The sequence below is a fragment of the Acidihalobacter yilgarnensis genome, assembly GCF_001753245.1.
Taxonomy (GTDB): domain Bacteria; phylum Pseudomonadota; class Gammaproteobacteria; order DSM-5130; family Acidihalobacteraceae; genus Acidihalobacter; species Acidihalobacter yilgarnensis.
Genome location: NZ_CP017415.1, coordinates 170,202 through 227,872 on the forward strand (window position 1 = coordinate 170,202; position 57,671 = coordinate 227,872).

Consider the following 57,671-nt stretch of genomic DNA (forward strand, 5'->3'; position numbering starts at 1 on the left):
GCTGGAAAAGCGTGTCGCCGCCTATTTGACCGCCAACCCAGATGCCCTACTGATCGATACCAGCCGGGCCATCGCCGAGCGCGTGGGCGTCAGCCCAATGACCGTGACCCGGTTTTTCAAGAAGCTTGGATACGAAAACGCGGCTGCGGCAAGGCGCAAGCTCAAGCGTCAGGTGTATGGCCCGGAGATGAATCGTATCGGCAATCGTTTCGAGCTGTTTCGGGAATCGAAGCCGCCGGTGGGGGGCGATGCGGTGATGCAGGGCGGTATCGCTGCGATTCGGCGAGCATGCGATGTCCGCGGGCAGGACATGTGGCGTCGGATCGTCGAAGCGGTGGCAGGTGCTGACAGCGTGTATGTGACCGGATTTCAGACCATGGCTTATTTGGCCCGGGGATTTGCCATGCGCCTGGGTTATGTCCGTTCGAACGTACATGAGATCGACGGCGCCGATGGCGTTTACGCCAAGTTGCTCACCGATCCTGCGCCGCGCCGTGTACTGGTGATGATGGATATTTTCCGGTACGCGCGCAACGGCCCGGTGTTGGCAAGGGCGGCCCGCGATCGTGGTGTGGATGTGATCGTGTTCTGCGACGAATTCTGCGATTGGGCGGCGGAAATCACGCCCTATGTCGTTGCGCTGCCGTCGGCCACCCCGCTTTTTTTTCGCTCGGATACGGGGATTCATTTTAGTTTGGGTTTGCTTGAACAGGATGTGATCGATGCGTACGGAGAGGGTGTGCGCAAGCAGATGGAACTGCTTTCGGAGGCGCAGGAGTTGTTCGGCCAATATATGAAATGAGGTCTGCTCGTAAAGCGGACCCGTTGTAACCGAAATCATCGCGATAGGAGCAGGGCAATGATTGGATTCAAATGGATGAGTGTATCGGCCGTCGGCTTGGCGGTCGTGTCGCTGGCGGGAGTGCCTGCATTTGCCGCGACGCCAACGAACGTACTGGTGATTGGCAAGGCGGCGGATCCGCAGACGTTGGACCCCGACGTGACCATGGACAATAACGATTGGACGGTCACTTATCCGGCCTACCAGCGCTTGGTACGCTACAAAACGGTTGCTGGCAAGGGCACTACCAGCGTGGTTGGCGAGTTGGCCAGATCATGGACGGTATCGCCGGACAAGCTGACCTGGACCTTTAAGCTTAGGCCTGGCGAACGCTTCGCGGATGGCACCCCGGTAACGGCGTCGGCGGTGAAGTTCTCCTTCGACCGCCTGCTCAAACTGGGTAAGGGACCGGCCGAACCATTCCAGGATCTCGCCTCGGTCATGGTAATCAATCCGTACACGATCCGATTCCGGCTCAAGGAGGCCTTTGCGCCTTTCTTGTACACCCTCGCCAATGATGGTGCCGCGATTATCAATCCCAAGGTGATGACGCATCAGGTCAATGGCGATCTGGCACAGGCCTGGCTCGCGGGGCATACCGCTGGCAGCGGCGCTTACCAGTTGCGTAGTTGGCAGAAGGGACAGAGCCTGATCATGACCCCCAATGCACACTATGCCGGGCCTAAGCCGCATTTCGCCGAGGTGATCGTCAAGATCGTGCCGGACGCCTCCGCAAGGCGGTTGCAACTCGAGCGCGGCGATCTCGACATCGCGGAAAATCTGCCTGCCGACCAGCTGAATGCGATGAAAAAGGCGGGTACACCAGGCGTCATCGTGCGCGAGTATCCGAGCCTGAAGGTCACTTATCTCTACCTCAACAACAAGCGCCCGCCGCTCGATAAGGTAGCGGTACGCCGCGCGATCATCGAGGCGGTGGACGCGAGGGCCATTATCGGTGGCATCCTCAACGGCGAAGGCAAGCCGATGGGCGCGCCTATTCCGGATGGCATGTGGGGTTACGATCCGACGCTCAAGCCGGTTGCGCGGGATATCGCCAAGGCACGTGCCCTGCTCAAACAGGCGGGCGCCGAGCATCTCAAGCTCAGCTTCGATTATTCCGACGCCGATCCTAACTGGTCGACCATTGCGTTGGCGGTGCAGGCCAATCTCGCCGACGCGGGTATCAGCGTGAAGCTGGAAAATTTTGCCAACGCGACCTACCGTGATCGCCTGGGTAAGGGCGATTTCGATATTGCCATCGGTAATTGGAGCCCGGATTTTGCCGATCCCTATATGTTCATGAATTACTGGTTCGATTCGGCTAACGGCGGTTTGGCGGGCAATCGTTCGTTTTACTCGAATCCTGAGGTCGACAAGCTGGTGCGCACGGCGGCGGTGGCCACCACCCAGCGCGAGCGGATGCGGCTTTATCAGCAGGCTCAGCGGATCGCCGTTAAAGACGCGGCCTATGTTTATCTCTTCCAGAAAAACTCGCAGATCGCGATGCGCAAGGCGGTGAAGGGCTTCGTTTTTAATCCGATGCTGGAGCAGATCTACAACATCGCCAGCATGTCGAAGACGCACTGAGCAGACGATTTTGTACAGCGGGTGGCGACCAGTCGCTGCCCGCCCCTCCCGCGGCCGGCGCGGCCGGTCTCCACGTGATGCGGCGTGAGCAAGCACATCCATGGCTTTTTTGAATGTCATCCGACGACGACTGCTGTTTCTGATTTTGGTGGTGTTTGGCGTCTCGCTCGTCACCTTCGTCATTTCGCATCTCATTCCAGGCGACCCCGCGCGGCTGATAGCCGGACCACATGCCTCTAGCGAGGTCGTGGCCCATATCCGTCACCAGTTGGGCCTTGATCTACCGTTGTGGCGGCAGTATGCGCACTATGTCGACGATCTGGCGCATGGCAATCTCGGCGTGTCTATCCGTACCGGACGCCCAGTTGCGCAAGACATCGCGGCGTTCTTTCCAGCCACGCTGGAATTGGTGGTTGTGGCCCTGTTATTCGCTGTGCTGGCCGGAGTGCCGCTTGGCGTCGCCTCCGCAGTCTGGCGCGATCGTCCGATCGATCACATCGCACGCGTGCTGGCCGTCACCGGCATTTCCGCACCGGCATTCTGGCTTGGGCTCGTGTTGATTGCCGTGTTTTACGGTCATCTCGGCTGGTTTCCCGGAGGAGGGCGAATCAGCGCCATGATCGTGCCGCCAACACCGATCACGGGTTTTTATTTGATTGATTCGTTATTGGAAGGTAACGCCATCGCCTTTTGGAGCAGTCTGCGGCACATTGCCTTGCCGGCCTTCACGCTGGGTTTTGTGAATGTCGGCGTCATCGCACGGCAAATTCGTTCGGCCATGCTCGATCAACTGGGTGAGGACTATGTGCGTACCGCACGGGCAGGTGGGTTGTCGCGCCCGCGCGTGATCCTCGGACACGCCTTGCCGAATGCGCTGATCCCCTCGGTGACGGTACTTGGGCTTGCCTTCGGCGATCTGCTCTACGGTGCCGTGCTGACCGAGACCATCTTCGCTTGGCCGGGTATGGGCAATTACGTCGTTGCCTCGATCCAGGCGCTCGATTTCCCTGCGGTCATGGGGTTTACCTTGGTGGTGTCACTCGCCTATGTACTCGTCAATCTGGCGGTCGATCTGGCCTATCTGGCCCTCGATCCGCGTATTGCGGAGATCGGCTGAATGTCCGCGGTAGAGCCTGCGATCGTCAATGGCGCCGGTGCGCGCGGTGGTTATCTGTTGCATCGCCTGCGCCGTAGCCCATTGACCTTGCTCGGCACGGGTATGATCGTGGCGATTCTGTTCGCCGTGCTGCTGTTGCCATTCTTCATCACGACCAACCCCGACCATATCGACCTTGCCGCGAGGCTTGCATCGCCATCCTGGGCGCACTGGTTCGGGACCGACGAGGTCGGGCGCGATATCTTTACCCGCGTGCTCTACGGCGGGCGCATCTCGATTGGCGTCGGTTTCTTCGTGGTGGCGGTGTCGGCTGGTATCGGCACTCTGATCGGTGCATTGACCGGGGTGATCGGCCGCTGGGTCGATACGGTGGTGATGCGGTTGATGGACGTGGTCATGTCCGTACCTTCGCTGGTGCTGACGTTGGCACTGGCCGCAGCCCTGGGACCGAGCCTGTGGAACGCCATGCTGGCCATCGCATTGGTACGTATCCCGGCCTATGTGCGCCTCACCCGTGGCCAGACTTTGAGTCTGCGCGAAAGCGGATACGTACAGGCTGCGCGGGTATTTGGTGCCAACCCGTGGCAGCTGCTGCGCTGGCATATCGCGGCCAACGCCATGCCGCCGATCATCGTGCAGGCCACCTTGGATATCGGCAACGCCATATTGATGGCGTCGGCCTTGAGCTTCATCGGCTTGGGCGCGCAGCCACCGACGGCCGAATGGGGCGCCATGGTGGCGACCGGTCGCAATTACATCCTTGATCAGTGGTGGTATTCGGCCTTTCCCGGGGGGGCAATCCTATGCACCGCAGCGGCGTTCAATTTATTGGGCGATGGTCTGCGCGACTTGCTAGATCCGCGGCAAAGAGGGCGCTGAACATGCCAGATGCACGTGACATGGTGCTGGATATCCAGCACCTGAGTGTGGAGTTTCCCGTTTACGGTGGGGCTGTACGCGCGCTAGACGGCGTGACGCTGACGATTGCGCGTGGCGAGACGGTGGGCGTAGTGGGCGAGTCCGGTTGCGGGAAATCGGTCACCTCGTTGCTGGCGATGGGATTGCTGCCAAGACAAGCCTACCGCGTGCGCAGCGGTGATATCTCGCTGTTGGGCGTCGACGTGCTGACGGCGCCCGAGCGCGAGCTGGCCGCGTTGCGCGGGAATCGTGCCGCGATGATCTTCCAAGAGCCGCTGACGGCATTGAATCCGACGCGCCGGATCGGCAGTCAGATGATCGAGGTGATCCGCCGCCACCGACGAATCGGTAAAATCGAGGCACGTGCGCAGGCCATTCATCTTCTGGGCGAAATGCGAGTTGCCGATGCCGGCGAAGTGCTGCGGCGTTACCCCTTCGAGCTGTCCGGAGGCATGCGGCAGCGGGTACTCATTGCACTGGCCTTTTCCGGTGACCCGGCCATTGTCATCGCCGACGAGCCGACCACCGCGTTGGATGTCACCGTGCAACGCCAAGTGTTGACCTTGCTGCGCGCGCGCGCGCGCCGTTCCGGCACCGCCGTCCTGTTGATCACCCACGACATGGGTATCGTTTCGCAGTACACCGATCGCGTCTACGTCATGTACGCGGGCCGAGTGGTGGAGTCCGGTGACACCCGCGGCGTCCTCTGCGCGCCCGCGCATCCCTATACCCGTGCACTGCTCGGTGCCTTGCCGGAGCGGGCAACCGCCAAGGCATCGTTGAACGCGATACCCGGCAGCGTGCCCGATTTGCGTCATCCGCCTGCGGGGTGCGCCTATGCCCCTCGCTGCGCCAGTGCCGGCCCCTTGTGCGTCGATCGTCCACCGATGTTCCCGCAGAGTGGCGCCGCTGAGCGGCATGCTGCCTGCTGGTTGCTAGCAGAAGAGCGTGTACTTGCATGAGTGCGTTGGACGAGACATTTCGCGACGCGCCGCTGACCGTTACCGGATTGCAGATCCGTTATCCGGTCAAGCGCGATTGGTTGGGTCGCCCGCGGGCTTATGCGCATGCGCTCAATGGCATCGACCTGAGCGTCGCGCGCGGTGAGACCTTGGGTATTGTCGGTGAGTCAGGTTGCGGCAAGAGCACGCTCGCGCAAGCGTTGATCGGGCTGGTTACACCTTCCTCCGGCCATGTGCGTGTGGCTGGCATGAGCTCCACGGGTGGACTACAGCCAGTACAGATCGTCTTTCAGGACCCCAATGCCTCACTTGACCCGCGCATGCGTGTCTGGCGCATCATCACGGAGCCAGTGTTTTTGCGCAGTCGTCATAGCCGTGCAGAGCTACGTCGAATGGCCGCCGCACTCGCGGAGCAGGTTGGTTTGCGCGCCGAGCACATCGATCGCTATGCGCATGAATTTTCGGGCGGACAGCGCCAGCGCATCGCCATCGCGCGGGCCCTGGCGTCAGAACCCGAGATCATCGTGCTCGACGAGCCGACCTCGGCACTCGACGTTTCCGTTCAGGCGCAAATCCTCAACCTGCTGCTGAGCCTGCAGCAACGGCAGAACCTGACCTACGTGCTCATCTCGCACGATGTCTCGGTCATCCGGCATATGGCAGACCGAGTCGCAGTCATGTATCTCGGTCAGATCGTCGAGATCGGCCCGGCCAGATCCGTACTTGGCGAGCCACGACACCCCTACACGCGCCTACTCTGCGAATCGGTGCCTCGGGTCGACAGCGGCAGCGCTCCAGACCTGCCTGCGGAGACCACCGAGCTGCCCTCAAACCGTACGCTGCCATCGGGTTGCTTCTTTCGCGAGCGCTGCCCATCCGCCGCTGCGGGTTGCGAACGACCCCAGGCACTGGCGACCTTGGCGTATGACACGGCCCATGCCGTGCGCTGCCATCTGGTCCACGCCGACACTCCGCCGAAGTGGCGACCGGACACCCTGTCCCCGCTTGACCAAGCCATGGAGGAATGAACTTGCTAGTCATCGACCACCCCGCGATCTGCGTCGATTTACGCTACGCCAGCGCAGACAACATCACCGGTCAGCCGATCTACGCGCGCGCGATTGCGCTCCTGCACCCCGACGCACACGCCGCGCTTACGCGTGCCGCCGACCTTGCGGGTACGCTGGGTTATCGGCTGACGGTCTATGACGCCTACCGCCCGCCTGCGGCACAGTGGCGGTTGTGGGAGGCGTTGCCCGATCCCACCTTCGTGGCCGATCCGGTCGAGGGTTCAACCCACAGTCGCGGCATCGCCGTGGACCTCACCCTGGCGGATGAACACGGTCAGCCTCTGGTCATGGGCACCGGCTTCGATGCCATGCTCGAACAGTCCTACCATGGTCGGCTGGATCTGCCACGCGAGGCCCAGCGCAACCGCACCCTGCTGCTCGGCCTCATGACCGCTGCCGGCTGGGTCCATCAGCCGCATGAATGGTGGCACTACAACCTGCCTGAGGAACTGAGTTATCCGATCATCGACGATGCCGACACCGTCGCGCGGATGATGGACGATTAATCGGGTGGGATTTGAAGAGAGGTGGTGGGCTCCACCGCTCACCGTGTCGCGTGAACTGCGTCGTTTGCTTGAACGGTGTTCGAGTCTGAAATTTTAGGTGTCGCTAGGCAGGCTGCGAATGAGGTTGTCTGGTAAATTTATATGGAAGTTGTGAGCGGCGCGGTATGCGAGCAGCAGCACGCGGGCTCTATCAAGCTCGCTACTTAATGGACAGGGAGGGGGCTTACGGCGAGCCGCTAGGGGAGATTGTTTTTGGTCTGCGTTGTGGCGACGTGGAGGTCCAGACGTGAATCCACGTGTGGGCTGTGATCGATGCGTCCCACCAGTCTATAGGCATCACCGCGGATCTAGTCAGCGCTAATAAGTTTGAACTGCGTGAGGGTTTGGCTTACTTGGAGTCCTGTCAATAACTGTGCGCGCTATGTGGTTCATCAGCTGCGAATTTAGCCATCTAGTACTGTTTCAATGTCGCACAAAGCTCGTTCATACCCCGCTGTCACTGTGCCCATTTCGCCACGCTTTCGCCCACAAGTTGTGCACAGATCATCCACAAGCCATCCACAGACAGATCCACATCATATTGTGTGATTGACCGACTACAATGCACATCCTATAGTTGTCACTCCAGTTTAAGGTTTGGCAACCGAGGAGTTTACGAGGAAGGGTAAATGATGAGAAGAGACATGCTTCCGTGTTCTGCAAACGCTCGGTAACCGCGTCACCGAGCACGGAGGCGAAAAAAAGGCTCGATAGCTGTATCAGAGCTACCGAGCCGTGGTGACAAGTTGCCGACTTTTAAGCGGGTGTGGCGAAATGGTAAACGCAGTGGTCTAGGACACCACCGGATAAAAGCTGAGTAAGCTCCCTTGCGGGTTCGAATCCCGCCACCCGCATTCTTAGTATCGTACAAAATGTACACGTACAAAAGGCCTTTGCTTTTGTTTGTGTAAAATTTTTTCTTTCATTCTTTTTCTCTCTTTTCGGAGAAACCCAGTTTTTCTGGCGTGCATACTTTGTGGGCATTCCGCAGCGATCACCTGACTCGTTCTCGTGTTTAGCAATGACCAGTCTTTAATCGCGGTGATTGGGCTGTGCTGGCGAACCTACCCTTTAGGGAGGGAGTTAGGCAGCATTCACGAGGGTTCGTGATCGTTTTTGTCCATGCCCTGCATCTCTTCGATGTGTCTATATCTTGTCTACTATCAAATGATCAAAATGACGCATTGTTTATAACTGGTTGTTTTTTTATGGTGGGCCCGCTCGGACTCGAACCGAGGACCAAGGGATTATGAGTCCCCTGCTCTAACCAACTGAGCTACAGGCCCGTCACTGGGTGGCGCTCTGTCGGGATAGTTTGCCCGACAGAGCGTGGCGACTTTTTATTGCTCTGCTTATTGCTCTGCGTCGAGGAAGCTGCGCAGCAGCTCGGAGCGGCTGGGGTGGCGCAGTTTGCGCAGAGCTTTGGCTTCTATCTGGCGGATGCGCTCGCGGGTAACGTCGAACTGTTTGCCGACCTCTTCAAGGGTGTGGTCGGTATTCATGTCGATGCCGAAGCGCATGCGCAGGACCTTGGCCTCGCGCGCGGTCAGGGAGCCAAGTACCTCGCGGGTGGTTTCGCTGAGGCTATCGCGTGTGGCGGTCTCGATGGGCGACATGACGTTGCCGTCCTCAATGAAGTCGCCCAAATGCGAGTCTTCATCGTCGCCGATGGGCGTCTCCATCGAGATGGGTTCTTTGGCGATCTTGAGGACCTTGCGGACCTTGTCCTCGGGCATCTCCATGCGCTCGGCCAGCTCTTCGGGGGTCGCTTCTCGGCCCATTTCCTGGAGCATCTGGCGGGATACCCGGTTGAGCTTGTTGATCGTTTCGATCATATGCACCGGGATGCGGATGGTGCGGGCCTGGTCGGCGATCGAGCGCGTAATGGCCTGCCGGATCCACCAGGTGGCATAGGTCGAGAATTTATAGCCGCGGCGGTATTCGAATTTGTCGACGGCCTTCATCAGGCCGATGTTGCCTTCCTGAATGAGGTCCAGGAACTGCAGGCCGCGGTTGGTGTACTTCTTGGCAATGGAGATGACCAGGCGTAGGTTGGCCTCGACCATTTCCTTCTTTGCGCGGCGGGCCTTGGCTTCGCCGATCGACATGCGACGGTTGATGTCTTTGACCTCGCCAATGCGCAGCGAGGCGTTGGTTTCGAGGGTCTTGAGTTTCTTTTGCGCGTGGCGAACCTCGTCGGCCACCTCGCTCAGCGCCTCCGCGTACTTTTGCGCATTCGGGGCTTGCAGGCGTTCCTCCAGCCATTCCACGCGGGTTTCGTTGCCGGGGAAGCTGTCGATGAAGGCTCGGCGTGGCATATGCGCTCGGCGGATGCACAGCTCCATGATGCGCCGTTCCTGCTCGCGGATCAGTTCGATGGTGGTGCGCAAGCGGTTGGTCAGGTCGTCGATGACACGCTGGGTGAGCTTGAATTCCATGAAGAAGGTGGCGATTTCCTTGCGGAACTCGTCGTACTTCTCCTTTTGGCTCTTGCTCTGGGCCTTCATGGCCTTGGTGTAGAGCTCGCGTAGCTTGGTGAAGCGTTCGCGCGCTTCGACGGGATCTGGGCCCGTATCGGCGGGTTCGGCATCTTCGTCGTCGTCATCGCTTTCCGCCGCCGCTTGGCTCTTCTGCGCGGGGGTAGGGATGACCTCGTTTTCCATGGCGTCGCGGTCGAGGAAGCTCTGCACGACATCGGTGAGCTTCGCGTCGCCGGCCTCGATGCGATCATATTCGGCGAGTAGTCCGCTGATGGCCTGGGGGTAATGGGCCAGCGCGAAAAGGACTTGGGAAAGTCCATCCTCGATGCGCTTGGCGATCTTGATCTCACCCTCGCGGGTCAGCAACTCAACCGTGCCCATTTCGCGCATGTACATGCGCACGGGGTCGGTGGTGCGTCCGAATTCGCTGTCGACGCTGGTCAAGGCCGCAGCGGCCTCTTCGGCGACGTCTTCGTCGGCTGTGACGGTCGAGTCGGATAGCAGCAGAGTGTCGGAGTCGGGCGCGACCTCATGGACGGTGATGCCCATGTCGTTGATCATGCCAATGATGTCTTCGATCTGCTCGGGATCGACGATGCTGTCGGGCAGGTGGTCGTTGACCTCGGCGTAGGTCAGGAACCCCTGTTCCTTACCCTTGGCGATGAGCTCCTTGAGGCGGGACTGCTGCTCTTCATGCTGCATGGAATGAAACACCCAAAAAATCGAATAGAACAGGCAATGATAGTACAAAGCAAGCTGCCCCGGCTAGGGTTGCTTGCTTTGTGTATCTCGCCCGCCGGTTAATGCGAGTCGGCCGAACTCGGCTTTTTCCACGGGATCAAGGCCTTCGCTCTGTGCCTTGCGGCGTAACGTTTCGAAGCGCGCTTCACTGCGCTGCGTGAGCAACCGCGCGACGGCGTCCAGAAACTCGCGGCGTGCCGCGGCGGGGTCGAGGTACACATCGCGCGATTCGATCAGGCGTAGCAGATGAGGCTCCTCGGCGCGACCACGCCAACGCTCCAATATCCCTGCCGTGGTGATATTGGGATGGTTGCGTAAGGTTTCAAGGAGGCTGGCGTACAGCGCGATACCGGGATTGTCCCGAACACCCAGGGCATCGGCCTCTGGCGCGTCGGTCGCGAGTGTCGGGTGCTCGATCAGGAGTGCGATGGCGGCGCGTAGGGGTGACCAGCGAACCGTCTGCCTGCGATCCGGTTTGATGGGGCGGCTGCCGGAAGTGGGTGCCGTCCCGCGTGTCTCGGTGGGGCGCGTCGTGTTTTTTTCGAGGCGGGTGGGATCCAGGCCTACCTCGCGTGCGAGTGCTTCGACAATCTGTGCCCGCAGAATCTCCGCGCGGAGCCCTTGCACGAGGGTCATGCCTTCGCTGACAAGGCCAGCGCGGGCTTCCATATCGGTGCCGGGGTGCCGGCGGCGTAATTCCTGAAGCAACATGCGAGAAAGGCTGAGGGCTTGGCTGCAGGCATCCAAGAATGCGTCGCGTCCTTCGCTGCGCACGTAGCTGTCTGGGTCCTGACCTTCGGGCAAGAAGAGGAAGGCGGCTTCACGGCCGTCTTCAAGCACGGGTAGGGTCTGCTCAAGGGCGCGCCAAGCGGCGCCGCGCCCCGCGCGGTCCCCATCGAAGCAAAACACCACCCGTTTCGCGATGCGATAGAGGCGCTGGACGTGCTCGTGGGTGGTGGCAGTGCCGAGCGTGGCCACGGTGTTGTGGATGCCCTGTTGTGCGAGTCCTATGACGTCCATGTAACCTTCGACGATCACTATTTCGTCGAGCGATGCACCTGATTGGCGCGCCTCGTAGAGGCCGTACAGCGCTTGTCCTTTGTGAAACAGCGGGGTTTCGCTTGAGTTCAGGTACTTGGGCGTTCCCTCCCCGATAATGCGCCCGCCAAAGCCGATGATCCTGCCTCGGGGGTCGTGGATCGGGAACATGATGCGGTCACGGAAGCGATCGTATTGCCGTTGCTCGCGGGCGACGATGAGATCGGCCTCTATCAGACGCTGCAGGTCATGGTGCGGGCCTAGTGCCTTGAGCAGACCGTCCCAGGCAGCCGGAGCATAGCCGAGGCCGAATCGTGCTGCGGTTTCCCCGTCGAGTCCGCGATGCTTGAGGTAATCGATGGCGGGAGGATGCTGGCGCAGTTGTTGTTTGAACCAGTTGGCGGCGTCCTCCAGACACCGGAACAAGGTGTCGCGCTCGTCGCTGCGTACCGTTTGGTGATTGTTGCCTTCGTAGGGGACTTCGAGCCCGAGCGTGCTGGCGAGGGTTTCGACTGCCTCGATGAAATCCAGGCGGTCGTGTTCGATTAGAAAGCCCAGTGCCGTGCCGTGGGCGCCGCAACCGAAGCAGTGGTAGAACTGCTTTTGCGGACTGACATAAAAAGAGGGTGTTTTTTCGTTATGAAACGGACAGCAGGCCTTGAATTCATGGCCGGACCGCTTCAGCGGTACGCGGGCATTGATGAGCTCAACGATATCGGCGCGGGCGAGGAGTTCATCGATGAATGGCTGTGGTATGCGGGCCATGGCGTCAGGGTCTGTTAACGCGATCGCGGGGCCGATCGCGGGGGATCGCCGCGATCGGCCGTATCGTAATCAGGCGGCCTCGCTGAGCGTGCTGATCAGGCCAGCCAGGTCAGAGGCGCGTGGCTTGACCAGCCAAAATCTCGGCAAATAGCGCCTGAAGTTGGCCAATAGCTCGGATGCCCAGGCGCTATTGGTCTCGGCCTGATATTCCTCCAGCAGTCCACGCAAATAGGCGCGCGGCGCTTCCATGTGCTCTGGGTCGAGACGGTGGAGGTCGATCAGTTCGTGATTGCAGCGGTCGACGAACTGGTTGTCGAGGTCGAGCACGAGGGCGAAGCCGCCGGTCATACCGGCACCAAAGTTGACACCGGTCTGACCGAGTATCGCCACCACGCCGCCGGTCATGTACTCGCAGGCGTGATCGCCGGCGCCCTCGACCACGGCGGTGGCGCCGGAATTGCGCACGCAGAAGCGTTCGCCGGCGATCCCTGCGGCGAAGAGCTTACCGCCGGTGGCACCATAGAGGCAGGTGTTGCCGATGATCGCCGCCTCGTGGCTGCGGAATTGGCTACCCGTCGGCGGGTGGATCACGATCTTGCCTGCGGCCATGCCCTTGCCAACATAGTCGTTGGCGTCGCCTTCCAGATAGAGATGCAGGCCGCCGGCGTTCCAGACGCCGAAGCTCTGCCCCGCCGTGCCCTTAAGGCGCACGGTAAGCGGATTGTCGGACATGCCGTAATTGCCGTGGCGGCGGGCGATTTCGCCGGAGACGCGTGCGCCGATGGAGCGGTTGACGTTGCGGATGTCGTATTGGAATTCGCCGCCCTGGCTTGATTCGATGGCCGGTAGCATGTCGACGACCATGCGCTCGGCGAGCTCGCCGAGGTCGAACGGCGCGTTGTGCGGTTCGACGCAATAGCGCGGCACCTGTGGAGAAACGCCTGCGTCTGACAGGATCGGGGTCAGATCAAGGCGCCCCTGACGTGCCGTGTCGCCAGGAATGGCCTCTAACAGGTCGGTGCGACCGATCAAGTCGGTCAGCTGGCGTACGCCAAGCCGGGCCATCAATTGCCGGGTTTCCTCGGCGATGAAGCGGAAGTAGTTGACCACCATGTCGACCTTGCCGACAAAGTGATTCATGCGCAGGACCTTATCCTGCGTCGCCACGCCAGTGGCGCAGTTGTTGAGGTGGCAGATACGCAGATATTTGCAGCCCATGGCGATCATCGGACCGGTGCCGAAACCAAAGCTTTCGGCGCCGAGAATCGCAGCCTTGATGACGTCAAGCCCAGTCTTGAGACCGCCGTCGGTCTGCAGGCGCACCTTGTCGCGCAGGTTGTTGGCGCGCAGGGTCTGATGGGCTTCGGTCAGGCCGAGCTCCCAGGGACCGCCGGCGTATTTGACCGAGGTGAGCGGACTGGCACCGGTGCCGCCGTCGTAACCGGAGATGGTGATTAGGTCGGCATAGGCCTTGGCCACGCCCGCGGCGATGGTGCCGACGCCGGCCTCGGCGACCAGCTTGACCGATACGAGGGCCTGCGGGTTGACTTGCTTGAGGTCGAAAATGAGCTGAGCCAAGTCCTCGATCGAGTAGATGTCGTGATGCGGCGGCGGTGAAATCAGGGCGACGCCGGGGCGCGCGAAGCGCAGCTTCGCGATCATCTCGTTGACCTTGTGTCCAGGCAACTGGCCACCTTCGCCGGGTTTGGCGCCTTGCGCCACCTTGATCTGCAGGACTTCGGCATTGACCAGATAATGCGGCGTGACGCCGAAGCGCCCGGAGGCAATCTGCTTGATCTTGGACATGCGCTCGGTACCGAAGCGCTCTGCATCCTCGCCGCCTTCGCCGGAATTCGAGCGCGCGCCCAGGCGGTTCATGGCCGCGGCCAGCGTTTCGTGCGCCTCGGGTGAGAGCGCGCCGAGGGACATGCCTGCGGAGTCGAAGCGCTTGACGATGGATTCGATCGGCTCGACCTCGTCGATCGGGATAGGCTGGATGCCTTCGCGCAGGCGCAGCAGGTCGCGCAGCACCATGGGCGGACGGTCATTGATCAGGGCGGTGTGGGCCTCCCAGTCGCGGTAGTCGCCTGAGACCACCGCCTTGTGCATGGTCTGGACCACGTCGGGGTTGTAGGCATGATATTCACCACCGTGAATGTATTTGAGCAGGCCGCCCTGGGTAGTCTGCTTACGCGGGTTCCAGGCTAGCCGTGACAGCTCGGCCAGATCTTCGGTGATGTCTTCGAAGTTCATGCCTTGTACGCGGCTCACCGTGCCGGAGAAGCAGGTGTCGACGACCTCGCGGTGCAGGCCGACGATCTCGAACAGCTGTGCACCACGATAACTGGCGATGGTCGAGATGCCCATCTTGGACATGATTTTGTAGAGGCTCTTGTGGATGCCTCGGCGGTAGGCGCTGGCCAGTTCGCCGTCGGTTTTGTCGGTGATTTCTCCGCTTTGCCGTAATCCGTGGAGGGCTTGCAGGGCGAGATAGGGGCAGACGGCAGTCGCGCCGTAACCGATGAGCACGGCGATCTGGTGAGGGTCGCGTGCGGTGGCGGTGTCGACGATGATGTTCGCGCGGCAACGCAAGCCCCGATTGATGAGGTAATGGTGCACCGCGCCGGTGACCAGGACGGCAGGGATCGGGATGCGGTCTGGCGAGATGTCGCGGTCGGAGAGTACCAGTAGTACGGCTCCGTCCAGGATGGCCTGTTCGGCCTCTCGACAGAAGTCCTGGATCATGGACTTGAGGTCGTGGTCTTTTGGCGCGTTGAGGTCGATGCGGTGGGCGCGCAGGTCGTCATAGGGAAGATTCAACAACTGCTGGAGGCGCATTTCCGACAGCAGCGGGGAGCTCATGACGAGACGCGCGGCATGATCCGGGCTTTCCTCGAACAAATTGCGCTCATGTCCGAGGTTGGTCTCCAGCGACATCACGACACGCTCGCGCAGCGGATCGATGGGTGGGTTCGTCACCTGTGCGAATTGCTGGCGGAAATTGTCGAACAGCGAGCGGATCTGCTTTGAAAATACGGGATAGGGCGTATCGTCGCCCATCGAGCCGACGGCCTCCTGCCCGGCCTCGGCGAGGACACGCAGCACTTGGTCTCGTTCCTCGAAACTCAGGTTGAACAATTTTTCGTAGACGCGCAGCCGCTCTGGTTCCAGGGCCGGGGCTACTGCGGCCTCGTCGTCGAGTCGAGGCAGGTTTCTGGAATACTGATCCAGCCAGCTGCGATAGGGCTGGCGATTCTTGAGGTGTTCGTTGACGGTTTCCGGCAGCAGGAGTTCGCCCGTCTCGGTGTCGACGGCGAGCATTTCGCCGGGCTTGAGCCGCCCCTTGGTGACCACGTCCTCGGGGGCATAGTCGTAGACCCCGATTTCCGAGGCCAGCGTAATGTGTCGGTCACGCGTGATGACATAGCGTGCCGGGCGCAGGCCATTGCGATCCAGGCAGCAGGCGGCATGGCGTCCGTCGGTGAGCACGACGCCCGCGGGCCCGTCCCAAGGCTCCATGTGCATGGAATGGTATTCGTAGAAGGCCCGCAGATCGGTATCCACGTGCTGCATGTTCTGCCAGGCGGGGGGCATCAGCAGGCGCATCGCGCGGAAGATGTCGATGTCTCCCGCGAGCAAAATTTCCAGCATGTTGTCTAGGGAGCTGGAATCCGATCCCTTCATTGAGACCAGTGGCCCGATCTCGGAAAGATCAGGCAGATTCGGACTGGAGAGGGTGTGTGCGCGAGCGCGTGCCCAATTGCGGTTGCCGCGGATGGTGTTGATCTCGCCGTTGTGGGCTAGCAGGCGGAATGGTTGCGCCAGACGCCACTGCGGCAGGGTATTGGTCGAGAACCGTTGATGGAATACGCACAGGGCGGTTTCCAGGCGAGGATCCCGTAGGTCCGGGTAGAAGTGTGTCAGATAGGCGGGCATGATCAGGCCCTTGTAGCTGATCACGCGCGCGGAGAGGCTGGAGACGTAAAAGACCGCATCATGGTCTGCCAGAGCGTGCTCTGCACGCCGCCGCGCCACGAACAGGGCGCGCTCGAAGGCCGCGTCGTCCATATCCTCGGGCGCGTTGACGTAGATTTGTTCGATCACCGGCAGCGAGCGTAGCGCCTCGTCGCCGCAGGCGGCTGGATCGGTGGGCACGGTACGCCAGCCAGCGGGAGAGACGCCGGCGGCCTCAAGTGCCTGTTCGAGCGTGCGCCGGGCCACGGCGGCGACATCTGGGTCGGTGTTCAGGAATGTCACGCCGGCGGCAAAACGCTCGCCAAGGCGAATGCCGGCGTCTTCCGCAAGCGCGCGCAGGAATGGAATAGGCATTTTGAGCAGCAGTCCACAACCGTCGCCGGTTTTGCCGTCGGCGGCGACCGCGCCGCGGTGGGTCAGTCGCTCCAAGGCATGTATCGCCGTTTCGAGTACCCAGTGACTGGCTTGGCCGTCCATATGGGCGATCAGGCCGAAACCGCAGTTGTCACGCTCGAATTCTGGGCGATAGAGACCGCCGATGGTGGATTGGGCCGACATGCTACGCGACTCCTGAGGCTGAAGTTTTTTCGATTCGGCCGACCAGTATAGTGCTGGGCTGTCACCCGGTTCAATTCACCCCGTGGACCGCAGTCTGTCGATCGGTGTTTTCCGGGCCGTTGCGTGCATACCCTGTCAGGCGGGGAAGCCGCCATCTGCAACGGGCGCGAGCTTTGCGTATCCGTAGTGGGAGTATCGCGTGCGATATCCATCTTCAGCTGTATGACATAGTGCCGGGCGCTGATCGCGAAGAGGTAGGGCGGGTTCAATTGTTTGCCAAGGTCTAGGTGGCGTTACCGACCGCAGCGGGTGTTGGTGGTAAAGGTAAAGGATGTGTGTGCGTATGCTTTGGCGAGGCGGGCAGCAGCAGTGCCGCGGCGATGACGATGAACGCGAATGCACCTGCAGCGAAGAGCAATTGCTTGCGGATGGGCGATGTGGTTTGGATCGGTGACTTGTCTTCGGTTGCGATCGCTCGGATCAGCAGACCGGGGAGCCCGCGGCTCGTCCGATAGAGATGCGCGACATCGTTGGACGTCAGCGTCTGGTCGCGATGACGGACAAAGGTTTCGGTTTCCTGTCGGGTCAATGGGCGGAGTCCTAGGCTGACTGGGAGTTGCCGATGTCCGAATTCGGGGGTTAGTGCGGCAATGCGCGGTTCCAACACCGATCCGTCGCACAGAATCAGGCCAAAGCGCGCGGCTGCGTCCTGATCGATGGCGTGTTTGAGACCAAGGATGCCTTTGAGTTCGGCCCTCGAAAGGCGATTGGCATCGTCGATGATGAGTAGCGGCGGGTGGTCGGGGGGCGCATCACACAGGACGTGGAGCAGATGGCTTGTGCTAGCGGTTTGTGCGTCGCCGGGCAGCCAGTGGCGCAGTATGGCTTCGTGTAACGATGTGGCGTCGGACGACACACGGGCTGCTCGAAACAGGCAGACGTCGTAGATGTCATCGGAATCGCGTGCGATTCGTTCGAGCAGAGTAGTTTTGCCCGCGCCCGGCTCGCCCAACACGATGATGGGGGGCGAATGGCCCGCCAGATGTTCTTGGATCACATTGCGCATCATGCGCAGGCTTGGCGTGTCGAAGGACGACTGAGGTTTGTCAGGCATGGGTAATAGCGTGGATGCGTGCATGTTCGGCATAGGCGTAGCGGTCGGTCATGCCGGCCACGTAGTCGGCGATGATGCGGGCGTGGGCTGCTTCGTCGCCAGCTCGTTGTAGTTTGTCGCGGGTATCCGCAGGGAGTAGTGGCACCGGCGAATTTCGGTAGGCCTCGAAAAGTTCGGCGACGATACGCTTTGCGTCGTCAGTGAGTTGCCGTACGCGTGCATGGCGGTATAGATGTTCATGCAGGAATCGCTTGAGAGAGAGATTGCTGGTACGCATATCCGGGCTGAAGGCGATCAGTGGCTCGTTCAGGGTGCGTACAGCATTACAGTCTCGTGGGGCTGCGGCCTGAATTCGCGCGCGCGAGGTTTCGACAAGATCGGTGACCAGGCGTCCGATCATCCGTCGGATAACCTCGTGTACGATCCGGCGCTCGCCCAATGCGGGGTACGAGCGGATGACTTCTTCGTAGGCCTCGCCGAACAATGGCAGCGTACGTAGTTGTTCGATGTGTATCAGGCCTGCGCGCAGGCCGTCGTCAATATCGTGGTTGTTGTATGCGATTTCGTCGGAAAGGTTGGTTAACTGGGCCTCCAGATTGGGTTGTCCGCCGTGGATGAATCGATGTCCCAGCTCACCTAGGCGTGCGGCGGCCTCCCGACGACAGTGCTTGAGTATCCCCTCCCGCGTTTCGAAGCAGAGATTGAGCCCGTTGAATTCGGCATATTTTTCTTCCAGTTCGTCGACTACACGCAACGATTGGAGGTTGTGCTCGAAGCCGCCGTAGGGCGTCATGACCAGATTGAGCGCGTCCTGTCCTGCATGGCCGAAGGGTGTGTGTCCAAGGTCGTGCGCCAGCGCTATGGCTTCGGTGAGGTCTTCGTTGAGCGCGAGCGCGCGGGCGACCGTGCGCGCGATTTGCGCGACTTCAAGGGAGTGCGTCAGGCGGGTTCGGTATAGATCGCCTTCGTGGTTGATGAATACTTGCGTCTTATATTCAAGTCGCCTGAAGGCCGCGCTGTGAATGATACGGTCTCGATCGCGTTGGAACTGCCCGCGCATGCTGGGCGGTGGCTCGGTATGACGGCGGCCGCGGGAGGTGGATTCGTGGGCGGCGTAGGGGGCGAGCGTTTGCGCCGCCATATTCATGCGGCGGCAGAGTTGGCCAGTATGCGGTCGAGCGCCCTCGGGTCGAATTCGGCGGTCACCTGCGCTTGGCCGATGCCGTGTAGCAGCACTAGGCGCAGATTGCCGTCGATAACTTTCTTGTCGACGGACATGAGGGCACGGAAGCGCTCGGGGTCCAGTTCAGTTGGTGGCGTCAGCGGCAATCGGGCGCGGCGTAGGAGCGCATCCACGCGATCGAGCGCATCGCGGTCCAGCCAGCCCAGTTCCACCGACATTTCGGCAGCCATGCGCATACCGCAGGCGACGGCCTCACCATGCAGCCACTGTCCGTAGCCCATGCCGGTCTCAATGGCGTGGCCGAAGGTATGTCCCAGATTCAGCAAGGCCCTTGCGCCACCCTCGCGCTCGTCGGCGGCTACGATACGCGCCTTGTTTTCGCAGGAGCGTTGGATGGCGTGGGTCAGCGCGGCGGGGTCCCTCGCCAGTAGCTCATCGATGTGCCGTTCGAGCCAGTCGAAGAACGGGACATCGTTGATCAGGCCATATTTGATGACCTCTGCGAGCCCGGCGCTCAGTTCGCGGTCGGGTAGAGTGTCTAGGGTACGTGTGTCGATGATGACGGCGCGGGGTTGGTGGAATGCGCCGATCATGTTTTTGCCCAGTGCGTGGTTGACGCCCGTCTTCCCGCCCACGGATGAGTCGACCTGTGCGAGTAGCGTGGTCGGTATCTGTATGAAATTCACGCCACGCTGGTAGGTGGCGGCGGCAAAGCCTGTGATGTCCCCGATGACGCCGCCACCGAGCGCGATCAGGGTGGTGTGGCGATCATAGTGTCTCTTGAGTAATGCACTGTATATCGGGTCGAGTATATCGATGGTTTTGTAGGCCTCGCCGTCCGGGAGGACGACAGCCTCGTGCCGAAGATCATGCAAGTGGTCGCGCACGCGCTCGAGATAGAGTGGCGCTACGGTTTCGTTGCTGACGATGATCGCGCTGTTACCGACAATCGCCTGACGTAGCGGGCGAGGGTCATCCAACAGATCGGGGCCGATCAGAATCGGGTAAGCACGAGAACCCAGGTCGACGGTCAGAGAGATCATGGACACATACTAAATCATCGGTTGCGCGAGTGAATAGATTCAGTCGGTGTTCGAAAGCTGTTCGATCAGTTCGCGGGCAAGGCGCCGGCTGTCGTTGGCGGCGGTGTCGATTACGATATCCGCGATAGACTGGTAGAGCGGCTCACGTTCACGTTGCAGAGTTTCGAGGCGTTCGCGCGGGTTGCTCGTCTGTAACAGAGGGCGCTGGTTGTCCCGGCGGGTGCGCCTGAGCTGCAGTTCGAGCGGTACAGTGAGATAGACCACTCTACCGCGTGCCTTGAGGAGGTTGCGGTTCTCAACGCTGAGTACCACGCCTCCGCCGGTGGCGATTACGACGCCATCGAGTTGCGTAAGCTCATCGAGTACACGGCTTTCGCGCTCTCGGAAACCCGATTCGCCCTCTATGTCGAAGATCGTGGCGATATCAACGCCCGTTCTCGAAATGATGAGTTCGTCACTATCGTAGAAATCGAGGCCGAGCGCCGGGGCAAGCCTGCGCCCTATGGTCGTCTTGCCGGCACCCATCGGGCCTATCAGGAAAACATTGCGTCTTTCGGTCATAGGTCTGCAGGCTGTGACGTCCGGCAGGTTTTGCCCGCCGGACGCGGCGGGATCATTGCGACAGACTGAGATTGTTGTCGATGATCTTGGGCGTAATGAAGATTAACAGTTCCGTCTTGGTGTTGGAGGTGCTGTTCTGGCGGAACAGGGCTCCAAGGACGGGCAGGTCTCCGAAGAAGGGGACCTTGTTAACGGTCTTGCTGGTGTCGTGTTGATAGATGCCACCGAGCACCACGGTCTGACCATTATCCACCATGACCTGCGTCTTGACCTCCTGAGTGTTGATGCTGGGCACGCCACTGTACATTCCGCCGACGCTGTCGTTGCTGATGTCGAGTTCCATCAGTACCCGGTTGTTCGGCGTGATGTGCGGCGTGACCAGTAGTTTCAAGGCGGCGGACTTGAAGGACACGTTGGTGGCGCCGCTGGAGGACGCTTGCTGATAGGGGATCTGTACGCCCTGTTGGATCATCGCCTGTGTGTCGTTGGCGGTGATGACGCGTGGGTTGGATATCTGGCGGACTTGATTTTCCGCTTCGGCCGCAGATAACTGCAGGCTCAGGTTGAAGCTTTGCCCGAGTTTGACGAGGGTCAGTCCGAAGGTGCTGGTCGGGCTGGCTGCTGGCAGGTTGACGTTGAACTGGTTGCCGTTCGGGTAGCCACCGAGTCCATAGGGTTGCGAACCGATGGTCACGCCGCCACCGGGGTTGATGCCGCCCGTGGTGGTGTTGACCGATTGTGGCTGATTGACCGAACCGAAGGTCACGCCGAGGTCGCGGCTGAAGCCTTGCTTGGCGATGACCAAGCGCGAGCCGATCAGCACTTGCTTGACGGGTACATCGAGGTGCTGGATCAGCTTGGCGACATTAGCGAGTCCCTGATCCGTGTCGCGCACGATGAGCGAATTGGTCCGCGGGTCCGCGACCACCGATCCACGAGAGGACAGCCCCGACACGCCGTTGCTGCTCTGTGTGTTGTTGCCGGTGTTGCTGGTGTTCTGCGTGCTGCGGATAGTCTGCAGCAGGGCGGCCAGGGCGGTGGCCTTGGCATAACGAACCTGGAATATCTCGGTATGCAGCGGTGCCAGCTGTTCCTGGGCGCGCTGTGCATTGATTTGCTGCTGATCCTGGGCTTCGATCACGCTCGCGGGGGCGATCATGACCACGTTGCCGCTGCGTTTCTCGGCCAGTCCCTTGGCCTGCAGGATGATGGCCAGCGCCTGATCCCACGGTACGTTCTTGAGCCTGAGGGTGACACTGCCGGTCACGGCATCGCTGACGACGATATTCAGTCCAGTGAAGTCGGCGAGCAACTGGAGCACGGAACGAACCTGAATGTTCTGGAAGTTGAGCGAGATGCGCTGTCCTTTGTAGACCGGCTGTGTACCGGCGCTGCCTGGGCTGTTCGTGGCCACTGGCTTGATGTCCACGGTAAATTTATTGTCTGCCTGATAAGCGAGCTGTTCGTAATCGCCGGTGGCGGATATGATCAGCTTGACGTTTTTGCCATTCTGCAGGCTATCGATGCGCTGCACGGGCGTGCCGAAGTCGGTGACCACCATGCGGCGCCGAAGCGCTTGGGAGATGGTGGCGTTGTGCGCGTTGATCACGATCTTGCCGGCTTGCTGGGTGAGATCGATGACCTGATTGGGGTTGCTGAGCGTGAGGGTGAGCAAGCCACCGCCATCCTTGCCGCGGTGGAACTCAACATCGGTAATTTGGGAGTGTTCGTTGCTGGATGTGTCTTCCTGGTTACCGAAATGCGTGGTCTGTGTCTGTGTCGCCGCCATCATGCCGGCTTGCGAGCTATGTCCAAGGGTGACGATGACTCGATGCCCCTCGATGCGGGTCGTGTACGGCAGCGGCTGGGTGAGATTGAACACCAAACGCGTGCGGTCGCCTGCTTCGGCGGCGGCGACGCTGCTGACCGAGCCCGAATTGAGGGTATACATCCGCTTGCTGAGCGCCAAGCGGGTATGGGTGAAATCCAGCGCGATTTTTGCCGGGTTCTCGATGCTGAAACCGAGGGGCTTGGTGGGCGTTGAGGCGAAGTCCAGGATGACCTGCAGCTGATTGTTCGGTAGCTGGTGGCTTTCTATGGACTGTAGGGTATTGGTCGCTGCCATAACGGGCCATGACCAGATCGCCAGTAGTCCCGCTATTATGACGAATAGTCCCCTTGCCCTTCGATTGAATCGAGTCGTCGAAGTGGCGGGGGAAGCCCCCTTGGCCGTCGCGTGAAACATGGTTGTTGTCCTCATTTGGTCTGGCCCATCGCGATCGAGGCGGGTTGTTCCTTGTAGCCGCCGAAGCCGTCTGGAACGATTTCCCGCAGTTTGACGCTATCGCTGGAGATGGCGGTGATTTTGCCGTCGTGCTGTCCCATGTAGTTGCCTATCTTGACCCGCTCGATGGTGCCGTCGGGTGTCTGGATGAGCGCCCATGTCGTGCCGTGGTCGACCAGTGTGCCGACCATCTTCAGGCTGTCCAGCGGAAACTGCTCCAGATATTGCCTTGGCCGGTTCGGGTTGAATTTCACATTGGCGCGATGCGCGGCGTTGTATATCTGTAGCAGGATCTTGCTGTCGAAAGGGTCCTTGCTGTGCCCGGGATAGTTGTAACCTTTATAAGGTGGCACGTCAGGGATGGGTGGGACATGTCCGCCAGGCTGCGCGATTTGTTCTGCGACCCAGTGCTGAAGATCGGACATGTTGTGGCCGCAGCCGGCCAAGCCGGCAGCCATCGCCACAGTAACGATCAGCTTTGCAGCGCGTCGTCCCGGCCGGTTTTCGGGGAGGGCGTGGCCAGGGTTCGTGTCGACGTGGTGGCTCATGTCACTGATCCCCGTTGTCGGGCAGATAGCGGTAAGTACGGGCTACTACGCTCATCGTAAGAATAGGGGAGCCCTTCTTGACCGGGTGCATGTTGATGTTGCCCAGGGTCACGATGCGGGGGAGAGCGGCGATTTCACTCACGAAATGCGCAAACTCCGGGTAGGTACCTTTGGCTTGGATCTGTATCGGTTTGATCGCGTAGAAGCCCTTTTTCTGTTCGGGTTCAGGGCGAAACAGGTCGATTTCGAGCCCGCTGGACAAGGCCGTCTGTGAAATGTCGACCAGCAGACCGGGTATCTCCGTTTTGTTGGGTAATTGTTGAAGCATCTTGCCGAATGAACGTTTCATTTCGGCCAGTTGGTGTTCATATATCTTCAGATTGGCCGCTCGCCGTGCTTTGAACACGAGGTCGTTGCGCAGTGTGGTTTCCTGCGCCTGAGCGCGGTGAAGCGCCACGCGCTGATCGCTGGTATCGAAGTAATAGCCGGCCGCCAGTATTGCCACGAACAGCACAGTCAGCAGCAGGTTCCGGACCCATGTGGGCGCGCTGCCAATATTGTTAAGATCGATCTGGCGCAGTTCGTTGAAATCGAGATCGCGCAGGCTGCTGAGGTTCATGATTATTGCCCCTTGTTGTCAGCGGCGCCCTTGGTCGCAGGCATGGTTTGCTGCACGGTCAGGTTGAAGTCGCTGACCTTCCCGATTTCCGTGTTCTTGGTGACGATGAGGTCTAGCCTAGCGTTTTCGAACCAGGGTGAGGCATCCAGCGACCGCATGTAGGCCGAAACGCGGGCGTTGGAATCGGCTCGCCCGGCGAGCGCTATGCTGTCGCCGTTCTGCACGAAATTGATCAGGTAGAGTCCGGGGGGCTCGGTCGTGACGAGCTGGTCGAAGAGATGGACGACCCCTGGTCGGCTGGCTTGAAGCTGCTCGACGATCTTCATGCGGTTGAGCAAGGCTTTCTTGGTCGCGTCAAGGGTCTTGATTTTGGCGATTTTGTGGTCGAGCAGGGTGATTTCGTTGCGCAAATACTGATTGCGAGCATTCTGGTAGTTGATCCGCCCTTCCACGTAGCTGTGGATCAGAAAGATCACGAAGGCCGAAACGATGACGGTGAACACGGCAAGCGCCAGAAATTCTTGCTGTTTCTGCTTGCGTAGCTCGGCGCGCCAGGGGAGTAAGTTGATGCGGGCCATGGTTAGTCGAAGCTCCTCAGGGCCAGTCCACACGCGATCATAAGTGCCGGTGCGTCGCTGCCCAGGCGCTGTGCATTCACGCCCGAGGCGATCGACATTCGGCTGAACGGGTTGGCGATGGTGGTGGGGGTGCCGAGCTTGGACTCGATGATTTCATCGATTCCGGCGATGGAAGCGCAGCCGCCAGCCAAGAGAATGTGATCGACCGATTGGTGCTCGCTGGCGGCATAGTAGAATTGAAGGAATCGGTGAACCTGCTGCGCCATGTTGTCCTTGAAGGGTTCGAGGATCTCGGCCACATAATTGTCGGGCAAGCCACCCTCTTTCTTTGCCAGGCCGGCTTCCTCGTACGACAGGCCATATCGACGCATGATGTCTTCGGTCAGCATCTTGCCCCCGAAAGGCTGTTCCCGCGTATACGTAATGACGCCGTCTTCGAGAACCGAGATGCTGGTCATGGTGGCGCCGACATCGATGACGGCGACGATCTTTGCGGATTCGTTCTGAGATTCTTGTCCACTGGTCTGCGCGACGGCATGCTCCGTCGCGTAAGATTCGACGTCGAGGATTTTGGGTTTTAGGCCGGCCAGGTCGGCCGCTCCGACGCGCACATCGACATTTTCGCTGCGCGAGGCGACGAGGAGAACCTCCAGCATATCGGGGTTGCCGGGGGACGGGCCGAGGACCTCGAAATCCAGATTAATCTCTTCCAGGGAGTAGGGGATGTACTGGTCGGCCTCGATTTCGATCTGACCTTCAAGCTCGGAATCCTTGAGCGTAGCAGGAAGCGTGATTGTCTTGCTGATGACGGCAGAGGAGGGGACGGCGAGGGCGCAGAACTTGTTGCTGGTGCCGGCCTTCTTGACGGCGCGTCGCAAGGCATCTCCGACGGCGTCGACGTCCGCCACGTTTTTTTCGGTCACGGCGTTCATCGGCAAAGGTTCCACCGCGTATGACTCGACGCGGTAGTCGGTACCATGCCGACTCAGTTCAACGAGCTTCACAGCTGTCGAACTGATGTCTATCCCCAGCAATGGCTGTTTCTTGGGTTTAAGGAGCGACACGTGGTTCCCCTTTTTTGCCGTCGGTTATGCTTCTTATGTATAGTTCTCGTGAGGTATTGAGTATAAGTCTATAAAAGTTATTGGTAAACATGCAAAGTGTCTTGTCTGGCGGCATTTGCTGTCTGATAGTATGCATGCCCTATCGCACTGACCACCGTAGATAGGATACATGAGAGCCATGAGACTCATCGGCAGGATTCTGCGCTGGCTGTTGGTATTGGCCGCAAGCGGCGCGACCATCGGGGTACTGGCGGTCGCCTTCGCCTATCTTTACTTCGCGCCGAATCTGCCCGATGTCGCGGCGCTGCGCGACGTTCAGTACCAAGTGCCGCTGAAGGTATATAGCGTAGATGGCCGGCTCGTGGCTGAATATGGGGAGAAGCGCCGCGATCCCCTGCGTTTCGATCAGATACCGCCGACACTGGTCCACGCCTTCCTTGCGGCCGAGGATGCCAACTTTTACGAGCATCCAGGCATCAGTATCCGAGGGCTGTTGCGCGCGGCATTCGAGCTGATCAAGACCGGTCAGAAGCGCCAAGGCGGCAGTACCATCACGATGCAGCTGGCGCGCAACTTCTTCCTGTCCGATCGCAAGACCTACTCGCGCAAGATTCGCGAACTGTTCTTGGCACTCAAGATCGAAAAGGCCTTGAGCAAAGACCAGATCCTCGAGTTGTACCTGAACAAAATCTATCTTGGTAATCGCGCTTACGGAGTTGGGGCCGCCGCGCACGTCTACTACGGTGAAAATGTCCAAAAGCTCACTGTGGCGCAGATGGCGATGATCGCTGGATTGCCCAAGGCTCCCTCGGCCTACAATCCGCTTGCAGATCCCAGCCGAGCATTGGAGCGTCGGGGTTACGTGTTGACCCGGATGCACGATCTTGGGTTCATCACCGCAACCCAGTTCGAGCAGGCCATGCAAGCCCCGATCACGGCGAGTTTGCATGGCACGGATATCGAGGCGCATGCGCCCTATCTGGCGGAGATGGTGCGTCAGGACATGTACAGCCGTTACGGAGACCGCGCCTATACCGATGGCTTCAAGGTCTATACCACTATCAAGGCGCAGGACCAGGCGGACGCGACTAGCGCCCTGCACGAGGATCTGATTGCATATACAGAGCGTCATGGCTACCGAGGCCCGGAGGTCAAAACCCGCTTGAGTGGCGACCTCTTGAAGCAGTGGCGCGCGGGTCTGACGCACATGCCCGCTGCAGGTGGGTCTGCCGAGGGCGCGGTTATTCCTATGTGGGACCAATTACTGAGCCATTATGGCCCGGTGGGTGGGTTACAGGCCGGCCTGGTGGCCGCATCCGATGCCAAGATGGCGGAGGTTTACCTGGCGGGTGGGCAGGTGGTCGCGCTGGGGGTGGATGACATGGCATGGGCGGGGCGGTACATAAGTGTCAACCGCGTCGGGCCGGCCCCGACCAGCGCGGATGCGCTGCTCAAGCCTGGTGACGTGATTCGCGTGCGTGACGTGCGTGGGCATTGGTCGCTTTCTCAGGTGCCCAAGGTGTCGGGCGCTCTGGTTGCGCTCAATCCGCACAATGGGGCGATCGTTGCACTGGTCGGTGGCTTCGATTATTACGCCAGCAAGTTCAATCGGGTTACACAGGCGCTCCGGCAGCCGGGTTCGAGTTTCAAGCCATTTGTTTACTCCGCGGCATTGCATGATGGCTATACGCCAGCCACCTTGGTGAACGACGCCCCTGTCGTGGTCAGGGATTCTGCGTTGGAAGGCGTGTGGCGACCAGAGAACTACGAGCGCAATTTCAATGGCCCTACCCGCTTGAGGTTGGGGCTGGTGCACTCCCTGAATCTTGTTTCGATACGGGTGCTGCAAGCGATCGGCATCGACTACGCGCTCAAATATGCCGCGCGGTTTGGTTTCGATCCTGCGCGCTTGCCACACAACCTCACGTTGGCATTGGGCAGCGCCAGCGTGACGCCCTTGGAGATGGCAACGGGTTACGCGGTATTTGCGAATGGCGGTTATCGGGTCGCGCCGTTCTACATAGACCGTATCGTTGGTGGGGATGGCAGCGTTTTGTATCAGGCTCATCCGGCTACGGTTTGTGAGCCCAATTGTCCGGCCGCGCAGGCAACGGCAACTCCAAGTGTGCCTTCGCAAGTGCTGCCTGAGAACACTACGGGGCCGGCTGTCGCGACACCGCTGGCATCCGCCCGCCCCCTGAGCCTCGATACGACGGAGACGGCACCTGCGATCAGGCCGGCGGTTCGGGTGATTGGTGCCGGTAACGCTTATCAAATGACCAGCATGATGAAGGATGTCATTCGGATGGGAACCGGTCGCGCTGCCCTGCGTCTGCAGCGCACCGATCTGGCGGGTAAAACCGGCACGACGAACGACCAAGTGGACGCCTGGTTCAGTGGCTTCAATTCAGATCTGGTAACCACCGCCTGGGTGGGGTTCGACGACAATCAGCCATTGGGGCATGCGGAGACTGGTGCACGCGCCGCATTGCCCATGTGGATGGATTTCATGGGCGCCGCGCTCAAGGGTTTGCCCGAAGCGACTATGCCGCAGCCTCAGGGTATCGTGACGGTTAAAATAGATCCTAAGACCGGCTTGCTGGCCAATCCGGGAGAGGCTGATGCGATCTTTGAGACATTCCGTGAAGGGCATCTGCCGAAACCCGATACGTCGGCAGCGGTTTCAGGCTCCGAGGCGACACCCCAGGGTAGCCGCGGCTTGACCCAGCAACTCTATTGATACCGGTGAAATTGTGCAGCGGATAATCGAGAAGGAGGCCTGAGCGGACAGATTGAGCGATCTTTAGCATCACGAGTGTGAACCCAATGTCCTGATTGTCTAACGGAGTGAGGGGGTGGGGAATGTCTGCCAACATCGAGCGCCAAAGAATACTCATGGCTCAGGAATGCGCACGGATCATGCTGGAGGAGGGCGTGCATGACTATGCCGCGGCTAAGCACAAAGCAGCGCAACGTTTACGGGTAGCTGGCCGGCGGCATTTGCCGAGCAATCGGGAAATCGAGATGGCCATGCAGGATCATCAGCGGTTGTTTTTCGACGATGAAGATAGAGCCGCCCTGCGTGACCTGCGCGAATGCGCGCTAAGTGCGATGCAGCTGCTTGATCGTTTTGAGCCGCGCCTGGTAGGGGCTGCCCTCAACGGCACGGTCGGGCTGGGGTCGCGTGCAGTGGTACACGTCTTTGCGGAGACGGTGGAAGAGGTGATCTTCGCCCTGATGGAGCGGCGAATCAGCTATCGTGAAACTGAGCGGGTGCTACGCGAGGGCCGCGGCACAAGTGTTCGTCCAAGTTTTTTGCTCCGGCTGGGCGATGAGGAAATCGAGGTTGTGGTCTTTCCCTCGGATGGGATCCGTCGCCCGCCCTCAAGCCCGGTAGACGGACGCCCGATGCGTCGTGCGGATATGGCAGAGCTCAGGCGTCTGTTGGCGGTTGGCGCTGTATCGGCCTAGTTTGGGTTGGCGGTGGGTTTGCCGGCGTGATGCACGGCGTCGACCAGCGTAGCGACATGATCGGGGTCGATTTGCGGATGAATGCCGTGCCCCAGATTGAAGACGTGTCCGTTGCCGCTGCCATAGGCGCCGATGATGCTTGCGGCCTCTTCTCTGATACGTGTGGGGTTGGCATAGAGTACGGCTGGATCCATGTTGCCTTGCAGGGCAACACGATCGCCGACGCGGCGACGCGCGTCGGCGATATCGACGGTCCAGTCCAAACCCAAGGCATCGCAGCCGGTGTCGGCCATGGCTTCCAGCCACTGTCCGCCACCTTTGGTGAACAGGGTCACCGGTACGTGCCGCCCTTCGTTTTCCCGCGTGAGACCATCGACAATGCGATGCATGTAATCGAGTGAGAAGGCCCGATAAGCCGTGGGTGTCAGGATGCCGCCCCAGGTATCGAAGATCATGACCGCCTGTGCGCCGGCTCGGATCTGCGCATTGAGGTAGTCGGTGACGGTGTCGGCAAGCCGGGTCAGCAGTCGGTGCAATACGGTGGGCTGGTCATAGAGTAGGCCCTTGATATGGGCGAACTCGCGGCTGGCGCCGCCCTCAACCATGTAGGTGGCCAGTGTCCAGGGGCTCCCCGAAAAGCCGATCAGCGGGACGCTGCCGTTCAGTTCACGACGGATTAGGCGGACCGCGTCCATGACATAACGCAGTTCATGCTCTGGATCTGGGCACGCGAGCGCATCAATGTCGGCGGCGCTACGCAGCGTTCGTCTGAATCGAGGGCCCTCACCTTCGACAAAATACAAGTCGAGTCCCATGGCGTCAGGTACGGTCAGGATGTCCGAAAACAGGATCGCGGCATCGAGCGGGAATCTGGCCAGCGGTTGCAGCGTGACTTCGCAGGCGAGCTCGGGGGTGCGGCACAAAGTCATAAAATCCCCGGCGCGTTCGCGTGTGGCGCGATATTCTGGTAGATATCGTCCTGCTTGGCGCATGATCCAGATCGGCGTCGTGTCGACGGGCTGTCGAAGCAGTGCGCGTATCAGCCGATCATTTTTAAGTATTTGCATATATTCAGATACACCATTAAAAAAGACGGTCAAAAGGTCGGGCAATTCTAGCGGTTGCTCAAGCTTGATCCAACCGCATCACGCACGTCTATCGCGTATGTCTGGCCAAAAGGTTTCCCATAAGGAGGCACCAATTTGTTTGGTTTTTTTAAGAAGAAAAAACGAGAGCAACCGGTTGAGCCTGAAGATGAAGCAAGTGCCGGCATCCGCTACAACCCTGAACTCGTAGGCCGTTTGAAGTCTGACCATCAGGAGCTACTGGTGATCTACCGCGCAATCGAAACGCACTTTGCGCGGGGTGATCTGGCAGGTACTGTGGCTCGGCTCAACGATTTTAGATACCTCCTGCAGGATCATCTGCTCACCGAGAACGTGCGCTTTTACCTTTATCTTGGGCAGCAGTTTGCCCACGATCAGACGAATGCCGAACTGATTCGCGGCTTTCGTCAGGAAATGGACGCCATCGGGCGCGTGGTGCTCAAGTTCCTTGATCGGTATGAAACGATGGTGGATGACCCCAAGATCGCAGCTTCGTTTTTGGAGGATCTTGGCCAGATAGGGGCGGTGCTCTCCCGCCGGATCAAGAAAGAGGAGCAAACCCTCTATCCGCTGTACATGCCACGGTACTGATCATTAGGAGGTCGATCGCGGTTATATGTCCAGATAATCGAGTATGCCCTGCGCTGCCTCACGGCCTTCGAATACGGCGGTGACCACAAGGTCGGACCCTCGCACCATGTCGCCGCCTGCGAAGAGCTTGTCGTTTGTCGTCTGAAAGGAGTGACGGTTTGCCGTGGTCTGAACGCGCCCGTCGGGGTGCAGTGCGACGCGATGTTCGTCGAGCCATGCTGCGGGGCTGGGCCGGAAGCCGAAGGCGACGATGACGCGATCGGCGGGAATGATTTCCTCGGAGCCTGGGATCGGCACCGGGCGGCGTCTACCCCGCTCGTCGGGTTCGCCCAGCCGTGTGGTTACGGTCTTCACGCCTTCTACGTGCCCGTTGCCGACGATCTCAACCGGCTGGCGGTTGAACAAGAAGGCGACGCCTTCTTCGCGGGCGTTGGCGACCTCGCGGCGTGAGCCGGGCATGTTGTCCTCGTCACGGCGGTAGGCGCAAGTCACGCTGGTCGCGCCCTGGCGGATTGCCGTTCGGTTGCAGTCCATGGCGGTGTCGCCGCCGCCGAGCACAACCACTCGTTGTCCGGCGAGGTCGATGAATTCTTCGGGGGTCTTCTCAAAACCCAGCTCGCGATTGGCGTTGGCGACGAGGAAAGGCAGGGCTTCATGCACGCCGTGCAGCGCTTCGCCGGGAAAGCCGCCCTTCATATAGGTATAGGTGCCCATGCCGAGAAATACGGCATCGTATTCGTCCAGCAGGCTTTGCAGCGGGTGATCGCGCCCGATCTCGGTGTTTAGGCGGAATTCGACACCCATTTCTTCAAGCAGCATGCGGCGCGTGCGAACGACTTCCTTTTCGAGTTTGAACGAGGGGATGCCGAAGGTGAGTAGACCACCGATTTCGGGGTAGCGGTCATAAACCACGGCCTTGACGCCGTTGCGCGCCAGTATGTCCGCGCAACCGAGCCCGGCTGGCCCGGCGCCAACGATGGCTACCTTTTTATCGGTAGCGGTCACGTGTGAGAGATCGGGGCGCCAGCCGGCCTTGAGTGCCTCGTCAGTGATATAGCGCTCTATCGAACCGATGGTGACGGCACCAAAACCGTCATTCAGTGTGCAGGCGCCCTCGCACAGGCGGTCCTGGGGGCATACCCGCCCGCAGACCTCGGGTAGGGAATTGGTTTTGTGCGACATTTCGGCCGCGGCAAATAGATTGCCTTCTGCTAGGAGCTTGAGCCAGTTCGGAATGTAGTTGTGGACCGGGCACTTCCATTCGCAGTACGGGTTTCCACAGGCCAGGCATCTACCTGCCTGACGTTGCGCGGATTCGGCCTTGAATTGCCCGTAAATTTCCTTGAATTCATGAATGCGCACTTCAGCCGGTTTTTTGTCCGGGTCCTGGCGCGGAATTTCAAGGAACTGCATCGGGTTGGCCATATGCGCTACCTAAGTCCGTTGGCTATTGGGAAATGTCCGTCTGTCGCTGCCGAGCTGGGCGCGGAAATCACCACGCCGGTGGCGGGCAGCGCTGTCAGCCGGTCAGGCGGGCCTTGACGCCAACACTGACCGCCGACATATCTGCGCGCCCTTGCAGTTTCGGTCGGAGCTCGTTCATGACCTTGCCCATGTCCTTGAGACCACTCGCCCCGGTCTGCGATATGGCCTCGTCAATCAGGTTGGCAATGGCCTCGTCGCTCAAGGGCGGGGGCAGGAACTCAGCGATGATTTCGAGTTCCTGACGTTCGCGTGCCTCGAGATCGGCGCGCCCGGCTGCGCCAAATTGCTCAATGGATTCGCGTCTTTGCTTGCCTAGCTTGTCCAGAATGGCGAGCACTTCGGCATCATGCACCGGTTTGCGGGTGTCCACCTCGACTTGCTGAATTGCGGCAAGCATGAGCCTGAGCGCGTCCCGGCGTTCCTTATGTCCTTGCCGCTGGGCGGATTTGACCGCCTCCTCGATCCGCGACTTGATGTCGGCGCCTGTGCTCATGGGCAGAACCCGTCCGCGATGTTTGCCGGGATCAGTACAGGCGGGTATGACGCGCAGTCTCGCGCGAGATGCGCTTGGCTTGGCGCTTAACGGCTGCGGCTGCCTTGCGTTTACGCACGGCGGTGGGCTTTTCGTAAAACTCGCGGCGACGAACCTCGGTCAGCACACCGGCCTTCTCGCAGGTACGCTTGAACCGGCGCAGTGCAACCTCGAAGGGCTCATTCTCTTTCACGCGGACATTCGGCATATGAACTCACTAGCTCCTTGAAATCTGGGATAATGCACGGCTTCGGGCATACACAAATGCCGCGCCCTGACCGCGGAACCCAACATTTTATAGGTTGCATATGGCAAATGCTAGTTCGGAGATGATGGCCTGGCGCGTATTGGGTATCGAAACCTCTTGTGACGAAACCGGCGTTGCCCTATATGCGGGTGTCGACGGGATATTGGCTGAGCGTTTGCACACGCAGGCTGGGGTGCATGCGCTTTATGGGGGGTCGTGCCCGAGTTGGCCTCGCGCGATCATATTCGGCGTCTGGTACCGCTGGTGCGCGAGGTTTTGGCGGAGGCGGGTGTGGCGCGACCCGACGGCGTGGCGTACACCGCCGGACCTGGGCTGATCGGCGCGCTCCACGTAGGGGCCTCCGTTGGCCGTAGTCTTGCCCTCGGCTGGGGGGTGCCGGCGATAGGCGTGCACCATTTGGAGGGGCATCTCCTGGCGCCGATGCTGGAGACGGATGCGCCCGCATTTCCTTTTGTCGCATTGCTGGTCTCGGGTGGGCATACCCTGTTGATCGACGTGATCGCCGTCGGGCGTTATGTGTTACTGGGTGAGAGTCTTGATGATGCGGCGGGGGAGGCGTTCGACAAGACCGCCAAGCTGTTGGGCCTGCCTTATCCGGGAGGGGCGGCGCTCGCGGCGCTGGCCCTTCGCGGTGATCCTGGGCGATTCCGCTTTCCGCGTCCGATGACCGATCGGCCGGGGCTCGACTTCAGCTTTAGTGGACTTAAAACCTTTGCCCTGAATACCTTGAGCGGAGTGGGGAGTGACCCGGCCGGTCAAGCCGACGTGGCTCGGGCCTTTGAGGATGCGGTGGTCGACACGCTGGCGATCAAGTGTCGGCGCGCATTGGCCCAGACTGGCCGCGAGCGACTTGTGGTGGCTGGCGGTGTGAGCGCCAACCGACGCCTCCGGGAGCGGTTGGCGGCGATGGCGGAAGATCTGTCGGCACGCGTGTATTTCCCGCGGCCAGAATACTGTACCGACAATGGAGCAATGATCGCGTATGCAGGTTTCCAGCGGCTGGTTGCCGGAGAGGCCGACGACCTCGGTATACGGTCGATGCCGCGCTGGCCGCTGGCCTCGCTCAGCTAGTTCAGCCGCCCGCTTTGCGGCCGATGCGTGGCTCGGCTCCTATCGTCAGATTGCGGATGTTGCGGCGGTGCCTCCAGAAGATCAGGGCGCTCATGAGCATCATGGTCAAGCTGATGCTGGCCGAGTGGGTCAGCAGATAGAGATAGGCCGGTGCAAGTAGGAAGGCGGTGAGTGCCGAGAGCGACGATATTCGCGAGACCAGCGCCATTCCCAGCCAGGTTGCCGACACGGCGATACCTGCCAATGGATTCAATCCGAAAACCACGCCCAGTGCGGTGGCAACGCCTTTGCCGCCTTTGAAGCCGAAATACACGGGGTAGAGATGACCCAGAAAGGCTGCAAGGCCGACAAGGCCGGCGGCCGTTTCGCCGCGATGCAACATTAGGGCTGCGAGTACGGGAAGGGTGCCCTTGAAGAGGTCGCCCGCAAGCGTGATGATGGCCGCCCCCTTTCCGCCTGCCCGGAGCACGTTGGTAGCGCCTGGATTGCCAGAGCCAACTCCCCTCGGGTCTGGGAGTCCCATGAGCCGGCAGGTCAGGATGGCGGTGGATAGCGAGCCGAGCAAGTAGCCGGCGATAATCAGCAGGACGTCGTATGGCATGTGTAGTCTGGTGTAGTCGGTGGTCGTCTCGGGATACTTCGAGCGCGATCATAACCGATTCGTCGGAGCGGGCCCGTTGAACCTCGCGGTCAGAACGCTGGGTTCGGGCCCGGATCTGGTCATGTTGCATGGTTGGGGTATGCATGCCGGTGCGCTGGAGCCCTTGGCCGCGATGTTATCCGGAAAATACCGAGTGACCTGCATCGACCTTCCGGGGCATGGTGGTAGTGTCCGGCAGCCATGGCCGGACGATCCAAAGTCGCTGGCGTCATTGTTGTTGGCGGCGGCGCCGATGCGCGCGACTTGGCTGGGCTGGTCACTAGGCGGTTTGGCCGCAATCCAGGTGGCCCGTGACGCACCGTCACGGGTGGCGCGCCTGATCCTGCTGGCCGCAACCCCATGCTTTACGCGAAGGCCAGATTGGCCTTGCGCCATGTCCAGATCCGAATTGGAGCGTTTTGCGACACAATTCGCAGCAGCGCCTGACCGGATGCTGCAGCGCTTCGGCGCATTGCAGTTCAGGGGGGTGCCAGATGCGGTGCAGGGTACGCGTCGTTTGCGCGAGCTGTTGGGTGACTGCGAGCCTTCGACAGCGGCCCTGGTGACGGGCCTGCGAGTGTTGCTCGATATGGATTTGCGCGAGGCGCTGGCGTCGTGTGGGCTGCCAGCCGGTGTCATATTGGGTGGTTCTGACCCGTTGATTCCGGTTGACGTGGCGGATGCGTTGATCGAATTTGTGCCGCGCGTCCAGGTGGCGTGTATCGAAGATGCTGGACATGCGCCATTTATTACCCACAAGAATGAGGTGGCTGCCGCGGTGGCTGCCATGATGGCGGGACCCTTAGTATGAGTGAACAGACACCGCACTTCGAACTTGACCGCCATGCGATCAGGGCGCATTTCGAGCGTGCGGCAGGTACCTATGATGGCGCGGCGGTGCTTCAGGCCGAGGTGGCGCGCCGCCTGCTTGAGCGTCTTGATATCGTCAAGCTATCACCGTGCCGGGTGCTCGATCTTGGGGCCGGGACGGGGCTGGCGACCGCCGACTTGCTCGTGCGCTATCCCAAGGCCACCGTGATTGCCTTGGATCTTGCATTGGGCATGCTGCGGCAGGCGGGGCGACGGGGGCGTTGGCGGCGACGTGCCAGTTTGGTCGCGGCGGATGCCGTCGCCATGCCATTTTCGAATGCAGCCTTTGATCTGATTTGTTCGAGTCTGATGCTGCAATGGTGTCAGCCGCCGGATGCGGTTTTGCGTGAACTCGCGCGGGTCGTTGCCCCGGAAGGTCTGGTGATGTTTGCAACCCTGGGGCCGGATACCCTGCGCGAATTGCGTGACAGCTGGGCTCGGGTGGATGACCGCCAGCATGTCGGGATGTTCGTGGATATGCATGACATCGGCGATGCGATGTTGCGGGCTGGGTTTAAGGACCCGGTTGTGGACGTGGAGACCATCACGTTGACCTATGAATCAGTCCCCGGTTTGTTGCGAGACCTCAAGGCGTTGGGCGCGACGAATGCTGCATCAGGTCGAGCGTCGGGTCTTGGCGGGCGTGGCGCGCTGGCGGGGATGATACGTGCATACGAGACGCATCGGCGGGAAGACGGTCTTTTACCCGCCACCTATGAAGTGATTTACGGGCATGCCTGGGCAGGGGAGGTGCGTTCGTCCCGCGCATCGTTTCCTGGAGAGACGCATATCCCCGTTTCGCAGTTGCTTGGCCGCAGTCGGCGATGACTGGATGGTGATACGAAGGCTCCGACGGAGCCTCAGACAGCAGTGCGTCATCATTAGTTCCAATCAAGATAGATTTTTTGTGTCCTGAGCAGTAAAGTTGTACGACATAAAATCATAAAACTACTGCATAAAGTTGCGAGGGGGAGGGCTGATGGCAGTCACCAGCGTGGCAGGGGCTGATCCGTCCGTGGTCGTGGCGCGGGGCGCGGCATACGAGCAGTACAACTTCGACATCGTCAAGAAGTTCTCCATAATGGCCTTGGTCTGGGCGCTGGTCGGGATGAGCGCGGGTGTGTGGATTGCCGGTGAATTGGCCTTTCCGCATCTGAATCTGAGCCTTGCCGAGATCACCTTCGGGCGCCTACGCCCCGTGCATACCAGTAGTGTGCTATTCGGTTTCGCCGCCAATGCGCTTTTCGCCACTTCCTATTACGTGGTACAGCGAACTTGTCAAACCCGCCTGTATAGCGATGCGTTGGCTAATTTCACCTTTTGGGGCTGGAACATCACCATTGCCCTGGGGGTTATTTCCTATTTGTTCGGCTATACGCAGTCACGTGAGTATGCCGAATTCGAATGGCCCTTTGACATTGCAATTGCGGTGGTGTGGGTTGTCTACGGTTGGGTTTTTGTGCAGACCTTGCGTCGTCGCTCCCAACCGCATATTTACGTGGCTAACTGGTTCTACATGGCCTACATCCTGACCGTTGGCCTGCTGCATATATTCAACAATCTGGCCGTCCCAATCTGTCCCACCTGTTTCAAGTCGTATTCCCTGTTTTCAGGGGTACAGGATGCGATGACTCAGTGGTGGTATGGGCACAACATGGTAGGTTTTCTGCTGACTGCCGCATTCCTGGGCATGATGTATTACTTTGTGCCCAAGCAGGCGGAGCGGCCGGTTTACTCTTATCGTCTGTCCATCGTGCACTTCTGGGCCTTGATCTTCCTGTATATGTGGGTGGGCGCTCATCACCTGCATTGGACGGCGTTGCCGGATTGGACCTCGACGCTGGCGGCAACCTTCTCAATCCTCCTGCTGATGCCCTCCTGGGGTGGCATGATCAACGGCATCATGACGCTGTCGGGTGCCTGGGAAAAACTGCGTACCGATCCGATCATGCTGTTTCTGATCACGGGGCTGTCTTTCTACGGTATGTCCACGTTCGAAGGGCCGATGATGGCGCTCAAGAGCGTCAATGCACTGTCCCATTACACCGACTGGACCATTGGGCACGTCCACTCTGGGGCCTTGGGTTGGGTGGCAATGATCACCTTCGGCTCCTTCTACAATATGGTGCCGACGCTCTGGAACACGCGGCTCTACAGCCAGCGTCTGGTGTATATCCACTTCTTCCTCGCCACCATTGGCATCGTGTTGTACATCGTGGCGATGTGGGTGGCCGGCATCGGTCAGGGCCTGATGTGGCGCGCATACGATCAGTACGGCAACCTTGCGTACACCTTTGTGCAGTCTGTCGAGTTCCTGCACCAACCCTATGTCACCCGCTGGATCGGCGGTGCCTTCTTCCTGAGCGGTACGATCGTGATGGTATTCAACCTGGGGATGACCATTGCCCAGGCCAGGCGCGAGGCGCGCCGCGGCGGCACGCAGCAGCCGACGGACGAAGCCGGATTGGCCAAGGCGTGAGGGAGGATCGATATGAGACATGAAAGCATCGAAACGAACGCCGGCCTGTTGGTGATTCTCACGCTGGTGGTAGTGGCCATCGGTGGTTTGGTGGAGATTGTGCCCCTGTTTTATCTCAAGGGGACGGTGGAGCCGGTGCAGGGCGTACATCCCTACACCCCCCTGGAATTGCGTGGGCGCGACATTTATCAGCGCGAGGGGTGCTTTTACTGCCATTCGCAGATGGTCAGGCCCTTCAGGAACGAAGCGCTCCGCTATGGTCACTACTCGCTCGCTGCCGAGTCCGAATACGACCATCCGTTCTTGTGGGGTTCCAAGCGCACCGGGCCGGATCTGGCGCGTGTGGGTGGTAAATACTCCAATGCCTGGATGGTCCAGCATCTCATCGCGCCGCGCTCAGTGGTGCCTGAATCCATCATGCCGAACTACCCCTGGCTGTTGAGCGATGATCTGGATTACTCGCACATTGCTGCGCGGATGCGTGCCTTAAGGGATGCCGGCGTCCCTTATTCGGAAACCAAGGCCGAATACGACGCGAACGTCAAACGTTTTGGCGTGAAGATGGCCGACATGTTGGATATCAATCGTGCGCAGGCGAATCTGATCCAACAGGCTCAGCAAGGCGACTACGATGGCGTTCCAGCACGTCTTACCGAAATGGATGCCTTGGTTGCATATCTTCAGGTGCTGGGTACCGAAGTGAATTTCAACCATTATGGTGAAGGTTACTTCGTCAAATTTCGTTAATGGCGAGTGGCTGGTGAGCCGGGGAGGCGTGAGTGGCAGGATTCTGGCAATGGCTGGTCGAACTCTCGAGCCACAAGATTACGCTGCTTGCCCTTCTGTTCCCGCTGTTTATCGGCATCGTGATATACGCCTATACCAATAAGCGCCGATCCGCGCGCCTGGAATCTTATCGGTACATGCCTTTTGAGGATGACCGGGTTTCAGGGGAAGACGGAGACGACAAGCAGCATGGCAGGGGGGATAAGCATGAATGATCCTAAGGGCAAGGGCGACGATACCGAGGTCGAGACCACGGGCCATGTTTGGGACGGTGACCTGCAGGAATTGAACAATCCGTTGCCGGGTTGGTGGGTCTGGGCCTTCTATGGCTCCGTAATATTTGCCGTGGTGTACTGGTTCCTGTACCCGGCGTGGCCGATCGGCAAGACCTTTACCAAGGGCTTCGAGACGGTTACCTATACGCAAGCTGACGGCAAGCAGAAAACAGTGCCGTGGAGCACACGCGCTGAATTCGTACACGACATGCAGTCGGGACCGGAGGCTCTCAAGCAGAAAGCATGGCTGGACAAGGCGTCGCAAGCCTCGATGCGGCAGCTGGAGACGGATCCGCAGCTACTTGATTTCACGATGAAAATTGGCAAGCGACTGTTCGGCGACAACTGCGCGGCCTGCCACGGCGCCGGTGGCCAGGGCGTGCTTGGACACTACCCCAATCTGACTGACGACGCTTGGTTGTGGGGTGGGAGCTTGAACACGATACGACAGACCATTGCGCAGGGACGCCATGGCTTTATGCCCGCGTTCAAGGGCAGTTTTTCGCAAACTGAGGTAGTGGACCTGGCCGAATTCGTTCTGAGTTTGTCTGGGACGCCGGGTGGCAATGCGGCGGCGATTCAGCGAGGCGCGCAGATATTTCGCAGCGATCAAAGCGGCTGTTTCTATTGCCACACCAAGGCGGGGACGGGAAACCGGGTCGTTGGTTCGGCGAACCTTGCCGATAAGGTATGGACGATCGCGAACGTACCTGGGGCAACCACCTATACCGCTAAGATCGCGGCCGTATCGGCGGTGATCAACAAGGGCGTGCAGCGCCAGATGCCGGCTTGGGATCATCGTTTGAGTCAAACCGAGATCAAACTGTTGGCGGTCTACGTTCACGCACTGGGGGTGGCAAGTAGCGACGCGTAGCTGCGCCAAAGGCAAGTATGGCGTTATACGAGCAACGCCTTCGGAGCCGAATTCAAGGTCTCAGACCAAGGATCAAGTGAGCTGCTTATGAGCGATCACACCGGTCCTGTTTATCAGGCCCGTATCACGATCTACCCGCGTTCGGTAAAGGGGCGGTTTCGCAATATCAAGTACGCCATCCTCGGGGTGGCATACGGCGTTTTTTTTCTCCTGCCGTGGCTGCGATGGACACGGGCGACTGGGCCGGATCAGGCGGTGATGTTTGATCTGCCGGAACGGCATTTTTACCTGTTCGATCTGGTGGTATACCCCCAGAACATTTTCTGGTTGGCTATTTTGCTGGTGATTGCAGCGCTGTTGCTATTTTTCGTCACGGGTGTGGCCGGACGTGTCTGGTGTGGATATTTCTGTTTTCAGACGCTCTGGACGGATATCTACCTATTGATCGAGCGCCTAGTCCAGGGGGAGCGGCCAGCGCGCATGCGCCTTCGCGAGCATGGATGGACGGTGGCGCGAGTGCTCAAGTTGGGATCGACGCACGCCTTGTGGCTGGCGATGGCCTTCTGGACGGGATTGACCTTCACGCTCTATTGGGCCGACGCACCGCATCTGCTGAGCGCCTTTTTCGAGGCAAAAGCGCCATTTGCCGCCTACGTCACTACCTTTATGTTGACCGCAACCACATACATCTTCGCCGGCATCGCGCGCGAACAGGTGTGTACCTACATGTGCCCCTATGCGCGATTTCAGAGCGTCATGTTCGATCGAGACACCTTGATCGTGAGTTACGACCGTCATCGCGGCGAGGGCGAGCGGGGGCGTCACAAGGTGACGCGCGATCTGAAGGGTCAAGAAGCCCGTCAGCAGGCCGGGCATGGCGACTGCATCGACTGTGGTTACTGCGTCCAGGTATGTCCGACGGGGATCGATATCCGTAATGGGCTTCAAGTGGAGTGTATCCATTGCGCACTATGCGTGGATGCGTGCAACGGCATCATGCGCAATCTGGGTTGGGCCGAGGGTCTCATCCGGTATACCTCGGAGCGGGCTCTAGCGGGTGGGCGGACCCGGTTCTTCAAGTTCAAGACGGTCGGTTACGGCATCGCGTTGATGGCAGCGACCTTTCTGCTGGTCAGCAGTGTGGCTACGCGCGCCGCCTTTGATGCGAGCGTTCAGCAGACGCGTCAACCCCTCACGGTCGTACTGTCAGATGGGCGCATCCAGAACAGCTATGCTATCGTCGTCAACAACACCTCCACGCACCGTCTGTCTCTGCATGTGGGCGTGCGGGGCCTCAACGGGGCGCATGTAGAAGTACAGCCCAGCGCGGTGATGGATTTGCTGCCAGAGGCCAGTCGGACCGTCTACGTCAAACTGCGCTACCCGGCGCGCGCGAATGATCCCAAGCGCATTCCCTTCAGCTTCGAGCTGACACCCGAGGGGCGTCATGCGCCCGCCCCGCTGATTCTGCCGACGCAGTTCTACACGAGGTAGGACGCATGGATGAACAAGTCGTAACGACCGATCTGGTGAGCACTTTGGGTGGCGGTGTAGCGCTGGCGTTTCTTGCCTATGTTCTGCTTTATCGCCTGACACGATTGCGCGGCAAGCAGGTGGGCTTGCTTGTCGCGGTAATGGTTCTGGTCGTCTACACACCCTTTGCGATCATGTATTGGCAGGGGTTGGACGTGCTCGCGATCCATCTCGCGCTATATCTGCTGACGCCATACGGCCTGAGTATCATCACCACACATTGGGAAGGGCACCGCGAACTGCATGTGGGTAAGCGCTGGTTCAATTGGGCGCCGGCGACCATTGTGATTTTTTTGGGAATCGTCGCACTGGTCGATGCCGTCATCATCACTTTCGCGGAAAATGGTGTGTCGCCGCGCACGGCAGCGTGGCTGCTGCCGCCGGTCGGCGGTGGGGTTGAGGTCCGCTCGGATTTTCCAGGCATGGTGCCGCATGACTACCAGGACAAGTCCGAGGATTACGCGAGATACCTCTCTTCTATGGATGCCCAGAAACGTCTTGGCTGGCGTGTGCGCAAGGGTTTTCTGGAAACACCGCGCGTCGGGAACAAGGCGATTTTTCAGGTCGAGGTGACGGACCGTGAAGGTAAGCCGCTGTCCGCGGCCAGCGTTAGCGGTCGTTTCATGAGGCCATCGAATGCGGCCGAGGATCAACGTTTCGTGATGCACGAGGTGGGACTAGGATTGTATCAAGTCAGTGTTGCTCTGCCGCATCCCGGTAGTTGGGAACTGCTGCTGGATATACGCCACGGGCAGTCGATCTACGAAGCGCATGGTTTGACGGCCGTCGAACCCGCAGCCATCCCGCAAAACGGCTGACGACGGGCCCAAGTCATGGTCCATCGATGAGCGCCAAGCTTCACGACAGCGCCTCCCTCACCGCAGCTGCGCCCGCGGCGTCAGCTTGTTATCACTGTGGGTTGCCGATTCCACATGGTGCGGATTACACCCTTGCCGTGCTCGGGAGAGGCGTGACATGTGCTGTCCCGGTTGCGCGGCCGTTGCGCGGGCCATCGTGGAGGGCGGTCTCGAGGATTATTACCGTTACCGTACGGTCACGCCAACGGGGCAGCGCGAACGGGTGCCGGACATCCTGTCGGAGCTGACGCTATACGACCGCGAGGAGGTGCAGCGCAGCTTCGTGAGCGGTACCGGCGAGCAGCGCGAAGCGGCCTTGATTCTGGAAGGCATTGTCTGTGCTGCCTGTGCCTGGTTGAGCGAACGACACGTCAAGGAATTGCCGGGCGTGGTGGATTTCAGTGTCAACTACACCACGCATCGCGCTCGTTTGAGTTGGGATGAAACGCGGATAAAGCTCAGTGATGTCCTGATGGCAATTTCGGCTATCGGCTATCGCGCGCATCCCTTCGACCCCAGTCGCCAGGAAGGGGTCTATCGGCAAGAACGCGCGCGCATGCTCAAGCAGCTTGCGGTGGCCGGTCTTGGCATGATGCAGGTCATGATGGTTGCGGTTGGTTTGTATGCTGGGGATTACGGTGGCATGTCACCGGAGACGCGAAGCCTGCTGCGTTGGATCAGCTTCGCCTTCGCAACGCCGGTGGTGTTTTATGCCGCACGTACGTTTTTCAGTGCTGCTTGGCGCGATCTCAAGCGGCGCGCGCTGGGCATGGACGTACCGGTTGCACTGGCGGTGGCCACCGCCTATGGCGCCAGTACCTGGGCGACACTGATCGGCACAGGCGAGGTGTACTTCGATTCGGTCACCATGTTTGTGTTCTTTTTATTGGTAGGGCGTTTTCTGGAAATGCTGGCGCGGCATCGTGCCGGTCAGACGGTCGAGGCGCTCGTTCATCTCAAGCCAACCATGGCACGCAGACTCGACCGCGATGGGGAGACGGCGGTGGTTGCGTCGGAGCTGATCGTAGGCGACAGCGTGCGGGTGCGCCCTGGCGAGGTCATCCCGGCGGACGGCCTCGTGACGGAGGGTACCAGCAGCGTCAACGAATCACTGCTGACCGGTGAATACCTACCGTGCCGTCGTGTGGTCGGCGATGTCGTGGTCGGTGGCTCGATCAATGTGGAAAGTCCGCTCACGGTGCGCGTTGCCGCGGTGGGGGCGGACAGCGTGCTGTCCGCCGTCATTCAGCTGCTCGATCGCGCATTGGCAGAAAAGCCTCGCCTGGCCATCGTGGCTGATCGGGTTGCCGGTTGGTTCGTGGGTGGTCTGCTGCTGATGGCCATTGGAGTCTATGCCTTCTGGTCGTGGTACGACCCCGCGCGCGCCTTCTGGGTGACGCTGTCCGTACTGGTGGTCACCTGCCCATGCGCGCTTTCACTGGCAATGCCGGTTGCGCTGACGGCTGCAACCGGCACGTTGAGTCGTCTCGGTTTGCTGGCCACTCGTGGACATGTCCTCGAGGCCTTGTCCCGGACCACTGATATTGTCTTCGACAAGACCGGTACCCTTACCTACGGTCGGCCGGAGCTGGTCGGTGTGGCCGTCGCTGAGGGTGAAGATATCGAGCGCTGTCTGTGTTGGGCGGCAGCGCTTGAGCAGGATTCGGAACATCCTGTTGCACAAGCATTTCGGGTTTATATCGATACGCCCCTGCCGGCGACGGCCTTGTTTGCCGAACCTGGCTCGGGTATCACCGGGCAGGTCGAGGGCCGCCAATTACGTATCGGCCGCCCGGATTGGGTCGCACGCACAGACATGATGGCCGAGCCGCGATCATTCGGTGTGGGTGCGGCTGAAGATGGAGTCGTGTGGCTGGCCGACGAGACGCGCGTACTAGCAGAATTCCGCTTGCGCGATCGCTTGCGGCCTGGCGTGAGTCAGGCGATTGAAGCGCTGCGCGTGCTGGGTCTGCGGGTACACATGCTCAGCGGCGATACGCAGGCGGCAGTGACGGATGTGGCACAGCGTGTCGGCGTGAATGAGGCCATCGGTGGTCTGGCGCCTGCCGACAAACTCGCCGCCCTACGACATCTGCAAGCCGCCGGCGCGACCGTGGCCATGGTCGGCGATGGCGTCAATGATGCGCCGGTGCTGGCTGGTGCCGATGTTTCCGTTGCGCTGGCGAGCGGTGCCCAGTTGGCGCATGCCAGCGCGGACATGGTGTTGTTGAGCGATCGCCTGTTGCGTTTACCACAGGCGGTGGTCGTGTCGCGCCGCTGTCTGCGTATCGTGAAGCAGAATCTGACCTGGGCGGTGGGCTACAATCTAATGGCGGTACCGCTGGCCGCGAGTGGCTGGTTGACGCCATGGATGGCCGCCATCGGGATGTCGGCGAGTTCGCTGGTGGTGGTGATGAATGCATTGCGCTTGCGGGATCTGCCGGAGACTGATGGCAAGGGGCGGGAGGCTGCAGTATGACAATACTTTACCTATTGCTTCCGCTCGCGGTATTTCTGGCGATCCTTGCCATTGTGGCCTTTATCTGGACGGTCAAGAGTGGGCAGTACGACGATATGGATGGCCCGCCGCAGCGCATGTTGATGGACGATGACGATCCACGGCTGCCGGGCAACGGAGTTCGTCGTGCAAAACGGCGCCCCTAATTGAGATGTGGGTGCTCCGATACAAAAGAATGGATGGGGGGGATATGAACAGACAGAACATACCGCTGATGATCATCGTAGCGCTGATCGTGCTGAGTTGGGCGAGCTTTCTTTCCGTGCTGTTCACGCACTGGCTCTAGACGATTCGCAGCATCCAAACGAAGACGCCCGCATCATGCGGGCGTCTTCGTTTGGATGGCCGCTGGCCGCTAAAATTTACCGGCTCAGGCGGCCACGGCACCCTTGAGCTTGCGTAGGGCGTTGTTTTCGAGCTGGCGAATTCGCTCGGCGGAAATGTTGTATTGATCGGCCAATTCGTGCAGCGTGGCCTTGGGTTCGGTCAGCCAGCGCTTGCGGAGGATATCCAGGCTGCGCGGATCGAGTTCGGCCATCGCGGCTTGCAGGCGCTCCTGATGGTGTGTCTGCCAGTCTTCCTCTTCAATCTGCATGGCCGGATCTGGCCGGTCGTCGGTGAGATAGGCGGACGGGGAAAAACTCTTGTCCTCTCCGTCACTCGGTTCGGGGTCGAACGCCGTATCCTGATTCGACAGGCGTGACTCCATTTCGAGCACCTCGCGCGGGCTGACGCCCAAGTCGCGGGCAACGGTCTCGACCTCTTCCTGGTTGAGCCAACCGAGGCGTTTTTTCGCGCCGCGTAGGTTGAAGAACAGTTTGCGCTGGGCCTTGGTCGTCGCGACCTTGACGATGCGCCAGTTGCGCAGGATGAATTCGTGTATTTCGGCGCGAATCCAATGTACCGCGAATGAGACCAGGCGAACGCCCATCTCCGGGTTGAAGCGCTTCACCGCCTTCATCAGGCCGATGTTGCCTTCCTGAATCAAATCACCAAGCGGCAGGCCGTAGCCGCGGTAGCCGCGTGCGACCTGTACCACGAAGCGCAGATTGTGGAGCACCAGTCTGCGGGCGGCTTCGAGGTCATTCTGTTGGTTCAGGCGCCGCGCAAGTGTGCGTTCGTCCTCTGCGGAGAGTACGGGTAGGCGATGTACAGCCGCGATATAGCTCTCCAGGCTGCCGGCGTTGAGGCTGGGCAGTGTGCCGTTGATTGTGGCCAAGTGCATGTTCATCGATTCGTTCATCCTTCGGCGCTTTGTCCGAATTGGGGTCCCTAACCGGTTCGACAGGGATTAGTGGGGGCGGTTCGACCTTATTTCAAGGCCTGATGCAGCCCCTTTTCCATGTAGGCATTATACATCCGATTCGGAGGTATAGCCGTGATTACGGTCAATCCGGCCCGTGGCTCAGCTGGGTTCGATATCGCGCAAGTGCCTGCCGACCGCCAACCAAGAGCCGCCAAGACCGAAGGCGATGCTCAGTACTAGCAGGCGCAGGGTAGCTCCCAGGCTTAGCCCGGTAAGGACATAGTCACTGCCGTAGAGGCCGGCCAGGCGGTTGATCGGGCCTGCAAGCAGCCATAGCGAGAGGGCCAGTAGGATCAACGCAAGCAGGCCACCGAGCAGACCCAGCCAGAAGCCTCCGTAGAGAAACGGGCGGCGGATGAAGGCATCCGTCGCGCCGATGAGCTTGGCGACTTCGATTTCCTGGCGACGGTTGAGGATGTCGAGCCGGATTGTGTTGCCCACCACCAGCAGTACCGCGAGTGCCAACATGCCACCCACGACCCAGACGGCACGTTGGGCGATGGTGACGATGGCATACAGCCGCTCCACCCAGGCCAGATTTAATTGCGCGTCCGCGACCTCTGGGCGTGTCGCCAGATTTTGTCGTAATGCACGGATCTGAGTGGCCTGATGTCCTTGAAGGCGAGGGTAGACGATCACGACTGGTGGTAGCGGGTTGTTGGGTAGCGCGTCGAGTGCATCGCCGAAGCCGGCGGATTCGGCCAGTTCGGACAGACCCTGTTCGGGTGTGACCGTCTTGACGCGTTCGATACGCGGATCGTTGCGCAACTGGTTGGCAAGGTCGGTCATCGCTGGGTCGGAGGTGCCGGATTTGAGGTACAGGGTGATCTGTACGCCGCGATCCCAGCTGCCGGCTACTCGTTCGATATTGGTCAGTACCACGTAGAGTCCGGCAGGCAGTGCCAGTGCGATGCCGATGACGGCAACGGTCATTGCGCTGGCCGTGGGGGTGCGATACAGCTTGCCGAGGCTGAAAAAAAGTGCGCGCGCATGGTTGAGCAACCAGGCAGTCGGCCGGCGGTGAGAATCGCCGTTCCGGCGGCTGATTCGCGCGACTTTCGGTTTTGGGGGCGATGCTGCCTTGCGTGGGCGCTTGCGGGGATTGCGGCCGATCATCGGTGCGGCACCGCGTGGGTGGGGTCGTCGTCGAGGCGTCCGGCATAAAGGCCGATCACGCGTTTGTCCATGAGTCGGATGAGTTCATGGTCATGACTTGCGACCAACACAGTCACCCCGACCCGGTTGAACTCGTCGAACAGGCTCATCACCTCCAGCGACAGCTCAGGGTCGAGATTACCCGTAGGCTCGTCGGCGAGCAGGATGGGTGGCTTATTGACCACCGCACGGGCGATACCGACGCGCTGCTGCTCGCCGGTGGATAGCGTGATCGGCAGCGCGCGCTCCTTGTGCAGCAGGCCGACCTTGTCGAGCGAAGCGCGCACACGGCGCAGGATTTCCGCGTGACGCAGGCCGGCGATGACCAGAGGCAGGGCGACGTTGTCGCCCACGCTGCGATCGTGCAGCAGGTGATGGTCCTGAAAGATCATGCCGATCTGACGGCGATAATAGGGGATTTGCCGATTGCCGATGGTCTGCAGGTTGCGGCCGTTGATCACGATTTGTCCGCGCGAGGGACGCTCGATCATCGCGATCAGCTTGAGCAGCGTGCTCTTGCCGGCGCCGGAGTGCCCGGTGAGGAAGGCCATTTCGCCAGCGTCGAGTTCCAGGTTTACGTCGGCAAGGGCCTCCTGGCCGGTGGTATAGCGTTTGCCGACGTGCTGCAGGAAGATCATGTGTCTAGTCGTCTGTCGCGGCGTGCTCCGCCAATAGGGCCGAGACGAATTCATCAGCCGCGAAGGGACGCAGATCGTCGATCGCTTCGCCGACGCCGATGAAGCGGATCGGAATGCCGACTTGCTGTGCGATAGCGAACAGGATGCCGCCCTTGGCAGTGCCGTCGAGCTTGGTCACCGTGATCCCGGTCAGCCCCAGGGCATTGTGAAACTCGCGGGCCTGCACCAGCGCGTTCTGCCCGATGCCGGCATCCACCACGAGCATGATCTCGTGGGGGGCGTCCTGATCCAGTTTGGCGATCACGCGCTTGACCTTGCGCAGTTCGTCCATGAGGTTGGTCTGGGTGTGCAGCCGCCCGGCGGTGTCCGCGATCAGCACATCGACATCGCGCGCACGGGCTGCTTGTAGGCCATCGAAGATGACCGAGGCGCTGTCCGCGCCGCTGCCCTGGGAGATCACCTGGATCTCGTTGCGCGCGCCCCAGGCTTGCAGTTGCTCCACTGCGGCGGCGCGAAAGGTGTCGCCCGCCGCCAGTATCACCGATTTACCCTCGGTCTGCAGATGCTTGGCGAGCTTGCCGATGGTGGTCGTTTTGCCGGCGCCGTTGATGCCGACCATGAGGATGACATAGGGCCGTCGAGACGCATCGATGGTCAGCGGTCGGGCCACGGGCTGCAGGATTGCGGTCATGTTTTCGCGCAGCGCCGCGAACAGGGCCTCGGCATCGCCGAGCTGCTTGCGCCGCACGCGCGCGGTCAGATCGTCGATGATGCGCGTGGTGGCTTCGATGCCCACGTCCGCCATCAGCAACCGCGTTTCGAGTTCCTCCAGCAGCGCATCGTCGATGGCCTTGCGACCAAGCAGCAGCGAGGCGACGCCGCCGGTCAGGCCACGCCCTGTCTTGGACAGCCCTTTGCGTAGTCGGGAGAACAACCCACCGCGCGGGGCATCCGGGGCGGCTACCGACGGTGCCGTCGGTGGCGATGAGGGTGCCGGTGTTTCAGGTGTGGAGGCCGTTTGCGCGGGCGCAATTTCGCCGCCGTCGTTCTCGACCGGCTGCGCGTTTTCGGGGGTATCCTGATCCGGTGACTTCTTGCGTCTTATGAAACCGAACATAATGGCGGCATTCCCGGCCGGTGTAATCGAAATTGGAGAGCATGCACATGCTAGCAGGAGCGCGCCGCTCGCGTAATCCGCAGTACGCGGTATTAGGTCGATTTAAGGCCCGTTGCGTCATTATTCGGAGCGCGTAATGGCGGTGACGCGGAAGCGCCGTGGTAATCCGCGCGCAGGGGCGGCCAACCAGCTGCGCATTATCGGTGGCCGCTGGCGGGGGCGGCGCATCGATTTTCCAGATGCCCCCGGCTTGCGCCCGACCATCGACCGGGTGCGTGAGACGCTGTTCAATTGGTTGCAATGGGCGCTGCCCGGCAGCGTTTGCCTGGATCTGTTCGCGGGTAGTGGCGCATTGGGTCTAGAGGCTGCGTCGCGCGGGGCGGCCGAGGTTGTGATGATCGAGTCCGCGCCGCAGGTGGCTGCGTGCTTGAGAGAGAATGCCGCGCGCTTCGGCGCCATCGGAGTGGATGTCGTGAACACGACCGCCCAGGCGTATCTGCAGAACCCGACGCGGACGTTCGACATCGTGTTTCTCGATCCGCCGTTCGCGCATGATTTGCTGGCGCCGACGTTGTCGGCGCTGGTGGACGGCGGTTGGCTGCGCCCCGGGGCCTGGGTGTATCTGGAATACCCGGCGGACGCAGGTATGCCGACATTGCCGCCCGGTCTGACGTTGAGTCGTCAGCAACGTGCCGGGCAGGCGGCCTATGCCCTGGCGCGCTGGCAAACGAAGACAGATAGCGTCGCCGATTGGTGACGGGCTGCATCAAATTAATATTGGTACATACTCGGCAGGGGGAGTGATCAATATCCCCCGTCGTAGTGGAGGTAGTGATCGTGCTGGAATCTTGGTATTTGGCGGCAGTCATTGCCGCCGGCGTCGCCGCCGGCTGGCTGTTGCGTCATTTGTTTGCCATCGGCGCCAGACGTGTGCTGCAGTCGCGTCTGGAGGCCACCGAGACGCGTGTGGAAGAATTGCGCCCGGCGTTGGCCGAATCCGAGCGCCTGCGCACTGAGTTACACGAACGCCTGATCGAGCGCGAGCGCGGCTTTGCCGAACTGGCCGGCCGCAGCGAAGGTGAGCGTCGGCGGGTGACAGAATTGCTGGCAGAGCTGCAGGCAAGGACGGCGGCGCTGGATTCGGAGCGCGAGCTGACCACCGAACTGCAGCGAGATCTGGCCGAGCTGCGCGAACGTCTGATCCAGGAGCGTCGTGGCTCCACTGAGAAGCTCGCCTTGTTGGAGGAGGCGCGCACCAATCTGGCGGATGCCTTCAAGGCGCTTTCCTCCGAGGCCCTCAAGCACAACAACGAATCCTTCCTGCGCCTGGCCCAGGAGAACCTGAGTCGTTTCCAGGAGGGTGCGCAGTCCGATCTGACGAAACGCCAGAAGGCCATCGAGGAATTGACTCGGCCGATTCGCGAATCGCTCAGCAAGGTCGACGGCACGCTGGGCGAGATGGAAAAGTCACGGGTATCCGCCTATAGCGCGCTAGACCAGCAGCTCCAGTCCTTGCTCAAGCACCACCTGCCGCAATTGCATGCCGAGACGGCCAATCTGGTGAAGGCCCTGCGCCAGCCGGCCGCGCGTGGCCGCTGGGGCGAAGTGCAGCTTAAGCGGGTGGTGGAAATGGCTGGCATGCTTGAGCACTGCGACTTCGACGAACAGGTCAGCCAGAATACCGAGGGTGGCCGGTTGCGTCCGGACATGATCGTCAACCTGCCGGGTGGGCGGCGTATCGTGGTCGACGCCAAGGCGCCGGTGGATGCCTACCTCACCGCCGTCGAGGCGCCCGACGAGATCACGCGCGAAGCAGCGTTGCTGCGCCACGGTCAGCAGGTGCGTACGCACATCAGTCAGCTAGGCCGCAAGAGCTACTTCGAGCAGTTCGAGCCTTCGCCGGAGTTTGTCGTCATGTTTGTGCCCGGCGAAGCCTTCTTTTCCGCCGCATTGGCGCAGGACCCGAACCTCATTGAGTTTGGTGCCGAACAACGTGTGATTCCGGCCAGCCCGACCACACTGATCGCCCTGCTCAAGGCGGTCGCTTACGGCTGGCGCCAGGAGGCCATGGCGCGCAATGCCGTGGAGGTTGCCGCGCTGGGCAAGGAGCTGTACGACCGCATCGCCACACTGGCCAAGCACTGGGAGGCGGTCGGTAGCCGACTCGATCAGGCGGTCGATGCCTACAACAAATCGGTGGGTACGCTGGAGCGGCGCGTGCTGCCCAGCGCGCGCAAGTTCCGCGATCTCAAGACGGTGGCCGCGGATGCCGAGATCGATCCGCTGAGTCCTCTGACGGAAGAGACCCGGCGCCTAACCGCGGCCGAATTCGATGTTGTGGCATCACCGGATATGACGGACTGAGGACGGTCTCACCCGCATTTTTCGTTTGCTCAAAACCTTGTTGGCGTTATTGGGTCATCATCGCGAGCGAGCGGCAAAGTTCTGGGCTACGTGAACAGGCCCTAGTTGCGCAGCCCCACAAGGGGATTGTCAGGATCGATGTCATCCATGAAGGGTTTACGTCGCTCGGTGTGGGTGAGCTGGTAGACGAGCCCAATCCAGTTGCTGACCACGGCCTCGGCGGTATCGTGCCAGGTGTTGTCCAGCCGCGGCAGCAGCAGATGCTCGGGTAGCTCGGGCATGGCGTCGCCCTCGTGCCGGGCCTGCTTGACGCGCAGGCGATATTCGCGCAGCACGGCCTGCGACCAACCATCGAAATAGCCCGTTACGAAGGGCGGATAGTCCTCCAGTTCGCCGGCGAGGTAGCGACGCAGCTCGCGCTTGTACTCCTTGAGCAGCGAAATGGTGTCGTACTCGGGATGTCCTTGACAGAACACGAAGCGGAAGCCGTCGGCGCTGGTGGCCAGATGCACGCCGATCTCGTCGCTTTCCGCCAGTACGCGCAGCCCGGCCTGCCGGAACTGGACCCGCGTGACTGCGTTCCAGCGCGAATGCGGCACGTCGAAGCGCGTGTTGATACCGTCCACCAGGGGGTGTGCCGGGTCGATCACGCGATGCGGATAGACGCCCCAGATCTTCGCTGGTCGCGGCTCGCGGCGCTGACCGTAGCGCAGCTCCAGCACCGCGTGCGTGGCGAGGCAGGAGCACAGCGTCGAGGTCACGTTCTCCCAGGCCCATTCGATGATCTGGCTCAGCGGTTGCCAGAAGGGCTGGGTGGACAGCTCCGGTCCGATCACGTTGGCGCCGGTGATGATGAGCGCGTCCAGCCCTTGTTCGCGCAGATCCTCGAAGCGCTCGTAATAGCGCTCGACGTGCTCGCGCGCGGCCTCGCCGCGAGGCAGTTCCGGCAGGGTGAAGGGGTGCACGTAGAACTGCGCGATCGGGTTGCTCTGCGCCACCAGCCGCAGGAACTGGCGCTCGGTTGCCGCCAGCGCCTTGTCGGGCATCATGTTGAGCAGCCCGATGTGCAGCTCGCGGATGTCCTGGTTGCGGGCACGGTGCGGCGAGAGTACCCGCAATCCCTCGTCGCGCAGGCGCTCGAAGGTCGGCAGGCTGTTGTGGGCGACGATCGGCACCCTCAGTCCCTCGCGATCGCCGCTTCGAGCAGGGCGAGAAAGTCCTGCTCGTCGCGCACCCCCGCTACCTCCTTGGAGGTCACGGTATAACCTTGCCGCGCCAGCGCCTCGTAGCGTGGCAGGCGCGAGCGGAACAGGCGCGGGAAGATCCAGCGGGTGAAGTCGTCGGGATTCATCTGCGCGGCATATTCGAAGCCGTTCTCACGCAGGTACACGGCGAGCTGTTCCTCCAGGAACGCGCGCCGGTAGTACAACGGCTTGGGTGCCTTCTGCGCGCGTCGGATGAGGGTGTCTTCCTCCTCCTGATCGGTGACCTTGATGTAGAGCATCAGCGTGTGTTCGACCAGCAGGTCGATCACGCCGGGCTCGTCCAGCTCGCACAAGGAGCCGCCGACATCGTTCACGAAGTGTCCGTAGCCGTAGATCTGTCGCGCCTTTTCGATGAAATCGGGCACGTCGTACATGGCACGGATCTCACCCTCGCGGTAAGCCGCCTGGCGGCGGTGGAAATCCTCCAGCTCGACGCCACCCAGTTCCGGGTTGCCGAGCTTGCCGACGAAGGACAGCACGGGGCCGGGATCGTTGATCTTGATGTTGTTGCGGATGTAGATCCAGTCCTTGCGCAGCAGGTCGCGCAGGAAGGGCACCTGCATCGCCTGCGCCTTGATCATGTCGAGGATCGCCTCGTCGAGGTAGCGCGTGCCGATGCGGTAGTCGCCTGCATAATGGAACCAGTCGTGCTCGCGCAGCAGCGACGACAGATAGGTCTTGCCCACCCCGGACATGCCGATCAGGGTGACCTTCTTGTGTGGCCACCGGCGGAATTCGTCGACGCTGAATTTCACGCTTCGCTCCGTGTCGAAAAGAGGCCATTATCCGGCATCGTCGGCCCTGGCGGGAAGCGCCCGCTATGGCAGACCCCGAAACGGGCGCAGATTGTCGGCATTGCGGCCGCCCGCTATCGTGGCATGACGACCCTTCACCGACGGAATCCGAACGCCCTCCATGCGCCTGCGCAACACCCTCATCGTGCTCTACTGCACCGTCGTTTCGGTGGCCATTCTTTACGAACACCAGGCCTTGCTGCCGCTGTTCGCGCGCCAATGGGGCGTTAGCCCGGCCGACGTCGCGCTGCTCACCACCGTCACCATGACGCCGCTCGCGATCGCGCCGCTGGTCTACGGTTACGTGCTTGAACGTGTATCCGCGCGTCGCCTGCTGGTGATCGGTCTGGCCGTGCTGACCGTGGTACAGCTGGTGTTGGCGCAAGGGCCCGGCTATGGCGCTTTCCTGCTGCTGCGCGGCCTGGAAGGCCTCATCCTGCCCGCTGTGCTCACTGCGCTGATGACCTACAGCTCCGCCATCGGCGGTCCCGCTGGCGGACGACGCGCCATCACGCTCTACATCGCTGCGACCATCGTCGGGGGTTTCAGCGGACGTACCTTCTCCGGCGTGATCGCCAATTACCTGGATTGGCAGGCCGCCTTCTGGATGTGGTCCGCGTTGGCCGCCTTGGCGCTGCTCTCGACGCGTTGGCTGGACTCCGACCCGCGCGCAAACCTCGGTCGCGTGCGCTGGCCGGAAGTGCGTACGATGATCGCGCGGCCGGTCAACCGGCTCGGCTTCGCGGCGGCCTTTCTGCTGTTCTTCGTGTTCGCGGCGATGATGAACTTCCTGCCGTTTCGCATGCATCAGCTCGACCCCGGCATCACTCAGGGCGCGGTTGCCTGGGTCTACGCCGGCTACCTCGTCGGCGTCGTCGTGCCGTTGTCGTCGCTGTGGTTGATCCGTCGCCTCGGCGGCGAACGGCGCACCCTGCTCACCGGCTGCGCGGTGTATCTCGCCGGGTTGACGATGCTCGCGCTCGGCGGGCTGCCCTGGATCTATTTCGGCATGTTCGTCTTCGCCGCCGGTATGTTCACCTTGCACAGCGTGCTCACGGCCTATCTCAACCACCTGGAGCCGCGCCGCAAGGGTCTGGTCAACGGGCTTTACGTCTCCAGCTACTACAGCGGCGGCGCATTCGGCTCCTATCTGCCCGGCGTGGTCTACGAACAGGCCGGCTGGCTGTCATACAGTCTGCTGCTGCTGGTCTTGCTGCTGTTGCTCGGCGCCATCCTCTGGCGCATGCCGAGTGCCGTGCCCGCCTAGTCCACGTTATGGAATGTCGCCGGGCCGTCTCTTCGGCCGCGTAGCGCACCGCGCGTTCGTGTTGCAAGCCTTGAGGGCGCGGGCAGGGCGGGGGTGACGTAGCTCACGCGGTATTTCGAGAAGATCCCGATACCTTCCGGTCGATGCACCGTGCACGTGCTATATAAGACAGAAGACTTAAGAAGCCGTTATAGCGGCTCGATCATCGACCAAAGGGGAGAATCATGAACATGCGCATCCTGAGGCTGGCGCTGGCCGCCGTTTTGTTTGTCAGCGGCACGGCCTTCGCCGCCAACGACACCATCGTGCTCGGCGCCGCCGTCTCGCTCACCGGCAAATATTCCACGGCCGGCACCCACACCAAGCGCGGCTACGATCTTGCCGTGGCCCTGATCAACCAGCGCGGCGGGGTCAAGGTCGGCGACAAAACCTACAAGATCGCGGTGCAGTATTACGACGACGAATCCACCCCCGCGCGCGCCGCCGAGCTGGCCGAGCGGCTGATCAAGCGCGACGGCGTACGCTTCATGCTCGGGCCATACAGTTCCGGGCTGACCAAGGCCATGGCCCCCGTCACCGAGATGTATCAGGTGCCCATGATAGAAGCCAACGGCGCCTCGCGGACGCTGTTCGACAAGGGCTACAAATACCTCTTCGCCGTGCTCTCGACCTCTGAGCAATATCTGCAGGAGGCGATCAAACTTGCGGCGGAACAGGCCGTGAAACAGGGTAAAAAGCCCTCCGACGTGCGCGTCGCAGTGGCCACAGAGAACGACCCCTTCTCGCAGGATATCCGCGCCGGCGTGCTGGAAAATGCGAAGTCCTACGGCATGAAGATCGTGGTCGACGACAAATTTCCCCGCGATCTCAGCGACATGAGTTCCACCCTGGTCAAAGTCCGCGCGCTGCGTCCCGACGTATTCGTCGCCTCGGGTCACTCCAAGGGCGCCGCGCTGGTGACCCGGCAGATGCCTGAGATGAAGGTCAAGGTGCCGATGGTTGCATTGACGCACTGCGAGTCTGCCCAGCTCACCGACCGAGCGAAGTTCGGCAATCACGCCGAGGGTACGTTGTGTGCCTCGCAGTGGGCGCCGACCATGACTTATCGAGACGATCTCTTCGGCAGCGCCGCTGACTATACCCAGCTGTTCGAGAAGACCTACGGCTACGTGCCGCCGTACCAGGCGGCCGAGTCCTCCGCCGCAGTGGAGATTTATGCCGACGCCATCCATCGCGCTGGCTCGCTGGACCCGCAAAAGGTGCGCGACGCCATCGCCGCGACCGACATGCAGACCTTCTACGGCAACATCCGCTTCGACGCGACCGGCAAGAACGTCGCCAAGCCGATGGTGCTGCGCCAGATCCAGAACGGTGCCTATGTCGTGGTCGCGCCGAGTAAATGGGCCACCGGCAAACTGGAGTGGCCGCACCCCTGAACGCCTGAACGCCAGAACGCCTGACCGCCCGCCGGCGCCGCCCGCGGCGCCGGCCGTCCAGCCGCCGAGGGAGACTGCATGGACAATCTGCTGTTGCTGTTCCAAGCGCCGACCATTCTGGTGCAGCTCGTGGTCGACGGGCTGCTGGTCGGCGCCATCTTCGCGTTGGCCGCATACGGTATGGCGTTGGTCTGGGGTGTGATGAACATCATCAACATTTCCCAGGGCGAATACGTGATTCTCGGCGGTTATATCAGCTACTTCCTGTACCGCCAGTTCGGCCTGCACCCGCTGCTCAGCCTGCCGATCGCCGGGCTGGTGCTGTTTCTGCTCGGCGTCCTGCTCTATCGGCTGGTGATCCATCGCATCGTCGGCCGCGACATGTTCATCTCGTTGCTCGCTACCTTCGGCATCTCCATTCTGTTGCAGCAGCTCATGAACGAGCTGTTCGGGCCGGACGTGGTCAGCGTCGCGGTCGACATGCCCACCTGGTATTTCCTCGACAACACCGTCACCGTGCCCACCGCCAAGCTGCTCGCTTTTGGTGTGGTGCTGGCGATCGCGGCCTTGCTGGTGGTGGGCCTGCGCTACTCGCGATTGGGGCAGGCGATCCGTGCCACCGCGCAGAACGCTCGCGCCGCCCGCGTCCTCGGCGTGAACACCGACCGCGTCTACGCGGCCACCTACGGCCTCAATGCAGCCCTTTGCGGCATGGCCGGCAGCCTGGTGGTGATGATTTGGGTGATCCACCCCTTCATCGGTCTGACCTATACCGTGCGTTCGTTCATGATCGTCATCGTCGCCGGCCTCGGGAACCTGCCCGGCGTGTTTGCCACCGGCCTTGGCCTCGGCGCGCTGGAGCAGATCGCCGGCTTCGTGCTCGGCGCCGAATTCCAGTCCGCCTTCGTGTTCAGCCTGCTCGTGGTCATCCTGATCGTGCGCAACGCTTGGTTGCGCCGCCGCCGGGAGTACTTGTCGTGAGCGCCCGCCAGCAACGCCTGTCCGCGCCGGCCTGGGCGGGATTGATCATCGCCGGCATCGTCGTGCCCCTGCTGTTCCCGCATTACATGACCGTGTTCGCCTTCGCCTGGTGCATGGTCGTGCTGGCCCTGTCGTGGGACATCTGCGGCGGGCAAATGGGCTACAACTCCTTCGGTAACATCTTCTTCTTCGGTGTCGGCATGTACACCTGCGCCGTGGTTCAGCGCGACCTGTGGCACGGCGTCGCCAGTGGGCAGGCGCAACTCGTGCTCACCGCGCCGCAATACCTCATCGGCCTCGGGCTCGGCCTCGTCGCCGGGGTGGTTGCTGCCGTCGCGCTCGCCTGGCTGCTCGGCTCGCAAATCCTCGGCATGCGCGGCCATTACTTTGCCATCTGCACC

Annotated in this window: 49 protein-coding genes, 2 tRNA genes and 1 pseudogene (2 of these 52 cut by a window edge); 28 read left to right on the forward strand and 24 right to left on the reverse strand. The window is 60.8% G+C overall.

Going from position 1 to position 57,671, the window contains the following annotated elements:
• The 8 genes from BI364_RS00855 to BI364_RS00890 all read left to right on the forward strand — a co-directional run.
• On the forward strand, window positions 1–802 hold the 3' portion of the coding sequence (locus BI364_RS00855; RefSeq protein WP_070077145.1) for a MurR/RpiR family transcriptional regulator. It extends 47 nt beyond the left edge of the window; 802 of the gene's 849 nt are visible here — the last part of the coding sequence; its start codon lies off the left edge, out of view; it ends in the stop codon at window positions 800–802.
• Between the two features lie 75 nt (window positions 803–877).
• The gene (locus tag BI364_RS00860) at window positions 878–2,428 is read left to right on the forward strand and encodes an ABC transporter substrate-binding protein (RefSeq protein ID WP_197495787.1); all 1,551 of its coding nucleotides are present in this window, start codon (window positions 878–880) and stop codon (window positions 2,426–2,428) included.
• Between the two features lie 100 nt (window positions 2,429–2,528).
• The gene (locus BI364_RS00865; protein ID WP_070077147.1) at window positions 2,529–3,545 is read left to right on the forward strand and encodes an ABC transporter permease; all 1,017 of its coding nucleotides are present in this window, start codon (window positions 2,529–2,531) and stop codon (window positions 3,543–3,545) included.
• On the forward strand, window positions 3,546–4,424 hold the full coding sequence (gene ddpC / locus BI364_RS00870) for a D,D-dipeptide ABC transporter permease (RefSeq protein ID WP_070077148.1): 879 nt from the start codon (window positions 3,546–3,548) through the stop codon (window positions 4,422–4,424).
• A 2-nt stretch (window positions 4,425–4,426) separates the two neighbouring features.
• On the forward strand, window positions 4,427–5,425 hold the full coding sequence (locus BI364_RS00875) for an ABC transporter ATP-binding protein (RefSeq protein WP_070077149.1): 999 nt from the start codon (window positions 4,427–4,429) through the stop codon (window positions 5,423–5,425).
• Window positions 5,422–6,453, forward strand: coding sequence for an oligopeptide/dipeptide ABC transporter ATP-binding protein (locus BI364_RS00880; protein ID WP_070077150.1), 1,032 nt, complete (start codon window positions 5,422–5,424; stop codon window positions 6,451–6,453). The genes BI364_RS00875 and BI364_RS00880 overlap by 4 nt, the downstream gene beginning before the upstream one ends.
• A 2-nt stretch (window positions 6,454–6,455) precedes the next feature.
• Window positions 6,456–7,001 (forward strand): D-alanyl-D-alanine dipeptidase, encoded by a 546-nt coding sequence (ddpX, locus tag BI364_RS00885; protein ID WP_233279555.1) that lies wholly within the window; start codon window positions 6,456–6,458, stop codon window positions 6,999–7,001.
• Between the two features lie 799 nt (window positions 7,002–7,800).
• Window positions 7,801–7,894, forward strand: a tRNA-Pro gene (locus BI364_RS00890).
• Window positions 7,895–8,249: 355 nt separating this feature from the next.
• On the opposite strand, the gene BI364_RS00895 is transcribed toward BI364_RS00890, so the two are convergent.
• From BI364_RS00895 to BI364_RS00955, 13 genes are all read right to left on the reverse strand, one after another.
• Window positions 8,250–8,326, reverse strand: a tRNA-Ile gene (locus BI364_RS00895).
• 66 nt (window positions 8,327–8,392) lie between these two features.
• A complete protein-coding gene (gene rpoD, locus BI364_RS00900; protein ID WP_070077152.1) occupies window positions 8,393–10,222 on the reverse strand; it encodes an RNA polymerase sigma factor RpoD in 1,830 nt (609 codons plus the stop codon).
• A gap of 63 nt (window positions 10,223–10,285) precedes the next feature.
• Window positions 10,286–12,064 carry a DNA primase gene (gene dnaG / locus BI364_RS00905; protein WP_070077153.1) on the reverse strand — a complete coding sequence of 593 codons (1,779 nt, stop codon included), beginning with the start codon at window positions 12,062–12,064 and terminating at the stop codon, window positions 10,286–10,288.
• Between the two features lie 69 nt (window positions 12,065–12,133).
• Window positions 12,134–16,597, reverse strand: a complete 4,464-nt coding sequence (gene gltB / locus BI364_RS00910; protein WP_070077154.1) for a glutamate synthase large subunit — start codon at window positions 16,595–16,597, stop codon at window positions 12,134–12,136.
• A gap of 283 nt (window positions 16,598–16,880) precedes the next feature.
• The gene (locus tag BI364_RS00915; RefSeq protein ID WP_070077155.1) at window positions 16,881–17,711 is read right to left on the reverse strand and encodes an ATP-binding protein; all 831 of its coding nucleotides are present in this window, start codon (window positions 17,709–17,711) and stop codon (window positions 16,881–16,883) included.
• Window positions 17,704–18,852, reverse strand: a complete 1,149-nt coding sequence (locus BI364_RS00920; protein ID WP_083251078.1) for a deoxyguanosinetriphosphate triphosphohydrolase — start codon at window positions 18,850–18,852, stop codon at window positions 17,704–17,706. Before BI364_RS00920 ends, BI364_RS00915 begins: the two co-directional genes overlap by 8 nt.
• A 2-nt stretch (window positions 18,853–18,854) precedes the next feature.
• Complete coding sequence (aroB, locus tag BI364_RS00925; RefSeq protein ID WP_070077157.1) at window positions 18,855–19,937, reverse strand: 3-dehydroquinate synthase; 1,083 nt, start codon at window positions 19,935–19,937, stop codon at window positions 18,855–18,857.
• A 39-nt stretch (window positions 19,938–19,976) separates the two neighbouring features.
• A complete protein-coding gene (gene aroK, locus BI364_RS00930) occupies window positions 19,977–20,498 on the reverse strand; it encodes a shikimate kinase AroK (protein ID WP_070077158.1) in 522 nt (173 codons plus the stop codon).
• Between the two features lie 52 nt (window positions 20,499–20,550).
• Complete coding sequence (pilQ, locus tag BI364_RS00935) at window positions 20,551–22,623, reverse strand: type IV pilus secretin PilQ (protein WP_070077159.1); 2,073 nt, start codon at window positions 22,621–22,623, stop codon at window positions 20,551–20,553.
• A 131-nt stretch (window positions 22,624–22,754) separates the two neighbouring features.
• Entirely contained in the window at window positions 22,755–23,330 is a 576-nt protein-coding gene (locus BI364_RS00940) for a pilus assembly protein PilP (RefSeq protein ID WP_083251080.1), read from the reverse strand.
• A gap of 1 nt (window position 23,331) precedes the next feature.
• A complete protein-coding gene (locus tag BI364_RS00945; protein ID WP_070077160.1) occupies window positions 23,332–23,949 on the reverse strand; it encodes a type IV pilus inner membrane component PilO in 618 nt (205 codons plus the stop codon).
• Window positions 23,950–23,951: 2 nt separating this feature from the next.
• The gene (locus tag BI364_RS00950; protein WP_070077161.1) at window positions 23,952–24,527 is read right to left on the reverse strand and encodes a PilN domain-containing protein; all 576 of its coding nucleotides are present in this window, start codon (window positions 24,525–24,527) and stop codon (window positions 23,952–23,954) included.
• A 2-nt stretch (window positions 24,528–24,529) separates the two neighbouring features.
• Window positions 24,530–25,591, reverse strand: coding sequence for a pilus assembly protein PilM (locus tag BI364_RS00955; protein WP_070077162.1), 1,062 nt, complete (start codon window positions 25,589–25,591; stop codon window positions 24,530–24,532).
• 178 nt (window positions 25,592–25,769) lie between these two features.
• Between BI364_RS00955 and BI364_RS00960 the strand changes: the two genes are divergently transcribed.
• Together BI364_RS00960 and BI364_RS00965 are read left to right on the forward strand one after the other, a co-directional pair.
• Entirely contained in the window at window positions 25,770–28,331 is a 2,562-nt protein-coding gene (locus BI364_RS00960; RefSeq protein ID WP_070077163.1) for a penicillin-binding protein 1A, read from the forward strand.
• Between the two features lie 122 nt (window positions 28,332–28,453).
• A complete protein-coding gene (locus BI364_RS00965; RefSeq protein WP_070077164.1) occupies window positions 28,454–29,062 on the forward strand; it encodes a hypothetical protein in 609 nt (202 codons plus the stop codon).
• Here BI364_RS00965 and hemE read toward each other — a convergent pair.
• Entirely contained in the window at window positions 29,059–30,129 is a 1,071-nt protein-coding gene (gene hemE / locus BI364_RS00970) for a uroporphyrinogen decarboxylase (RefSeq protein WP_070077165.1), read from the reverse strand. The genes BI364_RS00965 and hemE overlap by 4 nt on opposite strands.
• 135 nt (window positions 30,130–30,264) lie before the next feature.
• Between hemE and BI364_RS00975 the strand changes: the two genes are divergently transcribed.
• Complete coding sequence (locus BI364_RS00975; protein WP_070077166.1) at window positions 30,265–30,759, forward strand: hemerythrin domain-containing protein; 495 nt, start codon at window positions 30,265–30,267, stop codon at window positions 30,757–30,759.
• 21 nt (window positions 30,760–30,780) lie between these two features.
• Here the strand turns inward: BI364_RS00975 and BI364_RS00980 are convergent, their stop codons facing one another.
• From BI364_RS00980 to rpsU, 3 genes are all read right to left on the reverse strand, one after another.
• The gene (locus tag BI364_RS00980; protein ID WP_070077167.1) at window positions 30,781–32,184 is read right to left on the reverse strand and encodes an FAD-dependent oxidoreductase; all 1,404 of its coding nucleotides are present in this window, start codon (window positions 32,182–32,184) and stop codon (window positions 30,781–30,783) included.
• 94 nt (window positions 32,185–32,278) lie between these two features.
• On the reverse strand, window positions 32,279–32,737 hold the full coding sequence (locus BI364_RS00985; protein WP_070077168.1) for a GatB/YqeY domain-containing protein: 459 nt from the start codon (window positions 32,735–32,737) through the stop codon (window positions 32,279–32,281).
• Window positions 32,738–32,768: 31 nt separating this feature from the next.
• Window positions 32,769–32,984, reverse strand: a complete 216-nt coding sequence (gene rpsU, locus BI364_RS00990; RefSeq protein ID WP_038090046.1) for a 30S ribosomal protein S21 — start codon at window positions 32,982–32,984, stop codon at window positions 32,769–32,771.
• A gap of 124 nt (window positions 32,985–33,108) precedes the next feature.
• Here rpsU and tsaD point away from each other — a divergent pair.
• A pseudogene (gene tsaD, locus BI364_RS00995) lies at window positions 33,109–34,115 on the forward strand (tRNA (adenosine(37)-N6)-threonylcarbamoyltransferase complex transferase subunit TsaD).
• Window position 34,116: 1 nt separating this feature from the next.
• Here tsaD and plsY read toward each other — a convergent pair.
• Entirely contained in the window at window positions 34,117–34,716 is a 600-nt protein-coding gene (gene plsY / locus BI364_RS01000; protein WP_070077169.1) for a glycerol-3-phosphate 1-O-acyltransferase PlsY, read from the reverse strand.
• Between the two features lie 76 nt (window positions 34,717–34,792).
• On the opposite strand from plsY, the gene BI364_RS01005 reads away from it, so the two are divergent.
• The 10 genes from BI364_RS01005 (at window position 34,793) to ccoS (ending at window position 45,093) form a co-directional block, all read left to right on the forward strand.
• Entirely contained in the window at window positions 34,793–35,566 is a 774-nt protein-coding gene (locus tag BI364_RS01005; RefSeq protein WP_156782581.1) for an alpha/beta fold hydrolase, read from the forward strand.
• Complete coding sequence (gene bioC, locus BI364_RS01010) at window positions 35,563–36,453, forward strand: malonyl-ACP O-methyltransferase BioC (protein WP_070077170.1); 891 nt, start codon at window positions 35,563–35,565, stop codon at window positions 36,451–36,453. The genes BI364_RS01005 and bioC overlap by 4 nt, the downstream gene beginning before the upstream one ends.
• Window positions 36,454–36,601: 148 nt before the next feature.
• Window positions 36,602–38,104 (forward strand): cytochrome-c oxidase, cbb3-type subunit I, encoded by a 1,503-nt coding sequence (gene ccoN, locus BI364_RS01015; protein ID WP_407639365.1) that lies wholly within the window; start codon window positions 36,602–36,604, stop codon window positions 38,102–38,104.
• A gap of 12 nt (window positions 38,105–38,116) precedes the next feature.
• Entirely contained in the window at window positions 38,117–38,851 is a 735-nt protein-coding gene (ccoO, locus tag BI364_RS01020; protein WP_070077172.1) for a cytochrome-c oxidase, cbb3-type subunit II, read from the forward strand.
• Window positions 38,852–38,883: 32 nt separating this feature from the next.
• Entirely contained in the window at window positions 38,884–39,105 is a 222-nt protein-coding gene (locus BI364_RS01025) for a cbb3-type cytochrome oxidase subunit 3 (protein WP_070077173.1), read from the forward strand.
• Window positions 39,098–40,039, forward strand: coding sequence for a cytochrome-c oxidase, cbb3-type subunit III (ccoP, locus tag BI364_RS01030; RefSeq protein WP_070077174.1), 942 nt, complete (start codon window positions 39,098–39,100; stop codon window positions 40,037–40,039). The genes BI364_RS01025 and ccoP overlap by 8 nt, the downstream gene beginning before the upstream one ends.
• 87 nt (window positions 40,040–40,126) lie before the next feature.
• The gene (ccoG, locus tag BI364_RS01035; RefSeq protein WP_070077175.1) at window positions 40,127–41,533 is read left to right on the forward strand and encodes a cytochrome c oxidase accessory protein CcoG; all 1,407 of its coding nucleotides are present in this window, start codon (window positions 40,127–40,129) and stop codon (window positions 41,531–41,533) included.
• Window positions 41,534–41,538: 5 nt separating this feature from the next.
• Complete coding sequence (locus BI364_RS01040) at window positions 41,539–42,390, forward strand: FixH family protein (RefSeq protein WP_070077176.1); 852 nt, start codon at window positions 41,539–41,541, stop codon at window positions 42,388–42,390.
• Window positions 42,391–42,547: 157 nt separating this feature from the next.
• Window positions 42,548–44,908 carry a heavy metal translocating P-type ATPase gene (locus BI364_RS01045; RefSeq protein WP_197495788.1) on the forward strand — a complete coding sequence of 787 codons (2,361 nt, stop codon included), beginning with the start codon at window positions 42,548–42,550 and terminating at the stop codon, window positions 44,906–44,908.
• Window positions 44,905–45,093: a cbb3-type cytochrome oxidase assembly protein CcoS gene (ccoS, locus tag BI364_RS01050; protein ID WP_070077177.1), complete on the forward strand. Its 189-nt coding sequence runs from the start codon at window positions 44,905–44,907 to the stop codon at window positions 45,091–45,093. Before BI364_RS01045 ends, ccoS begins: the two co-directional genes overlap by 4 nt.
• A gap of 224 nt (window positions 45,094–45,317) precedes the next feature.
• Here the strand turns inward: ccoS and rpoH are convergent, their stop codons facing one another.
• The 4 genes from rpoH to ftsY form a co-directional block, all read right to left on the reverse strand.
• Entirely contained in the window at window positions 45,318–46,178 is an 861-nt protein-coding gene (gene rpoH, locus BI364_RS01055) for an RNA polymerase sigma factor RpoH (RefSeq protein WP_070079801.1), read from the reverse strand.
• Between the two features lie 174 nt (window positions 46,179–46,352).
• On the reverse strand, window positions 46,353–47,369 hold the full coding sequence (gene ftsX / locus BI364_RS01060) for a permease-like cell division protein FtsX (protein ID WP_070077178.1): 1,017 nt from the start codon (window positions 47,367–47,369) through the stop codon (window positions 46,353–46,355).
• A complete protein-coding gene (ftsE, locus tag BI364_RS01065; RefSeq protein ID WP_070077179.1) occupies window positions 47,366–48,046 on the reverse strand; it encodes a cell division ATP-binding protein FtsE in 681 nt (226 codons plus the stop codon). Before ftsE ends, ftsX begins: the two co-directional genes overlap by 4 nt.
• A 4-nt stretch (window positions 48,047–48,050) precedes the next feature.
• Entirely contained in the window at window positions 48,051–49,163 is a 1,113-nt protein-coding gene (gene ftsY / locus BI364_RS01070; protein WP_070077180.1) for a signal recognition particle-docking protein FtsY, read from the reverse strand.
• Window positions 49,164–49,299: 136 nt separating this feature from the next.
• Here ftsY and rsmD point away from each other — a divergent pair, with 136 nt between their 5' ends.
• On the forward strand, window positions 49,300–49,920 hold the full coding sequence (rsmD, locus tag BI364_RS01075; RefSeq protein WP_070077181.1) for a 16S rRNA (guanine(966)-N(2))-methyltransferase RsmD: 621 nt from the start codon (window positions 49,300–49,302) through the stop codon (window positions 49,918–49,920).
• Window positions 49,921–50,000: 80 nt separating this feature from the next.
• The gene (gene rmuC / locus BI364_RS01080) at window positions 50,001–51,527 is read left to right on the forward strand and encodes a DNA recombination protein RmuC (RefSeq protein ID WP_233279557.1); all 1,527 of its coding nucleotides are present in this window, start codon (window positions 50,001–50,003) and stop codon (window positions 51,525–51,527) included.
• A gap of 101 nt (window positions 51,528–51,628) precedes the next feature.
• On the opposite strand, the gene metA is transcribed toward rmuC, so the two are convergent.
• Window positions 51,629–52,702: a homoserine O-succinyltransferase MetA gene (gene metA / locus BI364_RS01085; RefSeq protein ID WP_070077182.1), complete on the reverse strand. Its 1,074-nt coding sequence runs from the start codon at window positions 52,700–52,702 to the stop codon at window positions 51,629–51,631.
• 2 nt (window positions 52,703–52,704) lie between these two features.
• A complete protein-coding gene (locus BI364_RS01090; protein ID WP_070077183.1) occupies window positions 52,705–53,547 on the reverse strand; it encodes an ATPase in 843 nt (280 codons plus the stop codon).
• A gap of 160 nt (window positions 53,548–53,707) precedes the next feature.
• Between BI364_RS01090 and BI364_RS01095 the strand changes: the two genes are divergently transcribed.
• From BI364_RS01095 to BI364_RS01110, 4 genes are all read left to right on the forward strand, one after another.
• Window positions 53,708–54,853, forward strand: coding sequence for an MFS transporter (locus BI364_RS01095; protein WP_070077184.1), 1,146 nt, complete (start codon window positions 53,708–53,710; stop codon window positions 54,851–54,853).
• Between the two features lie 224 nt (window positions 54,854–55,077).
• The gene (locus BI364_RS01100; protein ID WP_197495789.1) at window positions 55,078–56,289 is read left to right on the forward strand and encodes an amino acid ABC transporter substrate-binding protein; all 1,212 of its coding nucleotides are present in this window, start codon (window positions 55,078–55,080) and stop codon (window positions 56,287–56,289) included.
• Between the two features lie 78 nt (window positions 56,290–56,367).
• A complete protein-coding gene (locus BI364_RS01105) occupies window positions 56,368–57,270 on the forward strand; it encodes a branched-chain amino acid ABC transporter permease (protein ID WP_070077185.1) in 903 nt (300 codons plus the stop codon).
• On the forward strand, window positions 57,267–57,671 hold the 5' portion of the coding sequence (locus BI364_RS01110; protein WP_197495790.1) for a branched-chain amino acid ABC transporter permease. 630 nt of this gene lie beyond the right edge of the window; only the first 405 of its 1,035 coding nucleotides appear in the window; its start codon is at window positions 57,267–57,269; its stop codon lies beyond the right edge, outside the window. The genes BI364_RS01105 and BI364_RS01110 overlap by 4 nt, the downstream gene beginning before the upstream one ends.

What these genes read in the sequence shown, in the direction of transcription:
- aroB (WP_070077157.1), bottom strand. Translation starts at nt 19,937, where the DNA reads ATGATCTCTCTGACCGTCGACCTGGGTTCTCGTGCTTACCCGATTCTG.
- ddpC (WP_070077148.1), top strand. Translation starts at nt 3,546, where the DNA reads ATGTCCGCGGTAGAGCCTGCGATCGTCAATGGCGCCGGTGCGCGCGGT.
- BI364_RS01100 (WP_197495789.1), top strand. Translation starts at nt 55,078, where the DNA reads ATGAACATGCGCATCCTGAGGCTGGCGCTGGCCGCCGTTTTGTTTGTC.
- plsY (WP_070077169.1), bottom strand. Translation starts at nt 34,716, where the DNA reads ATGCCATACGACGTCCTGCTGATTATCGCCGGCTACTTGCTCGGCTCG.
- rpsU (WP_038090046.1), bottom strand. Translation starts at nt 32,984, where the DNA reads ATGCCGAATGTCCGCGTGAAAGAGAATGAGCCCTTCGAGGTTGCACTG.
- BI364_RS00860 (WP_197495787.1), top strand. Translation starts at nt 878, where the DNA reads ATGAGTGTATCGGCCGTCGGCTTGGCGGTCGTGTCGCTGGCGGGAGTG.
- BI364_RS00965 (WP_070077164.1), top strand. Translation starts at nt 28,454, where the DNA reads ATGTCTGCCAACATCGAGCGCCAAAGAATACTCATGGCTCAGGAATGC.
- BI364_RS00940 (WP_083251080.1), bottom strand. Translation starts at nt 23,330, where the DNA reads ATGAGCCACCACGTCGACACGAACCCTGGCCACGCCCTCCCCGAAAAC.
- BI364_RS01040 (WP_070077176.1), top strand. Translation starts at nt 41,539, where the DNA reads ATGGATGAACAAGTCGTAACGACCGATCTGGTGAGCACTTTGGGTGGC.
- BI364_RS00875 (WP_070077149.1), top strand. Translation starts at nt 4,427, where the DNA reads ATGCCAGATGCACGTGACATGGTGCTGGATATCCAGCACCTGAGTGTG.
- aroK (WP_070077158.1), bottom strand. Translation starts at nt 20,498, where the DNA reads ATGACCGAAAGACGCAATGTTTTCCTGATAGGCCCGATGGGTGCCGGC.
- BI364_RS01105 (WP_070077185.1), top strand. Translation starts at nt 56,368, where the DNA reads ATGGACAATCTGCTGTTGCTGTTCCAAGCGCCGACCATTCTGGTGCAG.
- ccoG (WP_070077175.1), top strand. Translation starts at nt 40,127, where the DNA reads ATGAGCGATCACACCGGTCCTGTTTATCAGGCCCGTATCACGATCTAC.
- BI364_RS00915 (WP_070077155.1), bottom strand. Translation starts at nt 17,711, where the DNA reads ATGCCTGACAAACCTCAGTCGTCCTTCGACACGCCAAGCCTGCGCATG.
- gltB (WP_070077154.1), bottom strand. Translation starts at nt 16,597, where the DNA reads ATGTCGGCCCAATCCACCATCGGCGGTCTCTATCGCCCAGAATTCGAG.
- dnaG (WP_070077153.1), bottom strand. Translation starts at nt 12,064, where the DNA reads ATGGCCCGCATACCACAGCCATTCATCGATGAACTCCTCGCCCGCGCC.
- BI364_RS00880 (WP_070077150.1), top strand. Translation starts at nt 5,422, where the DNA reads ATGAGTGCGTTGGACGAGACATTTCGCGACGCGCCGCTGACCGTTACC.
- rpoD (WP_070077152.1), bottom strand. Translation starts at nt 10,222, where the DNA reads ATGCAGCATGAAGAGCAGCAGTCCCGCCTCAAGGAGCTCATCGCCAAG.
- BI364_RS00960 (WP_070077163.1), top strand. Translation starts at nt 25,770, where the DNA reads ATGAGACTCATCGGCAGGATTCTGCGCTGGCTGTTGGTATTGGCCGCA.
- BI364_RS00920 (WP_083251078.1), bottom strand. Translation starts at nt 18,852, where the DNA reads ATGGCGGCGCAAACGCTCGCCCCCTACGCCGCCCACGAATCCACCTCC.
- BI364_RS00950 (WP_070077161.1), bottom strand. Translation starts at nt 24,527, where the DNA reads ATGGCCCGCATCAACTTACTCCCCTGGCGCGCCGAGCTACGCAAGCAG.
- rpoH (WP_070079801.1), bottom strand. Translation starts at nt 46,178, where the DNA reads ATGAACATGCACTTGGCCACAATCAACGGCACACTGCCCAGCCTCAAC.
- BI364_RS01095 (WP_070077184.1), top strand. Translation starts at nt 53,708, where the DNA reads ATGCGCCTGCGCAACACCCTCATCGTGCTCTACTGCACCGTCGTTTCG.
- rsmD (WP_070077181.1), top strand. Translation starts at nt 49,300, where the DNA reads ATGGCGGTGACGCGGAAGCGCCGTGGTAATCCGCGCGCAGGGGCGGCC.
- BI364_RS00985 (WP_070077168.1), bottom strand. Translation starts at nt 32,737, where the DNA reads ATGAGCACAGGCGCCGACATCAAGTCGCGGATCGAGGAGGCGGTCAAA.
- ftsE (WP_070077179.1), bottom strand. Translation starts at nt 48,046, where the DNA reads ATGATCTTCCTGCAGCACGTCGGCAAACGCTATACCACCGGCCAGGAG.
- ftsX (WP_070077178.1), bottom strand. Translation starts at nt 47,369, where the DNA reads ATGATCGGCCGCAATCCCCGCAAGCGCCCACGCAAGGCAGCATCGCCC.
- BI364_RS01045 (WP_197495788.1), top strand. Translation starts at nt 42,548, where the DNA reads ATGTGCTGTCCCGGTTGCGCGGCCGTTGCGCGGGCCATCGTGGAGGGC.
- BI364_RS00865 (WP_070077147.1), top strand. Translation starts at nt 2,529, where the DNA reads ATGGCTTTTTTGAATGTCATCCGACGACGACTGCTGTTTCTGATTTTG.
- hemE (WP_070077165.1), bottom strand. Translation starts at nt 30,129, where the DNA reads ATGCAAATACTTAAAAATGATCGGCTGATACGCGCACTGCTTCGACAG.
- BI364_RS00980 (WP_070077167.1), bottom strand. Translation starts at nt 32,184, where the DNA reads ATGGCCAACCCGATGCAGTTCCTTGAAATTCCGCGCCAGGACCCGGAC.
- bioC (WP_070077170.1), top strand. Translation starts at nt 35,563, where the DNA reads ATGAGTGAACAGACACCGCACTTCGAACTTGACCGCCATGCGATCAGG.
- ccoS (WP_070077177.1), top strand. Translation starts at nt 44,905, where the DNA reads ATGACAATACTTTACCTATTGCTTCCGCTCGCGGTATTTCTGGCGATC.
- ftsY (WP_070077180.1), bottom strand. Translation starts at nt 49,163, where the DNA reads ATGTTCGGTTTCATAAGACGCAAGAAGTCACCGGATCAGGATACCCCC.
- pilQ (WP_070077159.1), bottom strand. Translation starts at nt 22,623, where the DNA reads ATGGCAGCGACCAATACCCTACAGTCCATAGAAAGCCACCAGCTACCG.
- ccoO (WP_070077172.1), top strand. Translation starts at nt 38,117, where the DNA reads ATGAGACATGAAAGCATCGAAACGAACGCCGGCCTGTTGGTGATTCTC.
- BI364_RS00945 (WP_070077160.1), bottom strand. Translation starts at nt 23,949, where the DNA reads ATGAACCTCAGCAGCCTGCGCGATCTCGATTTCAACGAACTGCGCCAG.
- ccoP (WP_070077174.1), top strand. Translation starts at nt 39,098, where the DNA reads ATGAATGATCCTAAGGGCAAGGGCGACGATACCGAGGTCGAGACCACG.